The sequence below is a fragment of the Sphingorhabdus sp. Alg231-15 genome, assembly GCF_900149705.1.
Taxonomy (GTDB): domain Bacteria; phylum Pseudomonadota; class Alphaproteobacteria; order Sphingomonadales; family Sphingomonadaceae; genus Parasphingorhabdus.
In genome coordinates this window covers 230514-288184 of record NZ_LT703001.1, presented here as the reverse complement: position 1 = coordinate 288184, position 57671 = coordinate 230514, and the positions used below count along the sequence as shown (strand labels likewise).

Below are 57671 nucleotides of genomic sequence, written 5' to 3'. Positions count from 1 at the left end.
CTGCAGGACTCACATGATCGTTTCGTCCACGAAAAGACTGTGACATGTAATACGGCCGCCGCTGGCGGGGATGTTTTTCTGCTCAACGCTTGAGCGCTGTTTTTCCACATCTGGGTGCATAGAATTCAGAGCTTTACACAACCAATTATGTGTTAACCTTATTTTGATTATCGCAGCCTATTGCATCCCTATGACCACGCGTGTTCTTATCGTTGATGACCGGCCTACAAATCTCAGGATTTATGCCCAGTTCGTGACAATCATGGGGGAGAAATACTCTTCCGTGACATTTGCTGATCCTGTCGAAGCGCTAGACTGGCTACACAAAAATACGGCTGAGTTGCTGGTTGTGGACTATCGCATGCCCAAGATGAATGGTGCAGAATTCATCAAAAAAGTCCGCAAAATGTCGAGTTGCAGTGATGTACCGGCGATTGTCATTACGGCGCATCAGGACCGTGAATGTCGGCTGTCCGCACTCGATGCTGGAGCCACTGACTTTCTTCAAAGCCCGGTTTCGCATGTAGAATTTTGCAAAAGAGCGATGTCATTGCTCACCAAAAGTGAGAAAAGTGTCAATCTGCGCAAGCGCGCTTCCGAGATTGAGCGCAAACACGCGTCGGTTACTGACAATACCGAACATAGCGCTCCAACAAACAAGAGCATGTTGGAACAGATCATCGATACGATACCGATCATGATCAATGCTACAGATCGTTCGGGACGATGCCTGTTCACCAACGCTTATCAATCGGCACTGTTTGATAAAACGCCAGATGAAATGGTCGGAAGAGACTTTGGCGATTTGCTGGGCCCAGAATTAGCGCGAAATTCTGACCGTCGAAATAAGGTCGTTCTGAGATCTGAACAGCCCATTCCTCATTATGAAGAGAAGTTCACCAGTGACGGTGTGGAGCTTATTTTCCATTGCAACAAATCTCCGCTGCTCAATCACAAGGGCGAAACCATTGGCGTATTGACAACAGCGGTTGACATTACCGCCCGTAAATTTGCTGAAGAGCATCGCACCCATCTGGCCTTGCATGACATGCTAACCGGGCTTCCCAATCGCGCCTTGCTTGCAGAAAAGGTTCGCAAGGCAATCGACACCTGCCAGAAATCGGGAAAAGAGGCCGCGCTTCTTTTGCTTGATCTCGACCGGTTCAAGGTGATTAACGATACAAGAGGCCATCATAGCGGCGACACCCTTTTGCGGGAAGTTGCAGAAAGATTGTTGGATATTATCGGTCCCGATGATTTTGCAGCACGGATTGGCGGGGACGAATTTGCGATTATTCTCGGCGAGGTTGATGGTGCTGATACGATCAATTCTCGTTGCACCAAAATCCTGAAAGCGATCAACGAGCCCTATTCAATCAGCGGCATTGAACAGGTAATCGGCGCCAGCATCGGTGTCAGCTTAATCCCTTCAGACGGCAATGAATATGAAGAACTGCTAAGGCTCGCCGATCTGGCCATGTATGACGCAAAAGCCAATGGCCGCAATTGCCATCGCTTCTTCTCTGAGGGAATGAACCAGATCGCACAGGCTGACGCTGCGCTAGAGATTGAACTGCGGGATGCGTTGAGTCAAAATCAGTTCGTCCTTGAATATCAGCCGATAGTGGATGCAAAAACACTAAACTATGTCGGGTTGGAAGCCTTGATCCGCTGGGATCATCCGACCCGCGGACGTCTGCTGCCGGTTCAGTTCATCCGTGTAGCCGATGACACCGGGATTATGGACACTCTGGGCAAATGGGTTATCGCAGAGGTTTGCAGCCAGATTCGGCAATCAGCGGATGAGGGCGTCGAGCTTCCCCGCGTTGCCATAAACGTGTCTCCAAGACAGTTTCAGAACCAGAATGTCTGTGAAGACATACTCAAGAATATCGAACTGAATGATATTGATCCGTCGAAAATCGTGGTGGAGATTACCGAAGAACTCTTGCTCCATAACAATGATCACGTGAGCCAGACATTACATCGATTGCGCAAGGCCGGTGTCGGCATTTCTATTGATGATTTCGGAACCGGCTATTCCTCGCTGCAATATCTGCGTGATCTTCCGGCAAACTGCCTCAAGATTGACCGCACTTTTATATCGCGGATTGAACATTCTGCTGCTGATCGGGCCATTATTGGTACGATCTCGCATCTTGCCCACGCGTTAGATATGCGGGTGATAGCCGAGGGTGTCGAGAATGATGCTCAACTTGAGCTACTGCAGGTATCAGGATGTGACGAAATCCAGGGTTTTAAGATTGCCCGGCCACAACGTGCGGAAGACTTGCCTAAGCTGTTTCAAGCACAGCGCAAACATGTTTCTAGCTCGGCCGAAGGATAGTTTCCATGCTGTCCTTCACGTCAAGCACGCGTAAAAATAGTCACAAAAACAGTCATAAACACAAACGGTCCGGGCACCATCATAACCGGCACCATAATGATGTAATTACGCGCGGTCGGGACCGTGAGCGGGAAATGATTATCAATCGCCTCGTGCTGATTATCATCGCCCTCACCATCACGTTCTTTCTTGATGCGGCACCCCATCTTGTGTTTGGTTTCCAATTGCACCTTATGGGTAGTTTAGCGATCATGATCGCTTATCGGTTCAACCCCCAACCAAGCAATCCCAGGCGGCTCGCAGGACTTATCGTAGATTTTGGTGTTGCAACTTATTTGTTCGACATTGGCGGCGGCGCGGTAGCTGCGCTCTATCCCTTATATCTGTGGGTTATACTAGGTTACGGTTTTCGTTTTGGCGTCAAATGGCTTGGCATCGCGGCCACTCTAGGGACAATCTCCTTTGGCTGGACCGTTTACAATGATCCCTATTGGCATCAGAATATGTCGCTATCTTCAGGGCTTCTAATCGGATTAATTGTCGTGCCAGCTTATTGCTCGACGCTAATCATCAAGATTTCAAAAGCGACGAAAGAAGCTGAGGAAGCCAATAAAGCAAAGAGTCTTTTCCTCGCCAGCATTAGCCACGAACTGCGGACCCCCCTCAATGCCATCATCGGCTACGGTACGCATCTCCTTGATATGAAGTTGCCCGAGGCACAGCAGCAGATGGTGGGTACGAGCGTTTCTGCCGGTCAGCATCTGCTTCATTTGATCAACCAGCTTTTGAGTTTTGCCCAATCGGATACGCAGGAAGAGCTGCCTGAACCCAAGGAATTTAGTGTCGTGGATGTCTTGACTGACGTCAGAGACATCATGCAACTGGCCGCAACAGAGAAAGGCTTGCAAATCCACCTGCAAGCCGAAGCCATGAGCGATCAGTTGATCGCGGGTCAGTTGGACTATATTCGGAACATCCTGATCAATCTTACCAGCAATGCCGTGAAGTTCACAGAAACCGGGGCGATTGTTCTGAAATGCGGCATAGATGAGAATGAAGAAGTGCCACAATTGTGGTGTTCCGTAACCGACACGGGCCCTGGAATCGCGGCCGAAGCTCATGAAAAAATCTTTGGCGTTTTTCAACAGGCGGACGACAGTATCCTTGATACGTTCGGCGGCACCGGATTGGGACTTGCGATCTGCCAGCAGTTGGCGAGGCAGATGGGAGGCGACATTGACCTGGAAAGTGCGATTGGAGAAGGCAGTACCTTCACCTTAAACTGTCCTATTGACCTTGTTGCCAGCGTAGAAGAAGCACCTGGCGAAGATAGTTTCAAGATACTGTCATTGGGCTTTGGATTGAACGGTCCAGATATCTCCAAAAAAGAAAGCAACAATGCTCGGGTCAACCATATTCAATGTGCTAAAGATGACCGGTTGGAAACGATCCTTAAGAACCATCCCCTCTCCTCCTATGATTTGGCTCTACTTGATGAAGAAATAGCTGAACAGCATAAGGACGATGAGATATTCTGGAATCACTTCCGTGAGGCCAATCTTCCACCAGTTCTTCTGTCCAGAAATAGCAGCAAAAGTCTGGATGAAATCAAACTGCGTGCTGCCTTTGCTTCAGTCTTACCAGCGTCACCCGATTTCGACACGGTGCGCAGCGTCATTCAAATTGGTTGTTCTTTCAACCGCGTCGGTAAGAAAACTGATGTTGATCCCGACCAGATAATTCGGACATCGGTGAGCTTGAACGTCCTGGTTGCCGACGATAACCGCACTAATCAGATGGTATTGCAAACGATATTGGTCAATGCAGGTCACCAGGTGGTCGTGGTCTCCGATGGCGAACAAGCATTGGATGAGCTTGAGAAACAAGCATTTGATATCGTATTCCTCGACGTGAACATGCCCAACATGGGAGGCGTAGAGTGCTGTAAGCTATGGCGACAGATTGAAGGCCCCCGAAATCATGTTCCGGTCATTGGCTTGACGGCAGATTCGACGATTGAAACTGAGAAGAGATGTCTCGACGCCGGGATGGATCTTCGATTGACCAAACCTATTGAAGCAGGCCTTCTGTTGGACACAGTGGCTGAACAAACAGGCAATTTTTTGACTGCAGACGAAGCCCAAATCAATGGTGATGCAGATCCGTTTAACGTTGTTCGCTCGATAAACGCGAAATCTGCGGATGAGCTGGAACCACCGATTGACAACGAACAGATGGACTATCTCAGATCAATAGGCGACGAAACCTTCGTGCAGTCTATCATAGATGCCTATCTCGATGACACGTTAGAAGTGATGGCTGCATTTGAAGATTCGATAAAAAACCGTGATGTTGCTGACTTCCGCTTTCAGGCGCATGCCTTCAAGAGCGGTGCCAATAATGTCGGCGCCTGCAGACTCGCACAAATGTGCGGTAAGCTCGAAGTTGTGACGGAAGCCGATTTCAATGAGAACCGTTTGGAATATCTTGCTCAAATTGAAAAAGAATTGTCACGAATTACCGCATTTCTGAACGGTCAGAAAGAGCACACAGATAGTGAATCCAGCGAAGACGTCAGTGCAGCAGGATAACCTATATCTAAACGGTGCGAAGCGAGCGTTCTATTCTGCGTTCCTGCGCCATGGCTAGACGCTCCATTTTGCGGACGTCGGCCTCTTCCAGATGCAACGCCGTTTCTGCCCACATATCAGTAATCTCGAGCAACTCATCAATAGTCACCGGATTAGCAAGGCGCCGCGCCTTGTAGACTGCACGTTCGGCATGAAAGCGTTTACGATTCTGTTTGGTATATTCAACAATCGCGGCCTCACCCTGGCCATCTTCAGCGAGTATATCGACAACGCCCATGTCATAGAGTTCTTCAGCCGAGAACAACTTTCCTTCGAGAATAAACTGCTCTGTATCACGCCGGCTCAATCGTTGCCGGAGATAGCTATAGGCACCCATTCCCGGGAAAAGATTGAACAAAATTTCCGGCAAACCCAATCGCGCACTTTTTTCGGCAACCAAAATGTCAAAGGCCAAGGCATGCTCAAATCCGCCACCTAAAGCATCGCCCTGCACCAACGCCATAGTGATGATAGGAGCTCCAAAGCCAGTGCTATTGGCAAATTGCATGTGAACACATGTGCGTGCGTATTTTTTTAAAGCGCCTAGATCACGGCGTCTTATGCAATCCGCAAAATGCTTTAGATCACCACCCAGATTATATATTCCTGGCGTATGTGAACCGCATACAAAATATCTTAGGGGATCGACCGCGTGACTTGCGTCCATGGCGTAATTCGTGTGCACCCAATCCTGCACCAACTGGATCTCATCACCCAATTCATAAGTGTAACTAGGTCGGGATTTCTGGTTCATATAGCACCAGAAGATTTCGTCGGATTTATCGAACCGCAGGTCTATTTCGTTGAATTTTTGTGTGAGTATATCCTGACCAAAACCATGCTCCGATGTGATCAATGCATCGGTCCCATCAATGACCAGATCGGCATCAATATCATTCACGGCTTGGCTTCTTAAATCCATATATACTCTCCACATAATCGGGGTTACGTCGAAACTCTGGCGTAACAATTTCCGAAGTGCTTGGGACATATTTTTATGGCACGCCCCAAAAAGAAGCAAGTAAAAGTCAAAAAGTTAACTATTGACCTTAATCACCCTTTCAGATTCCCAATCTTTTGCGGCACTTAATGGTAAATAAGCGATTGTAAAATCTGGTAAAACTGAAAATAAATCGAACAAATAGTGCCTCTTATTTAATCCCTTTCAAATCAGGTTCTGTAGTTAGAAAAATAATTCTTATGGCTATTGGTTACCCTGCTTCTGCTTCGGATCCGGCAGATGCGCTGATCAGGCCGCGATAGGCGCGTATAGCCGTCCTGGTGCCTTTGGTTACCTCGAAAACATCCTCGGCTATGGGCATAGCGACATTGTATTTTTTAGCTAAGGCCATCACCGTTGGCGCACTCTTCACACCCTCAGCCACCATGAGCATTTCTTCTATGATTTCATCAATATTACGCCCTTTGCCCAGCTCCACACCGACATGACGGTTTCGACTTAGCGGGCTTGTGCATGTCGCAATCATGTCACCCATTCCGGTTAGGCCCGCAAAAGTTTCAGGTCGCCCACCCATTGCGACACCAAGCCGCGTGATCTCTGCAAGCCCACGCGTGATTAGAGCAGAACGGGTATTGTCTCCTGCCCCCAATCCATCGCCCATTCCAACAGCGATCGCGATAATATTTTTGAGTACTCCGCCCAGCTCACAACCCAGCAGGTCAGTATTGGTATACACGCGGAAGAGTCCCGAATGGAACAGCTGCTGAAGCTGTTTGACAATGATTTCATCTTCCATTGAAATCACACTCGCCGCCGCCTGGCCGGCCATGATTTCTCGCGCTAGATTGGGACCAGTTAGAACGCCCACCGGATGACCTGGCAGAACGTCTTCGATAACCTCGGTCATGCGCTTTCCAGTGGATAACTCAAGGCCTTTGGTGAGACTTATCACCGGTACCCAAGGCCGCAAAAATGGCTTGGCTTCCTCAAGAACCTTTCGAAAATTATTTGATGGAATGCCCATGACCAGGACATCTGCATCTGCGACCGCGTCACCAATGGCATCTGTCGCCTTTAATGCTGCTGGCAATTCTGCGTCGGGAAGATATTTGCTGTTGCGATGGTTTTGGTTGATATCCTGAACAGTTTCGGTGTCTCGAGCCCATATCTTGATGGGAGCATTGCGTGATACCAGTGAAGCCACTGTTGTCCCCCACGAACCGCCACCCAGTAGCCCAACTCGCAATTTCACAGCCTCGTCCCCCATTTTTTCTCGCGACTCCCCTGCTTGGGGAGTTCTATCTGACTAAACTGGCGGGAAAATTAGTGTTTGGCAAGAAATGCAATATGTCGAGCAGCCGTTTCTTTGGGCTTCTCGATCATAGGAACATGCCCTGTTTCTTCCAGAATGAAAGATTCACTATTCCTGATCCCTGTCTCCAGGACCGAAACACAGCTAACGTCAATCAGACGGTCATGACGTCCCCAGATGATGAGCGTTGGCGCCGCAATTTCTCCAAGACGGTCATTAAGCGGGTTATTTATGCCAGCACCGGCGATCTGCCAAAAGATCTTATCAAGCAATTCTCTATGTGCTTCTGCTTCCGCAAAGAAAATTTTCTTGAAGTTTTTGGGCATAGGCACCGGTTTGTACGATATAAATGCCATAAGCCGATCAACATCGGCTAGGTCGGTCAAGGCCAACGAATTTTCACCTTTTTCAGCTGCAATTGCCAATTCACTTTTGTCGACTCCCACCACGCCGGCATTGTTGAATAGGGTTAAGGATGAAACCTTATCCGGATATTCCATCGCAAATTGCAGCGCTATAAATCCGCCCATGCTGTTACCGCCAATATGGCATTGCGGGATATTCATGGCGTCGAGAAAAGCGCTCAATCGATGGACTTGCGACGCGATATCGTAATCACGATCAAGAGATCTGTCATTTTCACCAAAGCCAGGCAAATCCGGTGCGATTAGTCGGAGATGTTTGGTAATATGCGGTGCATAGATCGACCAGTTGTCTTTGTCGCCGCCGAAACCATGCAGCAAGACCATTGGTACGCCATCGCGGCGGCCTCCTTCCAGATAAGGCCAGACATTATCTCCAACTTTGACCGACTTTTGCCGCATCCCCCCACGAAAACGGAGCAGTGCGGTCATTAGGTCATAAAGAGCTTTCGGCAGAATGAAATATCCGGCGAGAAGCGCCAGAATAAAGGCTCCGAGAATATATAATATGATCATCATTGCGAATTTCCCCCGTTCGCAGTTTTCTGAGTTAACCCGCCAATATGGAGTCGATCCAGTTCGTCATGTCAGAAAGCACCGCATCTTTCTCAGGTTCGTTAAAAATCTCATGAAATAACTCAGGATAGATTTTCAGCATTTTTGTTTCGGAGGCGATATTCTCATGTAGGAACACCGAACCTTCCGGAGCGGTCAATCTGTCTTTTTCTCCATGTAGCAGGAGCATGGGCAATGTGATTTTCGTTGCCTGACCTTGAACTGTTTCCATATTTGCCATCATTTCAGCGGCCAACCGCGCACTGATCTTCGTGCCAGAAACCAATGGGTCGGCAAGATAGTCTGCAACAACCGCTGGATCACGGCTCACACCATTCGCATCAAGCCCCAATACTCCCATTTTCGGAGCAATACTGGACAGGAGCTTACTCAATCCCTTCATGAATGATGATGGTTCTTCGGTTGCCTTTATCGCTGGTCCAGACAAGACCGCTGCGACAAAGCGGGTCTGGTCTTTCAGTAAATATGTGGCGCTGATCAGTCCGCCCAAACTATGGCCGACCAGAACTATTGGTAGCCCCTTTTGTTCAGCTGGTAGTTCCTCAATCAGCGCATCTAAACCGTCATGATAGACCGAAAAATTGGGAACAAAGCCATTAACTCCATCCGATCTTCCGTGTCCCCAATGATCAAGGCTGTGCACCGCAAAGCCTTTCTTGGTGCAATGTTCGGCGAAATAAGCGTAGCGCCCGCTATGTTCATCATAACCGTGGACAAGGACAATAACTGCCTTCGGGGTCTGTTCGGGAGTCCAGCTTTGACAATAGAGCTTTGCCCCTGCCGCTTCAGACGGTGCGGGTAATGTTAGTGCGCCTTCCTGGTGCTTCAAGCGATTTTCCTTTTCATCGCAATCATATGATCATGCGCCAATTCGGTTTCATACTCGAACAATATGCGGTCCAGTGTTTGACTAATTTTGGTTTGCGTACGGACCATTTCAATCTTCGGCCACGTCGTGCGCTCTCCCAACTGAATGAGCTCGCCAATCTCCTCTACCGACAAATCACTGAGAATTTTCGCAGGGCTCCAGAACATGGTCGGCCTAATGATGTTAATATCACCGGTATAGTCCTGGTTGATTACTGAAAGTGTCATATTGGCCATGCTGTTCAGCCGCGGGAAATAGGACAATGGTTTCTGCATGATCTCAACATTGGCATTGAGCCAAGCCTTCATTGTTGAGGTCGTCGCATTTCTAATCGCAGAAATCGGTGTTCTTTGCTGTTTAACGTCCGTTGCAAAGGGCGTGATCAGCGGATTTGCCTGACTGACGATGTGATGATTGACCCCATATAGCCGGCCAAGTCGTTTGGCTGGCAGGTCATGGGTGACCGAACCATCCACCCATTTCCTATTGGGCAGATAAGGTTTGCGTTCACCGGTATGATCTTTGGCTGCCAGTGTTACAGGCGGATATACGCCCGGCACGGCACAGGATGCCATCACTGCTTCGCGAATATAGACATTGGGTGATGCAATCGCGTTCAAAAGACGCGATGTCTGATGCTTTTCCGCCGGTGCGATTGAAACATTAAGATGCCTGCCAGTAAGCTCATACGCCTCCTGGAAAGTCAGATCCGGAATCATTGTAGAAATCCGCTCGCGAATTTCGTCAACCTTAAGACGCCTTGTGGTTCCGAAGAGACCGATACCATTCTGCCCGGTTTCATCACTCCGGCCATCCGTGACGAGATTTTCTGGATCAAAAAAGGGAGGGATTTCATCATCCATGTGGGTACTGATCAGCGCACCAACCACGGATCCGCCACTCGACCCAGACATGATATGCGGCAACAGCCCTTCTGACCATAAGGCCTTGACCACGCCCATATGAAAATAGAGGAAGGCACCGGAGCCGCTCATTAGGAAAGCCGAACGACCATAACAATGTTGCGCCCGGCGAAAGAAATCTAGCTTCTCTTCAAAAGGAATGTCATCAACCTTATCGCTGGCCAGATATTCCAGCGAGTTAACGATGGCGTCGACATAATCCTGAATGAGCTGCTTGGTACCAAATCTTGCCTTCTGGTGCAGGCGATCATTACCCATACCATCCATGTTACCATGAATGCCCTCATTCAGTGCGTAGAGTAGACCCGCATTATCCTGGGCCTTCCAGAGCTTTGACAGGCGTTTCAGCCGTCGCCGTATGGAAACATTGTCGAAATGCTTGCTTTCGTCAGATGCCTTCCATTTATCGACACCCGTGGAACGATCATGTGCGGCAGCCGCATCAGACCAGTCGGAATAGTTTTCCGCCTGGCTCATCGCCTTTTCCATCTTCAAAGTGGTATTCAAAATCATATTTTACTCGCTTACTGTAAGACGGAATACACGCATCTTTGTAGAAAGACACCCGTTAACGGCAATATATCGGTAGTTATCCACTGCTTATTTTGCTTTGTCCGGCTGTGCCCTTCTTGGCGTCTTGGACACCCGTCGGTACATCACCGAAGCATCTTTAGGTTCTGTTGCCTTTTTGACCGATGGTGCTTTGGCCTTGGCTTTGCGTCTGCCCGTTAAGGGTTTTGCACCCTTCAATTGATCAAAAGCCGATTGAATGCATTCGCGGAAAAATTCGATATCCGGCATGATTCGCCTGTCAGTGGTAATTGCAAAGGACATGGTGCCATTATAGCTAGGCGTTGCAATAAACAGCCCCATTCCATTGCCCAGCGGCGCCATTCCATATTGGTGCGTAAGTTCTGCACCATTCATATACATGGGCATTTGCGGCCCCGGCACGTTGGAAATGAAGACATTACTCATCTTCGGTGCAAAACGCTCGCTGGTTAGGATTTTAGCCACCCCGGCCATCGTTGCACCGGGAATATGCTGGGTAAGGTCCGTCATAATCCGGGCACTAAGGCCTGACTTAGCCGCCTTTGTCTCCCGCGTCGTATTGCGAACTGCTTCCAACCGTTCCAAAGGATTGGCAATATTGGTCCAGAGCTTGACCGTCATCGCCGTAATCTTGTTACCTGGTGTATTTTCCTGACCCGTACGTTTCCGGGCATTGACAGGTGCCACAGCAACCAGTGTCTCTTTTGGTAATTCCTTGTGCTTCATAAGATATTTGCGCAACGCGCCGCTACAAATGGTCAACACCACGTCATTGATCGTCGCGCCTTCCACTTTCGTTCTCATGGTTTTCAGGTCGTTGAGGTCAAAACTAACGGCCTCAAACATTTTATGCGGCGAAACGGCGCCATTAAACCGGGTTTCCGGAACCGTGAGACTGCCGCCCTCGCCTTCTCCAGCAATATTCTTCTGAGTTGCATCCCAAAGCGTCGGTGTCAGCTTTATCATCGCATTGGCCAGCTTAACGGGAGAGGACAGATTACTCGAAATAGCCCTATTCATGACGTCCGACGATGACGGTACGTCGCCATAGTCCCAATCCGACGTTGGCACCTCTATCGCAGGCGTGCCCTTGTTATCCATGTCACTGAGCGCTGTAAAAAAATAGGCAGCAGATGCGCCGTCTATCGCAGAATGATGAACTCGCGTCAAAATAGCGTAACTGCCCTTTCCATAGCCTTCAACCCGGTCCAGCCCCTCAACCACATACATATCCCAAAGTGGTCGGTTCATATCCATTGGCTTGCTGAAATGACGAGCGACATGGATACAAAATTGACGCCAATCACCAGGTTCCGGTAATCTACCATGAGAGATATGGGCTTCGATATCAAAATGCTGATCCTCCACCCAATAAGGATGATCAATATCAAACGGCAGGCGATATAGCTTGCGCTTGAAAACCGGAGAAATGTGCAGCCGGCTCCGGACATGCTCGATAATATCCTTGAAGCGGACCTTCTTGCCAGGTGCCGTGGAGGGGTCGTAGACATATACCGCCATGACGTGAGTCAGGTTTTCTGCAGTCTGAATATAAAGGAACTGGGCGTCTTGGGCACTGAGTTGATGCAACATATGCGGTTCCTTTAAATCAGATTATCTAGTCGAATATCTTGTCAGCGAGGCTCAAAACCTCAAGGCGGGATTTTTCCATCCGCCTTGACAAGGCTCGAAATTTGCGAAGCAAAGCCTTGCGTTTGGCAGTAGTTTCTTCGGTCGTTTCGCCAGTCAAATCCTGGCTCGCCGCCATCTTAAAGCCATTTTCAAACAGAATTTTTCCGATTGAAGCCTCACTGGTAATCCGCCGCAATAAATAGGCTTGGCGCCCCTCTTTCAATGCTTCTTCGACGCATTGCTTCTTGTCGATCACCTGACCAGGCTCCAAGCGAGACAATATATCTAGCACCACCGTGTAGGATTCAACGAATGGTAGAAAAACCGCATGACCTATAAGAGGTTGGAACCGATTGGTTAGACTCTTTAGCAAGACACCACCCTGATCCAGTTTCATCTCCCAGTCAGGGCAAGCACGCGTCAATTCAGCTTTTAGGTTTTCCCGATATTCTTCTTTGGGAGGATAGAAAAATTCAAACTTGAACAAATCACGCAGTCTATCCGTTTCCGCCCAGAACACATCAGCAGCAACTTTGTCCTTATCTTCGCGGGCTTTGAGCAGTGAAAGCTCGATAATCGCCTTATCGAGAAAATGATGAATGATTGAATTACGATAGTAGCTGGCCAGCGGATGCTTCTCTGGTTGGATCGTATAAACAGTGCTCGATCCCTGATCATAGCGCACAAACAATCCACTATTGACCAGCGTATCAACAACCTTTTGGATGCCTTCCAGATTTTGTCTGGTCAAATCATCGCTAAACCTGATGTTGCGCTCTTCTGCCCATTTGACGAAAAAATTGATCACTGCGCGCAATTCTTCCGCGGTCATCGCACGCGGCGCCGTACCAAGCAAACTGAGGCACATTAGAGATGTCAGCGTTAACGGCGTCGCTCTGTTGGCTTCAACCGCGACTTCGAAGGCAATCTTCGATAGTCCTATGCGATCATCAGGTTCAGGCGCTTTTTTAACAACCACCGGTTTGCCAAAATCCACATAGACTTTGCCCATGGGCTCTCGCAGACTTCGCAAATAGCCGACAAACCAGCTCAATGACTCTGCCTTTTTGACGCGCCCAGTTTGTTCGGTCGCATATTCCTCGACATCGCGGATCAGATCGAAGCTGGTCACAACAGGAATGATATGGACATTTTCTATGTCATTCAGATTGGCACTATCCATAACATATTTCAGCAAGCCATAACGCGGCGGCATGAGTTTACCGAGCCGAGAGCGCGTGCCTTCAAAGGCCCATGTCATCGGAAAGCGCTTTTCCAACAAATAGCTGACATAATGGCGCAGCACGAGCTTGTAGACCGGATTATTTTCGAAGCTGCGGCGAATAAATATTGTCCCTGCACGGCGCAAGACAAAGCCCAAACCAAAGAAATCCAGATTAATCCCGCCGAAAACGTGCACCATAGGCAAGTCATTTTGATAGGCGAGATCAGTTGGTGTTACCCCGTCGATATAGGTCTTATGCGTAAAAAGAAGTAGAGTTGGGTGGTCGCGCATCGTCTTACGCAGCCGTGCCAGTTCATTTTTGTCGAACACCACCTCATCTTCATAACCCTGCGACAGCATGAAGCGATCCAGTCGTGCCTTCATGTCAATGAAGAAAGCGCTCGGCCTGGCAATCAGCTCTTTCATATATTTGCCAGCTTCTTCGTAAAGCGCAGCTTCTGATTTATTCAGATCGGTCGACAATTCGGTCATTGCAGTGCGGAACTTCGGGCTGGTACGCAATCCATCTGCAACAAAGCGAGGCACTTTATAGCGACGCCCACGAAGACCACGTTCTTCAATATCGAGAACAAGACTTGCTTGGCGAACCACAAATCCCGCGAATTCTTGTTTGTCATCGCCGTGCATCTCGAGAGTGTTTTGCTGCTCAAAACGCTGTTTCAGATCACCAATTGTGGCAGGCTTCCCGGTCAAGCAATGTGCCCGGCGCTTGTTGCGGAGCAAAATCATGCGCGCTCGAAAACTACCGGGTGTTCGAGGATCACCGAAAAGGGCGTGCCGCTTCTTCAGGGCCCTGCTCTTTTCAAAATTGGGGATCCGCCAAGCTATGCGCACTGGTATTACCAGCGTGTCGGGCTCAGCATCCAGTTTGCGGCTCAACTCTTTCAACCGCAAACGCGCGCGTTCATCAGATATTGGTAGACTGATCCAGTTGATTTCCCTCCCGGGACCGCCCTCAGCAAGTGAAGTGTGCAGCCAATCTAGCAGATAGCGACGTTCGACGCGGTTACGCGCATCGATGACAAATAGTTTTGGCCCCTGCGATAGCAGAGGCATCGTTTTCGCTATTGCCGTTGATTCATCCATTCTGCTTCACTATTTTTTTGACACCGCTGTTTTCTTGGACGTCGTCTTACGGACAACGGGTTTCTTTACCGGAGTTTTCTTTGCCGCCACTTTCCTCACCGCCGGGGATTTGCTCGCGGGCTTCTTGATGGCAGCCTTGGGCGACGCCGGTTTGCGGGCTGTCCTTTTTTTGGTCGGGGCTGAGCGGTTTGTCTTTGGTGCCGTTGTCGCTTTACTAGCGGAAGCTTTTTTCCGCTGCGCCGGTTTTCGGGCAGTCGCGCTGACTTTTTGGGGGCGATTCTTTGCCGCCACCCTTTTGGTTTTGGATTTGGCAGGCATCGTCTTTTTCGCTGGCGTTTGTCTAGATGGAGATGACTGCCCTTTGGCCACTTCGGCGATCTCGATCTCCTCGTCTGATTGCCCCAATGCATCCAGAAACATGTTGCGGACCTCGGCAACATGCTCATCTAAAGTTGCTCTCTTCCATTTGCTGGTATCGACCGGTGGCAGGATATCGACCTTTACGGTGGCAGACCGCATCACAAATTCATTTTTCGGAGCTACATCACCGGCATTATGGATCACAATTGGAACCATTGGCACACCGGCTTGCATAGCAAGGTGAAATGCGCCTTTCTTAAACGGCCCAATTTTCGGCGATAGAGTCCGTGTTCCTTCGGGCGCAATGCAGATTGATTTTCCATCAATCTTGATCGCATCTATAAGTGGCTCCATTGCCTTAATAGCATTTTTGCCATCAGCACGATCGACAAACACAGTTCCGGCCATCTCCATCACTTTGCCGATTATCGGGGTATCCTTCACTTCCTTCTTGGCAATTCCCCCGACATCTTTTCGCACCAGCTTAGCCATGATCATGACATCAGCTTTACTTTGATGGTTGAAAACAAAGATACAGGGCCGGTTCACCCAAAGATTCTCTTCTCCATGCACGTCCAGCTCGACGCCCGTCAGAGCGGTCGCAACATCACCGAACAGGCCGGTTGAGAAATTTGTCGCCTCACGCTGTGATCCGGTCAGCGCCCAGATAGGTAGTCCTGCGACAAATGACGTAACCAGGGAACCTGTTGCATATATAGTTCTGAGATATTCAACTGGCTTGCCCTGCCCTCGACTGTCGAACTTTTGCAACGGCCAACCGCGCTCCATGGCAACTTCCCTGAGCTTGCCATTGGGGTTCAATGGCCGAGGCTTACCAACCCGTTCAAGCAGTTCAATATCGTCATAACTGTCTGAGTAAAAGTAGCTCTTTTTAAGATCGAGCTCATATTCCTCTGCCAGTTTTTCGGCGGCTATAACCTTCCCCTCGCCAAAGCACAGCGGACGGATAATATTTCCCGTAAACTCGCCATTTTCGACTTCATATTGAGAACATAGGACATGCTCGATATTCAGGTCACGGGCTGTCGGCTCTATCTGATAGATGGTCGCGGATGACACAATCGCTACCGTGTGACCCTTTGCCATATGGGCTTCGATTAACGCCCGTGATTCCGGGTAGACCTTGCGGGCAATATGTTTTTGGTAGAGCTCTTCACCAAACTCGAAATAGCTGTCTTCAGTTACGCCTTTCATGAATTTCGAAGCCGCCATCATAAGGCCCGAAAACCCCATGCTTCCCATGCTATATTGCGCCATGACATTGGCGGTTTCGACAAGTTCCTCAGCCGTCATTTCCCGGCGTTTGATTTTTTCCCACAACATGGCCGTCGCGGAATATCCCGAAATGATTGTGCCATCGAAATCAAAAAGTGCCGCAATATGTGGCCCATTGGGTGCCTTGAGTACGTCCTGCAGATGAGAATCCTGGTCAGCCATATCGTCCCTCAAAATCATTCTGGCCCCATCGGCCGGAAGCCATCCTGCCAAAAAAATGCCGGTCTTTACAGCCTTTATTGGCATCGAGTCATATTAAGCTACTAACAAATACCACATGTCCAGCTTTGAGGCGGCCATAGCCTTTAACAAACTGTGCCCGAATCCCGGAAAATATATACAAAACTGTGCAATTTCTGGCCGTTAGACAGACAAAAATGACATCTTTATTTTTTAGACTGGTTGGAAATCTGCGACGCGCTTTGGTTACAATGTTGTTAATCCATCTTTTTTCGCGCTGGTTAACAAACGACCCCTATTTCGTTCATTATAAGTTCGTGGGTGAACGGGGACAAAATGAAACGACCATCTAATATTCGCTCTAGCAAATTGGCTATAGCAACAATCATATTCGGTACAGCAGTGCCGGCGCTTGCACAAACGACGGATTCTGTCGCCGACAGCGTCGTGGCCGATACAAACGGTGCGCAAGAGTCTGTACAGGCAAGTAAAGATGTACGCCCAATTGTCCCCATGGGTGGTAGCATTGATCCGTTCTCAGGCAGCATCGATCCGTTTTCCGGTTCGCTTGATCCGTTCAGCGGTTCGATCGATCCTTTCGCAGGCAATATCAATCCGTTTGAAGGCAATATTGATCCGTTTGCCGGCAACCTGAACCCGTTCCATGGTGAAATCCGGGCGCTTTGGGGTGCTATCGATCCCTTTGGCGGCAATCTGGATCCGTTCGCGGGTAATGTTGATCCCTTTGCCGGAAACGTAGATCCTTTCCGTGGAAATCTCGATCCATTTGCTGGCCAAACCGATCCGCTTTCAGGCGCTACATTGCCAAGTTACATGGAAATGAATGGTTTTTGGCATAGTTTCGGTGCGACCTGGAGAGAAACCAATCTGCAGCTCAATGACATTGCTGAAAATGGTAATACCGGAGTAAAAAGAGATGTGCTTGAAGCGCAGATCAACAGCCTGATCAGCCAGTCACAAAACGTTTGGGGTAACGCCATCCAAGCGCGCACAGGACAGTCTTTCGAAGCGAGTTTCCTCGATCCGCTGTTCGCAAAATTTGGCATAAGCGATAATCGGGTATGGGGCTTCCGCTCTCTCAGTCAGGCGCAGCGCGCACAACTGGTCACCGAATGGTTTGATGGCCTGATGCAATATAGCGGCAATGATCGTGTCGATCACTGGATGAGAACCATCAACTGGACGCCAGAACTGACAAAAATTCAAGGCAGCGGCGCCGATAGTGTTATCGGTATATTGGATTCATCCATCGTCAATGACCCGGATCTCGAAGGCAACGTCTTCCATTCCGGTGGCTATCAAGCGCATGTCGGCGGCCATGGTACTGGTGTCGCCAGCTTGTTAATTGCTGATCATGATGGCTTTGGCGTCATGGGCATTGCTCCCAACGCATCGGTTGCAACCTATAACCCATTTGATGATACAGGAAGCGCTTCTTGGGCCGACATCCGTGCTGGCATAGTCTCGTTGAAGAGCGCCAATGCCAGCGTCATCAACATGTCGCTTGGCGTTTCCGGTTGGACACTGCATCCTGAGTGGAATAATGTTTTCAATGATTCAAACGTCAAGTTGGTCGCGAAAGATACTGTATTCGTTATCGCAGCCGGAAACGACGGCATGACACAGACACAAAATGTTGAATTTAAACGTAATTCTGACATTGGTTTGATCGTTGTAGGTGCCGTTGATCCTTTGGGTAATATTTCAAGTTTGTCCAACAAACCTGGTTCCGTCTGTCTGACCGATCAGGGCAATTGCGTTAGTGATTATCATCTCAGAGATATCTTCATTGTTGCACCGGGCGAACTCATTCTGATGTCTGATGGCAATGGCGGTGTCACCCGTCGTTCAGGTACGTCTTTTGCCGCACCGCTGGTATCGGGTGCCATTACCCTATTGCATGATCGCTGGCCTTGGCTTGCCGAGCATCCTGAGGAAACTGTGCGCATCATTCTCGATTCCGCACAGGATTTGGGCGCACCTGGTGTTGATGATGTCTATGGAGCAGGATTGCTGGATGTTGAGGCATCCCAGTCGCCGCTCAGCTTTGATAGTCTCAGCTTTTATGAACATCGTGGGGGCAAAAAAGTTCAACGTAGGGCAGCTGATTTACAACAAACCGGCGTAGGCGCCACCTGGAACGCCGAAGGTGTTTTCCTGACAATGTTCGAGAATATTGGTAAAACTCACCGTGATTTTGTCGTTCCGTTTTCCAGCCAGCTAATTGGCCAGAAATCAAACGTCACAGGCTCAAACGAGTATTTTCAGTCGTACATCACCCAGCGTTTCGTTGATTGGAGTACCGGTTTTTCTGGTCTCAACGCAAGCGGCGGGTTTACAGATATCGCAAGCTATTCAAGCCCGAAGCGCGAAGGTTGGAACTTTGCAGTTTCGGCAGCTAATCCGACTGCTTATCTGCGCAATGGCCGTCAGGGTGAAATCCCACACAGCGCCGTAAAATTCGGTGATGCCGCTGGTAAATTCTCTTTCAATGCAGGCTATGGCCAAGGCGCGATTGCCTTGCTTGGTCAGAATTCTTTCGGGCTTACGTCCGATTATGATACGGACACTGGTGGCTTGAACCCCGTATTGGGTCTTGCCTCAGGTGGCGGCTTTGTCGACGCTGAATTTGCAGTTTCCAAGAACACCAAAATCGCATTTGGTATGACCAGCCGTCGGCTTGATCATTCTGAGAACATGGCGCTGACTGAGGCAGAACGCGGCCAATTGCGTGGTGCAAAAGACTATCAGGCCAGCGCATTCAACCTGCGTATGACCCATAAGCCGCTAAAAGCCGCGACTGTCAGTGTAAGTTTTGCGACGCTGAATGAAAAAGACGGCCTGCTAGGCGTACAATCTGCGTTGGATAACGATCTTCGTCACGGTTCGACGAGTAGAACCATGACTGTCGGTGCGAGTTTTGATTTGCCACACGGTATCAATATCGCAGCTTCGGCAACCGCCGCGCTTACCAAGTCAAATGGTGGCACCGATCAAAACCTGCGGACCAGTGGGAATGTGAGAAGCTCTGCTTATGCCTTCTCGATCGGCAAACAGGGATTGATGCGCAAAGATGACCGTTTACGCCTATCTTTCACGCAGCCTCTGCATGTCGAAAACGGTACCTTGGAATATAGTGCGGTTGAGGTAATCGATCGGTCGACCGGCGAAATCGGGAATGTGACACGTGATTTCCGTATCACCGACCAAAGCCGCCGATTCACTGGCGAATTTCTCTACGCCACTCCGATAAAAGGTGGCGGTGAACTGTCCTTCTTTGGACGTGCTCAATATGATGCAAATTCCGGGGCTGGTGTTAACCAAATAATAGCAGGTGGGCTGCTAAGTGTGCCATTCTAAAGACTTATTTGGGGGTTAAATCTGTAACCATATCTACCCCCAATAGTGTGTTTGAGTAATCGGGGTGGAACATATGCTGGGACGAAAAATAGCTGCCGCGCTTTTGTTAAGCGCCGCCTGGCATATTCCTTCAGCCAATGCCCAAGCCGAACCAGCGTCTTCCGCCTTTGAGGCGCAGATTGCTGATACAAAATCGTCTATGATGTCGGACCCGAGCCAGGCTTTGAAATCGGCTCGCAAGGCCGCACTGATCGCCGACACGATGTCTAAACCAGACACCGCGCTTGCCATCGCAACCAGCCAATGGCTGGAGGGCGAAGCGCTAACTCGTCTGAACAAGCCCAAACAGGCTAAACCGGTGATTGCGCGCGCGCTTAAAACTGTGAAGCAGGTGGCTCCAAACACCAAATTGCATGCCGATCTTCTAAAATCCAGCGCAGCTATCGCTATTCAGACTGGTGGAGTCGAGCAGGCCCTGTCGACGCTCTATTCGGCCTATCGCATATATGAAAAACTGGATCAGAAGCGCAGCCAGGCCATCATCTTGCACAATATTGGCTCAATCTACTATGAAGCCCGCGATTATCCGCGTGTTCTGGACTATTATGATCAGGCCAAGTCAGTCTATGCAGATGATCCTGCACTGAATCTTTCATCCCATAATAACCGCGGCAATGCGCTACGTGATATGGGCAAGTTTTCTGAAGCCGAGCAAGAATATGCGCAGGCGCTAACCGTTGCAAAAGAGATGGATAGCCCGCTTCTACAGACTCGAGTTTTGACCAACCTAGCCTTTGCTCAATATGCGCAAGGAGACCTAGACAAAGCCGAGAAAACTGCGGTTTCAGGCTTGCGCATCTCCCAAGCTGGGGCAACAGACTGGGAACCGTTTCTATGGGGTACCAGAGCACAAATCGCCTTGACTGAGAACAGACTACAGCAAGCTGAAAATTTCGTTCGCAAGGCATTTAAAGGTGTCGACCCGGAAAGCTCGACCATGGCCTATCGCGATTACCATGAAACTGCATATATGGTTTTCAACGCAATTGGCCGGCATAAAGAAGCGCTGCAGCACCTAGGTGCCTTTAAACGTCTGGACGATAACGGGCGCGAACTGGCGGCATCGACCAATTCTGCTTTGCTTGCGGCGCAGTTTGATGATGCCAATCGGGAACTGCAAATATCCAAACTGGAGGCGAAACAGGCACAGCGTGATCTGATGTTGGCCAAGTCACAAACCATTTTGCGCTATACCAGCTTACTGCTCGTCGTTGCCTTTGCGGTTATTGGCGCGCTCTTTTTTGCGGTCGTCTCGGTCCGGCGTAGGCGAAAAGCCGTCAGCGCTGCCAACGCGCAGCTTTCCCACGCCGCCAAGCATGATCTTTTGACCGGCCTCGCCAATCGTGGATATTTCAGAACTCTTCTGGCTGATGCATTGGTGGAAAATCAGGCTAACGGTACGCGCAGTGCAGTGATGCTAATCGATCTGGATCGCTTCAAGGCTGTAAACGATACACTCGGCCACAATATCGGTGATCAATTGCTTTGTCATGTGGCCACCCATTTAGAGGAAGCTGCAGGCAACAAAGCCAGTGCTGTCCGCTTGGGTGGTGACGAATTTGCCTTGGTTATACCAGACATTGAGAGTGATATAGAGCTCGAGAAACTTGGCGAAGAAGTGATCGGAAGACTGAGTGGGGTCCACTCGATTAACGGAACTTCCGTAAATATCGGTGCGACGATCGGCATAGCGGTTGGGCCCAGTGACAGTAACAATGTTCAGACATTGACACGCTGCGCTGATTTAGCCCTCTATCACGGCAAAGAATCAGGTCGCGGTCAGTGCGTTCGTTACAAACAGTTCATGCAAATCGAAGCGGACGAACGGCACATTCTAGAAAATGATTTGCGTGATGCACTGGAACAAGGTGACTTATCGATTGCCTATCAGTCGATTGTGGACGCAAGTAGCGAAGAAATTATTGGATATGAATCTCTGCTGCGGTGGGATCATCCAACGCGTGGACAGATATCTCCAGCCATTTTCATACCAATTGCTGAAGAAGCCCGTCTAATTGGTACTATTGGTTCATGGGTGTTACGCACCGCATGCGCACAAGCGAAGAAATGGCCGGAACACGTACGTTTATCAGTCAATGTATCGGCGTTGCAGGTCGAAGGTGGCGGTTTGGCAAATAATATTGTCGGTGCCCTTGCGGCCAGCGGCCTTAGCCCGGAAAGGCTCGAGCTGGAAGTCACAGAGAGTGTTTTCCTCGATAATCACGAGAAAACTGATGCCACGCTAGAGAGCTTGCGTTCGCTTGGAATAAATCTTGTTCTGGACGATTTTGGCACCGGGTATTCTTCACTCGGCTATCTTCGCCGCGCTAGCTTCTCGACGATCAAGATTGATCGCAGCTTTGTAAAATCCGCAACACGCGGTTCGAGCGAAAGCATGGCAATTATTCGTGCGATTGTATCCATGGCTGAAGAACTGGGCATGCAAACAACGGCAGAAGGCATTGAAACCGAAAAAGAAATGGCAGTCATGCGCGACCTTGGTTGCACGCAGTTGCAAGGCTATCTGTTTTCCAGACCGACCAAATCAATCTTGGAAAAACCTGAAACCGACACGCAAAAGCCTCAAATAGTCGAGATTTCTCCAACCGAGTTACAGCGCAAAGTAGGCTGAATTTTGCGGTAGCATGCGGTTTTGGCGGAGAGACAGGGATTCGAACCCTGGGTACGATCGCTCGCACAACGGTTTTCGAGACCGCCCCATTCGACCACTCTGGCACCTCTCCGCACATCGGCAAATTGCCTGGGAAACCATGGTCAACAGACCATAAGCGTCAAACGTGCGGCGCGCTTAGACCATGATTGTTAGTTTGCCAAGCGGGAAACAACTCTAAACCGGGTTAAACAGCGCGCGCTTGCATCTTCCGGTCAACTAACTAGATTATAGCCATGGCACAAAACAAACATCTTGCTTCTACCAACCCCCTTCCTAAGGGCACACCACCCGTCCTGAATGCCAACTTCACAATCGGTGATGTGGTGAAGCACAGGTTATTCGATTTTCGCGGGGTCATTTATGATATTGATCCGGTTTTTGCGAATAGCGAGGAATGGTACGATGCAATCCCAAAGGATCTGCAGCCGGCCAAAGACCAACCTTTCTATCATCTCCTCGCTGAAAATGCCGATAGCAGTTATGTTGCCTATGTCAGCCAGCAGAACTTGCTCGAGGATGACAGTGGTGAGCCCGTTATGCACCCGGAAGTGGGCCGGATGTTCAAGACCGTTGATGGCGGTAAGTACAAATTACACCGCATCCACCGGCACTAGACCGGTTCATCAGATTAGGACTTAACCTTCCAGCCTTTTTTGAGCAAAATATAGCAAATTGCGGTCAACGCTACATTGATACACAGTAGAATGATTGAACCCAATAAAACCGGCGAATCGGACTCTCCGAGAAATCCGTACCGAAATCCGGAAATCGCATAGAAAAACGGATTGAAATGGCTCACGGCCTGGAATGTTGGCGCCAGTCGATCGATCGAATAGAAAGTTCCTGACAATAAGGCTGCGGGCGCGACAACGAAATTCGTAACCGCTGCTGCGTGATCAAATTTCTCTGCCCAGATTGAGGTCATGACACCCAGAAGCGCCAACATCGCGGACCCCATGAACCCAAACCAGAGAACGGCCCACCAGTGCTCCACGCTCACGCTTACCCCGGGCCATAAGGCCATCGCGAGCCAGACCGCAAAACCGACCAGTGCGGCACGGGTTATCGCTGCTCCAACCAAACCGGCCAGCAACTCACCAACAGACAATGGTGGCATGAGATAATCCACGATTGTTCCCTGAATCTTACCAACCAAAAGCGAGAAACTGCTATTTGCAAACGCATTCTGGATCATACCCATGCAAATTAGCCCCGGAGCGATGAAATCAGCAAAAGGTACACCTAAAACAGTGCGGTCCCCCCTGCCCAATGCGACAGTGAAAATGATTAGGAATAACAAAGTGGTAATCGAAGGTGCCCAGACCGTTTGAAGTTGGACTTTGAAAAACCGGCGTACTTCTTTCCAATAGAGCGCCAGAAAGCCGCCCCAATTCACACCGCGGATAACCGCTACTCCTGGCTCCGCGTAGGTCTGTGCGATAAATTCAGATTGATCAGATTCGTTATTTTTGGGCTGGTCTAACATAGGCTTTTCGCCTATCGGCTCCAGACAGCAATCACAACCCCATATTATTTCGGCCTTCATTCCGTATGATTGAAAATACGGCCACACGGCTTATATTGATATGGAATTGAGAATGAACAGGATTTTGCATGGCTTGGACCGACGAACGTATCGATCATCTGAAACAGATGTGGGAAAAAGGCTTAACGGCTAGTCAAATCGCAGAAGAACTCGGCGGCGTTAGCCGAAATGCGGTTATCGGCAAGGCACATCGTCTTGGTCTAAAATCGCGTCCATCACCAGTTAAGGCAAAAGCGAAGACTGCGAAGGGCGATAAACCGGCAGCCAAGCCCAAAAAGGCAGCAGCCAAAGCCACGAAGAAGCCGAAGCAAAAGGAAGAACATGTGGCGCGCCGCGCGATGCCGCCACCAACACCAGCTGCGCGCACCCATGCTGCGCAGCAGTCAAAAATGCCCAAACCCGATGGTCCGAAAATTGTTTCCGTCGGACCAGGCGGCTTTTTGCGTCAGGGTCCCGGTGATCAACAAGCTCCAATTCCACCGGCACCGCCACGGCGGTTGGTACCTGCCAAACCCAGCGAAGAGATGGCAGACAAGACCAGCCTACTGGATTTGAACGACAAGATTTGCCGCTGGCCCATGAACCATCCCGGCGAACCCGACTTTCATTTCTGCGGCGAAGAGGTAAACCCGGGCTTTCCATACTGCGTAGAACATTGCGGCCGGGCATTTCAGGCACAATTACCGCGCGGCGCGCGGCGTGCGCCACCACCCCTGCCCTTTGGCGGCCCGAGAGTTCGCTAAATCAGGCTATAAAACATTATTTTACAGACCATTTGGCAGGAGGCCCAATAAGCCTCTTGCCAGTCAGACTTTGACGCTCTTATAGGATCATTATGTCCGATGATCTTTTTGGCGCTGAACCGCCAACCGCTTCCAAGTCTGGTGAATATGATGCCTCTGCCATTGAAGTGCTGGAGGGCCTAGAACCAGTTCGCAAACGTCCCGGCATGTATATTGGCGGCATCGATGAACGCGCGCTCCATCATCTGGCCGCAGAGGTTATCGATAACAGCATGGACGAAGCTGTTGCCGGGCATGCAAGTCGTATCGAGATCACGCTCGATAGCCAAAACCGTTTGACCGTTACCGATAACGGGCGTGGTATTCCGGTCGATCCCCATCCCAAATTCCCGGACAAATCAGCGCTCGAAGTCATTATGACCACGCTACACTCTGGCGGAAAATTTTCTGACAAAGCCTATGCAACATCAGGCGGTCTGCATGGTGTTGGTGTCTCTGTTGTCAACGCTCTTTCTTCTGACACGATCGTCGAAGTGGCGCGCAATAAAACCATATATCGACAATCCTTCTCGCAAGGTAACGCTGTTTCAAAACTGGAAGAAGTCGGCAGCACACCCAATCGGCGCGGCACCAGTATTTCCTTTATTCCGGACACCGAAATTTTTGGAGAAGGCAATAAATTCAAACCGTCGCGCTTGTTCAAAATGGCGCGATCCAAAGCCTATCTCTATGCGGGTGTCGAAATCCGCTGGAAATGCGATCCGGAACAAGCCAGCGAGGAAATTCCGGCTGAAGCGGTATTTCAATTCCCCGGTGGGCTTTCCGACCATCTACGCGAGCAGTTAAGTGGCCGGGAATGTGTCACAACAGATTTTTTTGCTGGCAATCAAGAGTTTCCAGAAAGCGCTGGCCGTGTTGAATGGGCGATCACATGGCCGATTTGGACCGACGGAAGCTATAGCTGGTATTGCAATACCATCCCGACCCCCAATGGTGGAACCCACGAAACCGGGCTGCGTAATGCATTGGTCAAAGGCATGCGTGCCTTTGGTGAACTGGTACAGATGAAGAAAGCAGCGCAGCTCACGGCTGATGATATTATCTCCGGCGGCGAGATGATGCTGTCCGTATTCATCCGTGAACCGCAATTTCAGAGTCAGACCAAAGATCGACTAACCTCGCCCGAAGCCGCGAAATATGTTGAAAATGCCGTTCGCGACCATTTCGATCATTTCCTGACGGACAATATGGATCGCGGCAAGGCCCTGCTCGGTTTCGTCATGGAGCGTATGGACGAGCGGCTGAAGCGCAAAGCCGAGCGGGAAGTGAAACGCAAGACCGCCACCAGCGGACGGAAAGTCCGTCTACCAGGCAAGCTTACAGATTGCTCCGGCAATGACCCCGCGGGCACAGAATTGTTCATTGTAGAAGGCGACAGTGCTGGAGGCTCCGCTAAGCAGGCCCGCAATCGGAAAACACAAGCCATTCTTCCGATACGCGGAAAAATACTCAATGTCGCCTCGGCCAACAGCGCCAAGATTTTTGCCAATTCGGAAATTGCTGACCTGACATTGGCCCTGGGCTGCGGCACTCGCAAAGACTGCGATCCTGACAATTTACGATATGAGCGCGTAATCATCATGACAGATGCTGATGTCGATGGCGCGCATATCGCGACACTGCTTATGACCTATTTCTTTCAGGAAATGCCTGAACTGGTCCGGCAAGGCCATCTCTTCCTTGCCCGTCCGCCGCTGTACCGGCTGACCGCTGGAGGTAAGAGCCTTTATGCACAAGATGATGGAGCGCGTGCAGAAATCGAGAACGGGCCATTCAAAGGCAAGAAAGTTGAAGTCAGCCGGTTCAAGGGTCTTGGCGAGATGAATCCGGGACAACTCAAAGAGACCACCATGGATCCCGACACCCGTTCTCTATTCCGGGTAACCTTGCCGCAAGAATATGAGAACAGGGCGGTAGTGAAGGACCTTGTTGACCGATTGATGGGGAAAAACCCGGAACACCGCTTTAACTTCATTCAACAAAATGCCGCCAGCCTTGATGAGGAAGCCATTGATGCCTGACCGGCCAGTCCGGTCATGGCTTTTCGCAGCGTTAATCGCTATGTTCGCTCTAGGGGTTCCCTCTCTGGCAAGGGCGGAACAAATGACGACTATTTCCTCTGAATATCAGGTTCGTGCGTCCGAGCTTCTCGACATTCTCAAAGGATCGCAGCAAGAGGAAAGCTTCTTCGCAAGCTCCTTTCTTGATGCAGTACCGCTGCCACAGGTCCGCGCTTTGGTCGCACAGCTTCAGACTCAATATGGCGAACCTCTCACGATCACACGCATCATCCCGGCCAGTGCAAAGGACGGCACTGTTGAAATTGCCTATGCCAAAGCCACACTGGCAATGCGCATGGTGCTGGACAATTCTGCCCCTTATCCGGTGATCGGGCTACAAGTCACCGGAGCCAATATGACCGATGACAGTATCGACAAGGTCAAACAGGAATTTGAAACGTTACCTGGTGCCGCTGGCTTCGAAATTGCCGAAATAGGAGTAGATCAAACAAGCATCATCACATCGTTGAACGCTGATCAGCAATTTGCCATCGGTTCTACATTCAAACTCTACATTCTGGCAGCGCTTTCATCCAAGATAGCCAATAGCGATCGTGATTGGGACGATGTGGTCCCTATCTATAGAAAGTCCTTGCCGTCGGGAATTTTACAGGACTGGCCAATTGGAACCCCAATGACGCTACAAGCCCTGGCTACGCTTATGGTTTCGGTGAGCGATAACACGGCGACCGATATATTAATGACCGAACTCGGAAGTAATATCCTTGACGAGATGGTCTATAAAAGCGGCCATAGCGCCCCCGACAAGATGCTTCCAATGTTAAGCACCATCGAGTTTTTTGACCTGAAGATGCCCAAAAACGCTGATGTTCGCGCGCTCTACATTGAAGCAAGTGACGATGTACAAAGGGATTTGCTGAGCAGATATAATATCGGGCTCGACGCCAAATCGATCGATATCAGTAATCTTGCCAATAAACCGCAGCATATCGAGACGGTTGAATGGTTTGCGGCACCTTCCGATCTCACCGGTCTGCTTCAGATCATTAACAATATCGAGGATCCGGTGGTAAAGAATATCCTCAAGATCAATCCTCTGATCCCGCCAGGAGATGCACTGCGCTGGAACTATATTGGTGGAAAAGGCGGATCCGAACCGGGCGTGATATCCTTTGCCTTTTTGACCAAGTCAAAATCGGGAAAGACCTATGCGGTTTCAGGAAGCTGGAACAACAGCGTAGCGCCCGTCGACAATGACAAATTCACTCTGATGATGAACCGATTGTTGAATCTGATCGCGGCTAGATAGATTGAAGACTGACGTTTTGCCAGTCATCTCGCAACAAGCCGAAAATCAAACTGTCTCGAATGCCGATATGCGTCTCCCATTCCTGTCGCAAATGCGCCTCCTGTTGAAAGCCCAGACGTTTTAACAACTTGATCGAAGCCAGATTGTCTGGATCAACATCCGCGCAGATGCGGCGGAGACCAAGTTCTTCGAAGCCATATTGGATCACCCGGATCACAGCCTCTCGCGCTATTCCCTTTCCCCAAGCCGCTCGGTTGAGGATATAACCAATCTCTCTAATATTCGGCCGGTCCTCTTCACGTATAAGGACAACCCAACCGAGAGCTGCGTCCTCACGAACTGTCGTTATAGCCCAAGTTTGCCAGCGCGTGCCTTCACAGTTTTGCGCAACGTAGTCCCGCGTTTCTGCGATAGTTTCATGCGGTCCACTAGACCACCAGCGCAACAGCTCTGCATCTGCAAAAGTGGGGTGAAGAGCATCAGCATCATCGGCTCGGAGCGGGCGCAATCGCAGCCGTTCTGTCGACAATATGGGGAAGGTCATGCTGTTAGTGCGGCGACCAGCGCCTTGACCTTTTTTTGGCGCCACTGGGGCAGCGGCGCAACCAGCCAGTAACCGCGGGAGGATTTGCTATCCTCGCCGATCACTTCAACCCGACCCGCTGCAAGATCCTGCTGAACCAACATTTTCGGTACCCAGGCATGACCAAATCCATTGGCAGCAGCTTCAATCGCCAAGCCGCCATCAGCAACCCGCATGAGCGTCTCTTCACCTTCTGATATGGGGCAGCCCGGCCAGTCAATTTTTTGACCAGCCTGTCCGCCGGGTGCCGCGACTTTGACAAACAATGTGTCGCCAATGATCAAGCCTTCATTCTCACCCGGGCCATCCGTCAGGCCAATAGCTACATCGAGATTCGCTTCAGTAAAATCCGCTCCGCCTTCCGACGCTACCAGTGCAAAACTGACATCTGGATTGTCCTGTGAAAATTTCGCCAATTGTTCGTTTAGCCATTTGGCAGTCAAATCCCGCGGCGCTGCAATCGTCAATTTATGAGATGACTGGCCGGCCTGCATGGCGCGCACCGAATCTTCAAATTCCAGAAATCCGGAGCGCAATGCATCGAGGCCAGCAGCGGCTTCATCTGTCAATTCCAACCCTTTTGGCGTGCGCCGAAACATCACCACGCCCAACATGTCTTCCAATGCCCTGATCTGTTGTCCTACCGCCGCTGGTGTCACGGCCAGTTCATCGGCTGCTCGTGTAAAGCTGAGGTGCCGTGCAGCGGCATCGAGCACACGAAGCCCGTTAAGCGGCAAATGGGTACGCTTCATTGCTCTACAGTTGGTGCAGTAAGAGGAAAATGAGGAATGCGGACTTCAAAAGCGTTCGGTTCTTCACCGACGAACATGAAATGTCCCGCCATAGCCCCGCTCGGCGTATTCAGAGGGCAGCCTGAGACATAGTCATGCGCCTTGCCCGGTTGAATGATCGGTTGCTCACCGATAACCCCGTCTCCGTCCACCTTATGTAGCCCACCACGAGCATCCGAAATCCGCCAATGTCGGGTTAGAAGTTGGACCGCACTGTCGCGTTCATTCTCAATGCGAATGTGATAAGCCCAAAACCAGCGCAAACCATCGATGTCCGATTGTTCCGGGAGAAATGTGACCGACACCCGAACGGTTACACCCTCGGTAGTTTCTGAAAATGGAAAGAACGCCTGCATCATCATATTACAATAGCGTCAAAGACCAACGGACGAAAGGGCTTGATCTAAATCTTCCATCAGATCCATTGGATCTTCCAGTCCAACATTAATCCGGAGCATGTCTTCGCTTATCCCGATTTCCAATCGTGCGTCCTCGCCCAAGCCGTGATGGGTCGTCGATGCCGGGTGACACATTAAGGAACGGCTGTCTCCGATATTGTTCGAAATATCGATTAAATTCAACGCGTTAAGAATGTTATGGGCCTGCTTGCGACCGCCCCCTACATAGAGCGAGAAAATCGGCCCGGTCGCTTCCATCTGGCTCATCGCCAGATTATGCTGCGGATGGCTTGGCAGACCGGGATGCAATATTTTCTCTACTCGCTGCTCTAAAAACTTGCCCACCTCGATGGCATTATTGCTCTGTTTGCGAATCCGCAAATCGAGCGTCTCGAGTCCTTTCAGCACAACCCAGGCATTAAAAGCACTGAGAGTGGGGCCTGTATTGCGCGTAAAGGCAAGCAAGGTTTCCTCGATAAACTCTTCGCTACCGCAGACTGCACCGGCTAACACGCGCCCCTGCCCGTCCATCATCTTGGTCGCGCTATAGGCGACAACGTCCGCACCAAATTCCATCGGCCGTTGCAACACATTGGTGGCGAAAGCATTGTCGACCACGCTGGTAATGCCTTTTGCACGCGCCAGATCACAGACTCCCCGCAGATCAATAACATCCATTGTCGGATTGGCCGGTGTCTCAAAGAAAAATACCTTAGTCTTCGATGTGATCGCCTTCTCCCAATTATCAATATCACGACCATCAATGACGGTGGTCTCGATACCAAATTTTGGCAGAAGCGTATCTGTTAACCAGCGGCAGGAACCAAAAAGCGCACGGCTGGCAACGACATGATCGCCAGCCTCTAACTGACATAGCAAAGCGGCCGTCATTGCTGCCATCCCGGAAGCAGTTGCCCGGCAGGCATCCGCACCTTCCATCAATGCAATCCGTTCTTCCAACATCTGCACCGTCGGGTTTTGCAGACGGCTATAGGTCATGCCCGATTGTTCCCCATTGAAACGCGCGGCGGCATCTTCGGCACAATCATAGGTATAACCAGAGGTGAGGAACATCGCCTCCGACGTCTCGCCAAATTCACTGCGCATGGTGCCGCTGCGGATCGCCTTTGTGGCAGGGCGCCAATTTTTCGTAATCTCTCGATTTTGGCCGGTATCTCTTTTCATATATGTTTTCCTAAGCCAAACGGCGCTTAACTGGCAAGCTGCGCAACAACCGCATCGCCAATTTCTCGTGTTGAGGCACTACCACCGAGATCGTGCCCTAAGGTGCCTTGCTGCAATACATCGGCGACGGCCTGCTCAATCCGCGCAGCTTCTTCCTCCATCGCAAAACTGTGGCGCAACATCATCGCAGCGGACAATATCATCGCAGAAGGATTGGCAATGCCCTGCCCTGCAATATCGGGGGCACTGCCGTGGATTGGTTCAAACAAGCCCTTTTTTCCGCTACCCAAGGAGGCTGACGCCAGCAAGCCGATCGAGCCCACACACATACTTGCTTGATCGGACAAGATATCACCAAATATATTGCCGGTAAGCATGACATCAAACTGGCCTGGATTGCGTACGAGCTGCATTGCTGCATTATCCACATACATATGACTAAGTTCGACATCTGGATAATCGGCGCTGACTTCGTTGACGACTTCGCGCCAGAGCACTGATGTTTGCAGAACGTTGGCTTTGTCTACAGAACATAGTTTTTTACGCCGCCCCTGAGCCGCCTTGAAAGCGACATGCGCGATACGACTGACTTCTTCCTCGTCATAGGCCATGATATCATAGCCCTCCCGCAAGCCGGTATCCGTCGTTCGCTGCCCCTTTTCACCGAAATAGATATCGCCGGTCAGTTCCCGCAGGATCAGAAGATCGATCGCACCAGCAATATCCGGTTTCAAGGCCGACAGGTTTTCAAGACCAGTAAAGGCTTTGGCTGGGCGCAGGTTTGCAAATGTTTGCATTTCCTTGCGCAATCCAAGTACGGCCTGTTCAGGGCGCAAGTGACGGTTCAGATCATCGCAATCGGGATCACCAACCGCCCCGAACAAGACAGCATCAGAAGCCATCACCAATTCGAGCGTCGCAGGCGGCAGCGGATGACCGTGGTTTTTATAGGCCACTCCGCCCACATCAGCTTGATCGAGCTTCAAATCAGGCAATCCCAGCGCTTCCAGGACGCGCAAGGCTTCTACCATGATTTCCTGACCTATGCCGTCGCCAGCGAGAACCGCAATATGCATGTTTTTTCCTCAACTCTTTGCGCGCATCCCTGCCGCGCTCGAGGAGATTAGGCAACCACCCTTTTTAGACGATCTACCAAAACCGTGCGAGACGCCATGACGTCATTGCGACGATCCTCGAAGAAATGACGCTTGAGGAAAAACCCGGTCACCTTCAAACCGTCAAAAATATCATCCCAATCGGGAATATCAGATTCCTTCAAAAAGGGCGGAAATGGTAAGAGCTTGTCCTTGTAAATCTGCCCTGCCCCCAAACTTACCGCAGTCGCGCTCTTGGGGCTGATAAACACTAGGTCATCTGCATCACCAGTCACAGCACATTTGTCGAGCGACAGCCCAAAGCCCAATTCCGACAAGAGGAGTAGTTCATAACGTACGAGCGCCACGGTCCAGCCCTTGGCAGACGGTGCTCCACATATCGCCTCAAGCAATGCGGATAGCGCACTGTGTAGTTGTGGATAGCTATGTTCTTCGGGCAGAATGGCAGCTGTTAGCGCAGTAACCCATTCGAGCGCAGCACTAGCGAGCGGTTCGCCAAGATACGGGCCACGGCTTTGTTGCAGCTCGGCAGTCATCGACGCCAATTGATCTTCGGTCCGCGCACGATAATCCGCCTGAACGATGTTGGACGGAATCAATACAGGCCGCATGGTTCGCGACCGTGCACCCCTAACATACCCGGCAATCAAGCCATTTTCTGGCGTCAAGGACCGCACGACCGCGCCATGCTCTCCGTGCTGCCGAACAGAGCAAATAATGGCCGAGGTTCGCAGGTTAGCCATGAAAATAATCATATACTTTTTGCGCTACAGTCGCGGAAACACCCGGTGCACCTTGAAGGTCTTCCAATGATGCGTTTTTGACTGCTCGAGCCGTTCCGAAATGTAGCAGCATCGCCCGCTTTCGCGCAGGTCCAATGCCAGGGACGTCATCCAGAGAACTATGACCAATAGACTTTGCGCGCTTCTGACGATGCGCCCCAATCGCATAGCGATGAGCCTCATCTCGCAAGCGCTGCAAATAGAATAATACCGGGCTGTTAATCGGCAGATTCAGCTCACGTCCATCCATGAAGTGAAACGTCTCACGCCCCGCGTTCCGATCCGGTCCCTTGGACACGCCGATCATGTTGACGTCTTCTACTCCGATTTCCGCCAGTGCGTCCTTGGCGGCGCTCATCTGCCCTTTACCTCCGTCAATCAGTACGAGATCGGGCCATTCACCCTTCTCACGATCGGGGTCTTCCTTTTGCGCGCGGGCGAAACGGCGTTCCAGCACCTCGCGCATCATCGCAAAATCGTCACCCGGTTTGGTATCAGGATTTTTGATGTTAAACTTGCGATAGGCGCTCTTCCGAAAGCCTTCCGGCCCGGCGACCACCATTCCGCCAACCATATTCGTCCCCTGTATATGGCTGTTATCGTATATTTCGATGCGATCCGGCACCGTATCAAGCTCCAACAGATCGACCATCTCGCGCATGATTTTTGCCTGAGTAGAGGATTCTGCAAGCCGCCTGTCGAGCGCCTCCTCCGCATTGCGGCTGGCCTGTTTCAGCAACTTCAGACGATCACCACGCTGAGGGCGGGATACGCTGACTTTATAATCTGCTCGCGTACCCAATGCTTCGGATAACAATTGCTCATCCGGCAGTTCACGGTCTAGCAGCACCAGTTTTGGCGGCGGCATCCGATCGTAAAATTGCATCAGGAAACTGGACAGAACCTCCTCGATCTCAACATTACTCGTATGGGCGGGGAAAAAGCTGCGATGTCCCCAGTTCTGGCCGCCTCGAATGAAAAAAGCCTGTATGCAAACAGTCGAACCTTTAGCCGCCAACGCGAATATATCGGCGTCAGGTAAGCCAGCTGCATTAACCGCCTGATTGCCTTGGATGAAAGTCAATGCTTTCAGTCTGTCCCGGTACAAAGCCGCCATTTCAAAATCGAGCGCTTCGGAGGCTTTTTCCATCTGCGCACCCAGCTTCTGTTGCACTTCGGTCGATTTGCCGGAGAGGAAGTTCCGCGAATCCTCAACAAGCTCCGCATAGTCTTCCTTGGTAATCCGATCCACACAAGGGGCAGAACAGCGTTTGATTTGATAGAGTAAGCAGGGCCGCGAGCGGTTGCTGAAAAAGCTGTCTGTACAGGATCGAAGCAGGAAAAGCTTTTGCAAGGCGTTAAGCGTTTGGTTTACCGATCCAGCGCTAGCGAAAGGACCAAAATATTTGCCTATCGTTTTTTGCGCGCCGCGATGTTTTTGAATGCGCGGAAAGTCATGATCTTCGCGCAGCAGGATGAACGGAAAGCTCTTATCGTCGCGGAGCAGTACATTATAAGCCGGACGGAACTTCTTGATCAGCTGTGCTTCCAGCAGCAACGCCTCGGCTTCACTGCCTGTCGTCACGATTGTCATGGACCGGGTTTGCGCGACCATCCGCAGCAATCGATGGGGTAGCCGGTTCATCTGAACATAGGAACCAACACGATTTTTGAGCGACCGCGCCTTGCCCACATAGAGCACATCACCGCGACTATCCTGCATCCGATAGACGCCAGGCCGCGTTGGCAGGGTTTTTAACGTTTCACGGATCGCTGCCATGCCGGTTTCGAGGTCCGGCGTCTCGTTACCGCGCACCGAATAGGTGGCTTTTTCTTCGTTAAATCGGTCGGGTGATTGCGGGCCGGACATAGAATATATCTAGGCGCAGGCGCTGATGATTACCAGCACCCAGTCGAAACCAAATTTGTCTTATATTAGTTGAGCTTCGTACCGAGATCGCTGATCGTTTTATCGATCACTGCTTTGTCAGCGGCTGCGTCATGATTGGCGGCAATCAGGTTCTGCGCGGCAATTGTTGCAGCGCCTGCAGCCTTGGCACGAACATCAGCAATAGCGGAACGTTCTGCGGCGGCAATCTTGTCTTCCGCCATCTTCTTGCGACGCGCAATCAGATCGGTGGTCGCTTTTTTCGCATCAGCAACAACCAGCTCTGCTTCTTTTTCAGCCTGTGCCAAAATTTCAGCGGCTTCGTCATCTGCAGCCCGCAGACGAGATTCATATTTTGCGCGTAACTCTTCTGATTCTTCACGCAGCTTTTTGGCTTCGTCCAATTGCTCGCGAATATCTGCAATTTTCTTGTCGAGCGACGCTCCGATGGCGGCTGGAACTTTCTTCCAGATAACCAAGCCCACAACGACCAGCATCGACAGCGAAACAAAAACTGTCGCATTGAAGATACCGAATACCGACGGCGTCACATGCTCTTCGCCAGCACCAGATGCCAGCATGGCGATGTCAGTCGCGGCGGTAGCGAGAATAGTGAAATCAACCATGTTTCAAAGCTGCCTTTGTTTCCTTGAGAGCTGCCGCTTTGGTCACTTTCGCGCCAGAGATCTTGGCAACCATATCTTGTGCGACTTCTGCGGAAACGCCTTCAATCTCTTTCAGAGCTTCAGCGGATCGTGCTTTAATATCCGCCTCCGCAGCTGCGAGTTTTGTGGCAATATCGGTACTGGCCTTAGTCTTTCGCTTCTCAGCAGCCTCGCTGGCTTTGGCCTTGCTGGCTTCAACCACAGCCTGAGCCTCACCTCGGTCTTTTTCCATTTTGACGCGATAGCTCTCTTCTAGCTCATCCGCTTTGGTATTAGCCGACCGAGCCGCCTCTAGATCGTCCGCAATCCGCTTATCCCGCGCATCAACCGTTCCCTGGATTTTCGGAAACATGCCCAAACCAATGACAATGAATGTGAACCCGAAAGTCAACAAAAGCCAGAAAATCTGGGATCCATAAGTTAGGGCAATTTGATCAATTTGTGGCATCGAACCAGAGGCTCCAATAGTTTGAAACTGCGGAGTAGCGCTAGGGCTACCCCGCCAGTTTCATATCATATATTAGGCAACGAAAATCAGGATCATTGCGACAACAAATGCCAGCAGACCCAAAAGCTCGGCAGCAGCAAAGCCGATGAACAAACGGCCCTGTTGGCCGTCAGCGGCGGATGGATTGCGCAGAGCGCTTTCCAGGAAGCTTCCGAATACGTTACCCACACCTACGGCGGCTACACCGGCACCAATTGCTGCCAGACCTGCGCCCAATAATTTTGCTGCTTCTGCGTCCATGATAATAACTCCTGTTCAAAAATATCGTTTGGAAAAATAGTCTTGTTTCAAATCAATGCAGGTTTTCTGCATCGTTTATGTAAAGCGATGTCAGCAATGCAAAGACATAGGCTTGCACCACCGCCACCAGCAATTCGAGAGCGCTGATACCAATCATCAACGCAAAACTTGGAATACCAACCAGCACGCCGTAACCGGCACCAGCGTTGGTGCTGTTGATCACGAAACCGGCCAGAACTTTCAGCAAAATATGACCAGCGGTCATCGCGACAAAAAGCCGAAGCGCCAGGCTGAAAGGACGTACCAGAAAGGACAACAACTCAACAATGAAGATGAAGGGAACCATTGGAAGCGGCGTTCCGTCCGGAATGAACAGCGAGAAGAAATGAAGCTTATGCTTCGCGAAGCCCACGATCAACACAATCGAGAAACTCATAATCGCCAATACGCCGGTAACAGTTAGATGGCTCGTTACCGTAAAAGGATGCAATCCCAAGACGCCAACTGGTAGCAAGCCGAAAACGTTCGAGAAGAGGATGAACATGAACAAAGAGAAGACGTAGGGCGCATATTTGCGGCCAGCCGGGCCGATATTGGCCTCCATCATGTTGTCGATAAAGCCGGTAAAGCCCTCAACCATCATCTGCCAGCGACCGGGAACCAGTTCGCGCTTCATGCCGCCAAGCATAAACACCCACAGTCCGGCCACTGCAACCAGCATCCAGACCGCGCTATTGGTGAACGCAATCTGCTGTCCGCCTAGTGAAAAGCCTTCCAAAATCGTCTGTACCTCAAACTGGTACATTGGATCGATTTTACCTTCTTCAGTCGCCACGCAAGGGACCCCTGTTTTCTGAACGGTGCGCAAAAATCATTTGTGTTTTTCTGCGCTCTCGTTCGAGAGTTTAATAATATTTCTGAATGCCACGATGATCCCCAGAAACAGGAAAACCAAAAGAAGCCAAGGCGAAGTCCCGATAAAATGATCAAGCACCCAGCCGACCAAAGCACCACCACCAATGCCTGCAATCAAATCCGCCAAAACCCGATTTCCGAGCCGATAATTATCATCGACCCCTTTTTGGGTTTTGCCTGATCTGACCGCCTCTTCTGATGTTGCCTGATCGATCCGCTTTTTCAGCGCCTCTATCTTCGCATCATCGTCCATCAGATTTACCAGGTCCATTCTCTGCCGTGATTCTTTGCAAAACTATTGAAAATCAGCGGAAAAGCCGATTAATCTGGTTCTACTCACGACAGCGAGCAGCCCCGCTAACCGCGCCCGTTTAGAAAAGCGGGTGCGCCAAGTCAACAGCGATGCTGCACTGCAGAAAATTCGACAAAAAATCAGTGATTTGAAACGAAAAAGGGCGCGCCGATTTTGGCGGCGCGCCCAATGTCATAATAATATCCTCAATCCACCTTATGGGCAGCGCGAGTCACGCGTTGGCGCGGCTGACGTTCTGGTCTGCCAGCTGCCATCAGGAGCCTGATATTTCTCGCCCGACACCGTGCGCATGATTAGGTTGCAGCCCGACGTAAAAGCGAACTGCTCCACAGTCGAGTTTGTTTCCTGCGCCTTGCGGGTATAGGCCGCTTTACGCTTGATATTCAAATCTTCCACCATGGCTTTCACAGATGCCGATGGCGATGTGGCATAACCAAGATAACCGTCGGGCTTTTCACCAATCGCACCAGAAGCTCGTGCCGCAGCATAAGCAGGGTCACGTTGCGCCATGACCGGGGTTGCTACAATTGCGGTCAAAGCCAAGCCGCCAACTACGGCAGCCGCCTTATTTTTCCGTATAAACTCAAACATCAGAAAATCTCCGCTTCACTGTTAATCAAATCCTTCGCATCGCCATCCAGACGATACACGACCTCCTGCTTGATATTGATATTCAAGTTGATCACGATGGGTTTATCCGGCGCAGAAACCTGCACACATCCTGCCAGAACGGCACTCAGCCCCAAGGCGACACCCGATATCAGGCCGGTTGTCTTCCTACTCTTCATAATTGATCGAATCGCATTTCCAGACCGATCCGTCAATTGGCATATCTTATGGCTCATTATCGCTTTCCCGTGGCTGAACAGTTGATTCAGGATTGTCTTCTAGTGCTTTTGCGGCCTCTGAAGCCCGCTCTTCCTGGGCTCTTAACAGGGCCGGTAAATTCTGGCCGACCAATATTTCCGGCTCGTAAAAGGCTTTCGCACTACTCATAAGCTGCATGAACGGTGCCTGGATGCGAACGTTGAATTCGAGCGGAACCTTGGCGATCTGCTTTGTGATGAAATTTTTGCTCGCACTATCACCTTGTTGCAACCCTGCAAATTTCACTTCGGTGATGATTTCGCCGTCAATGGCACCATCCATACCTATAGTAAGCTGTTCATATTTTAGTGATTTCAGCGCATTAAAGGCGAAATTGGCGAAGGTTCCCATATCTTCATAGGTCAATTCGCCAATGTAAGAGAGCGAGCCACCACCTTTGCGTGCCGTCAGATAACCGCCAGCAATACGTCCACCATCCTGATCAAAGACCATTGGCAATCTGCCGTCAAAAACGCCGGAAGCCGTTATATTCTCAAAATCAAACTGCGTCAGAAACTGAGCAGCATCGACGCCGACCACAGTAAACTCCAGCCGCCGCTCCGCTTCCTCACCCAGATCGAATGTGGTTGGCTCCAGATAGAGCATTCCTCCTGCGAAAGGCCACTGGCCTCCCTCAATCTGCATTTTATAGTCGGGCAACAAGCGATAGAAAAGCTGTCCGTTAAACGCAGCCACACCCGGATTAACCTCCGCCATGCGAAGCAATTGCCCTTCTTCGGTTTCAAGCCCCAACAAATCCGAGAAACTGATTTCGCCTGAAAGCCCTGTCACAGGGCCAAAAGCTGCAGCCAGATTGACGGAATCAGTCCGGAACGATCCAGTACTGCGAATACCGTCGCTCTTATTGTCCCAATTGATCTGGCCAGAGCCAGTAATCGTGCCCGCGACATTGGCGATAATGCCAAGTGTCAGCGGAGTCAGTAATTCTGGCTGTAATGTGTCATCAAATGTCAGTGATTCAATATTCAAAAGCGCGTGACCGGTGCTATTGTTGAGCGTGTGCAGCAGGTTCACCATCGCGACCTGCCGCTGCGTTTTGGGCTCGCGCAGCATACCATCCGCGACAATTTTGCCCTCCACGAATTTCAGTTTGACGTCATCGCTGATCAGAGGGCGGAACCGCTCGACTTGCTGTTCGTCCCGGACACTCAGCTTGGCATCGGCCAACAATTCACCGTCAGCAAAGCTCCAGTCGCCTTCAATATTCTCTAGTAACAGAGGGACGCTTGCAATCTGTCCGTTAGCGCCCGAAACCTTGCCCGTTATGTCACGACCAAAGGCGGCACTCAGCAATGCCATATCAAATCTGGTCATGCTGTCCGCAGTCCCCATGCGAAACGAAATATCTTCTGCCGTCATGCCTTTCGCCAACGACAAACCAACTACTCCGCTGGTCAGCGACAAAGGTGTTCCGTCAACCGTTCCTGTTAAATTGAATGACGGTGCTTGAGCTGCAATGTTCAAGCCGCGACCACTGTTCGATACAATTCCACCACGTGTAACAGGACATATTCGTGTCTGCGTCGGACCAGCGATAAAGGAGGCCATCCGGAGGCTCGCAAACTGCAGATCCACACATTTGCGAAACAAGGTGAGGCTGCCAGCGGAGTTAAAGCTTCCGTCAATAGGCACTTGCAGCCCCGTGACCTGCCCATCGGGCAACGGCCCGGATAATATCAAGCGTCCGTCGATACTGGTACCACCTCCGGAAGAAGGTGAGAAATTCAGCTTGGGAATATTGAGCTTCGAAGTTCCTGCCTGATAAGCAGCCATCTCAACACTACCAGAAAAACCGCGTGCGAGACTGCCATCATTCAAATCAATTCTTAGGTTCGGAAAATCGCCGCCGTTCAACAGAAGATCACCTTCTGCAAGCATTTTCACATCGTCACCTGCGAATGTCAGCAAGATGGGGGCATCCAGAGCCATCCCTCCTCCGGACTGGGATCGGGCACTGAAGTCATTAACCGTCAACTTGGTCCCAGATGCTCCCATATCGAAGCGGATGTCACTTAACAGATTAAGGGCGCCGCCCGCCTTGCGAACGGCTGCAGCAAACTTGTCGGCTATCGGCCCGACCGGGGTTCCATCGGTTGAGTCCGCCAACGAAACGACTGGACTCAATGCCACCTTTGAAATTTGCACAGACCGGATCTCCGGCTGGCCTTCAAATCGCGCGGTGATCGGATCATCTCCATATCCAAACTGAAACGGTCCGCTAATCCGCCCGGATTTGGCATTGCCATAGGGAGACAGTAGACCACTGGAGGTAAGATCAATGTTACCGCTGCTGCGTTTCAGGTCACCATTAAAGGCGATGGTAGACTTGACCTCCTCCGCGCCATAGCTCGCATATCGGAGCGGTCCACCACTTATTCCGGCGTCGCCGGACCAGCTATTAAAGTGCTGCCCCAGCTCGGTTGAAAGCTGCACTCCAATATCCTGAAAAGACATGGCAAGATCTGGGCATTTCACCATTGGCAAACGCAGCGGTCCATTCAAGCGGGTTTTGCGATCACTAATAGCAATCTCACCGAAATAACTGGGATCGGAAATCAAACAGCCTCCCAGATCCAGATTTCTGCTCAAAGCCGCAAGTTCGCCTTGAAAGCCGTTATGCAGATTGCCCGCCCCGTTTAACGCCAATCCAATGGCGCCAAAGTCGCTATCGATCCGTAATTGTGCCTTTTCTACGGTTAGCGCAATATCGGGCAACGCTAAGGGGCTGTCATCTTCTGGATCCGAAAACTTGTCGAGTGCGCCGAAAGAAAGCTTGCCGCCATTCAAACGACCAAAGGCCTTAACGCCCGTTGCTCTGACCCAATTTATCCCGGCACCGCCCGTACCGAGACTATTTCCAATTTCCACCAGATCAGCTGTCAGGTCCGGTTTCCTAGGATCACCGATCACGAGATTGCGAATAATCTGCTTTCGCAAACCTATATCTTCAATCTCGTAGCTGGCCTCTATTCCCAAGGCATCGAGCTGCGAGCGCACAAAATTATCGGCAATGGAGATTCGGCTGAACCACAGCACGATAAAACCAATCAACAACAGGAAGAGGATCAGATAGACAAATAGTCGTCGCCCAAATCGGCGTCCTATTGGGCCTTGGTCTAGTTCTTCCTCCATGGTCGTTGAGATGCAGAAGTCTAGCTTAAGTTGCAATGTACAAGTGCACGGGGCGAATAGTTTTTACGCCATTTCATTCGAATTGGACACATTCGGCCAATTCTTTGTGTTTACCCGCTTTCCCATCCCATTCCAAAGCAAAGGGACTATGGTTCAATCATGCCGGCTCGGAACAATGCGAAAAAATACAAACATCAGACGAAGGACCAGGATGAACGAGGCCACACTGCAAGGCTACGAGACCGCCTGCTAAACAGTGGCAGCGACACCCTCTTGGATCATGAGCTTGTCGAGTATCTACTTGCTCTCACCATCCGCCGACGGGATACGAAACCGTTGGCAAAAGACCTTATCGAAACCTTTGGCAGCCTGTCGGCAGTACTGACAGCTGATGGGGAGTCGATCAATAAAGTACCAGGAACGGACGAGAACAGTGTCGCCGCTTTAAAGGTCGTCCAAGCGGCTGCGCTCCGCATGATCTCCCAGCCAATGCGCGAACAGCCAGTCTTGTCGAGTTGGCAAGCGCTTCTCGACTATCTCCGGGCGGATATGGCGCATCTTGTCCACGAAAGGGTTCGGATTTTGTATCTCAACAGCAAAAACCGACTAATTCGGGATGAACTGATGAGCGAAGGCACTGTTGATCAGGCGGCAATCTACACCCGTGAAGTAATCAAACGCGCTCTGGAGCTCGGATCAACAGCAATTATCCTGGTCCACAATCATGCTAGCGGGGATAGCACCCCCAGCCGTCAAGATATCACCACCACCAAGGATATCCGTGAAGCTGGTGAAAAGCTTGGCATTGCTGTGCACGACCATATCATCATCGGCAAAGACGGACACACGTCCTTCCGCTCGAAAGGACTGATCTAGATCATGACCTACGCACCACTATCCTTGCCGGTGATCAAACGGATACCCAATTGCAGCGTGAAATAGGACCATATCCAATTGACCAGCACCGCTATCCGGTTCCGCATGCCAGAGAGGAAGCCGACATGCACTGCCCCCCATAACCACCAGGCCAAAGCGCCGTGTAATTTCATAAAGCCGAAATCGGCGACTGCACTCTTCCGACCGATAGTGGCAAGGCTGCCTTGATGCTTATATTGGAAGGGCCCGATCTGTTTGTCGTCCAGAAGTTGTTGCTGGATATAGTTGGCGACATAGACACCGGCTTGCTTGGCAGCGGGAGCCAGTCCGGGAACCGGATTACCGTCCCAAGCATTGCTGCCTGCGGTATCGCCAATGGCAAAGACATTCTCATGACCCGTGACCCTTAGATGGTCATCGACAGCAACCCGTCCGGCCCGATCGGTATCGGCATCCAGCCATTTACCGGCGGGAGACGCAATAACTCCGGCGGCCCAAAGCACCGTCTCGGTAGCGATTTCCATATCGTCGCCAATTTTCACGCGCTCGGCCGCAATATCAGTAACACGCGACTTGAGCCTGATATCCACACCTAGATTCTTGAGCGAGGCCGCCGCATGTACAGACAGGTCTTCGGGAAAAGCGGGCAATATTCGTTCCCCGGATTGCACCAGAATGATTTGTGCCTGTGTGGGATCAATCCGACTGAACTCATCCTTCAACCCCTGGTGCGCTAACTCGGCAATCGCACCCGCCAGTTCAACACCGGTTGGCCCTGCCCCGACAATAACAAATGTCAGAAGTCGTTTCACACGCTCTGGATCATTAGAAGATTCTGCTCGTTCGAAAGCGCGCAGCACATGTGCACGAACCGACACACCATCCTCGATGGTCTTCAGACCAGGCGCAAAAGGTGCCCATTCATCCTTGCCGAAATAGCTATGCGAGGCGCCCGTTGCGAGGACCAGATGGTCATAGTCCAGACTGTTTTGTCCGTAGGTCAATGACTTTGCTTTGCTATCGACGCTACTGACCTCACCCAGAAGTACGCGCACGTTGCCATCATTCCGGAACAATCCCCGGATCGGTGTCGCCACATCAGCTGGTGACAGCGCCGCCGTTGCGATTTGATAGAGCAACGGCTGGAACAGATGATAATTATGTCGATCAATAAGCGTGATGCGGACTGGCAGGTTCTTCAATTTGGCCACGCAAGCCAATCCGCCGAATCCAGCCCCCACGACAACAATGTGAGGCCAATGTTCTGGAACATCCTCATATTTGCGATCGAACAAGATATTATATTCCAGCCAGTTGGAGATCATCCGGTCGACAGAAAGATAACCGGCACCAAAAATGATCATCAATCCAAAGAGCAGCATAGGATAAAGTGTCAAATCAGGATGCAGTCCCATAACCGCCAATGTACTGAGGACGACAATCAGCGCCAGGCCGGTTATCGGAACAACCATGCCGAAGACCAGCAAAACTGCCAAACCAATGGCTATTATCGGATCAACACCGGCGAAACTTTTCACAGGCAGGAGTAGCTCTGCATCCACCACGTTTGTCATGCCAGCCACTACGACTAAGGTCACCGCCAGCCAAAGGCGAATGATTAAAAGCCAGACCAGTGCGGCTTTATCGGTCAAATATTCGAAAAAGCGCATGATAGGGTCAGCAAATGGCAGAGCGCTGCCGCTCAAGCCACCGGCCACAGCCCTATCGAAAGAAAAACCTTTAGCCCCGCGCAGAACAAACCAGCCCAATATTGCGATCAACCAGAGATTGAGGTCGGTTGGAATATATTCAACTTGGCTCACCACCAGCAGCATCAATATTGCCAGGGCTGCCTCTCGGGTTAACAGCCCCACCAGCAGCAATATCGGCGCGACAATTTCTATTGTCACACCAACTACAGCAGCAGTTTCGGGCGCCATCCAGGAAACCGGATATTCAAACCGCGCGAGGCTAAGGGCAGTATCCCAATCAGAAAGCTTTACAATGCCCGAACGAAATATCGCCTGCGCGACGAACAGCCGGACTAGCAGATCAAAAACCGGGCTGACCAAGCCGATGATGGAGCGATACGTCTTCACCCATATTCTGAGCGTAACCCGCAAAAAAGGCGACAGGCGTTCTTCTTGCAACACGGCTTGATCGATGGTCATTTCTTGATCCCCTCATCACCCTATTCGCCGAAACCGCTCATTAGTTACAGCCATCCTAACATACTCAAATTTCGGCTCAATATAGAAACATCGGCATGCCTTCTATTTGCACCAGATTAGCTCGATATTCGCGTGCGTCGTACAAACCGGATACGTTAACACCCTTGGTTCCACCGAGCAGTGTTCCGATGGGCACAACACCGTAGTTGCCATCTGTCAGACAAACCATGTTCGACGTGCGGCCTTCCTCGATCAGTTGCACAGCCAGTGCGCCAAAAGCGAAACCCACCATCCGATCCATAGCATCCGGTTCACCCGCGCGCATCAGATAGGCGAGTTCCTGCACAATGGTGCGCTCCGGAGATCGCGTTTCGATTTCTCTCGCCAGTTGCGTGCCAATATTGACGCCAACGCGATTTGTGTTGGACTTGCTCATCTCGCCATCATCCGTATCGCTACCAGCCAGTTTGGCACCTTCCGACACCAGGCAGATGGCGTAACTTTCAGGATTGCTGGCTTTGTCTTTCAACAATAGCGGCAACAGCACATCAATATCCGCCGGCACTTCGGCAATCACCGTCCGATCGGCTTGGGATAAAAAACCAGATAGCAAGGCGGTTTCACCGGAGCGACGCCCGAAAAGCTCAATAACAGCGATACGTTCGTGACTCGCAACTGTTGTCCTGAGCGCGTTTATCGCAGCCACTGACCGGGTAACGGCGGTTGAAAAGCCAATACAATAGTCGGTGCCGAATACGTCGTTATCCATTGTCTTGGGTATAGAAATAACATTGCGGCCAAGACTCGCGAGATGAGCTGAAAAACGCAAAGTGCCGTCGCCCCCCATCGTAATCAGAGCGTCGACCTTCAGCGCATCCAATATATCTAGGACCTTTTGGGTTTGGTCGCCTTCGCTCGTGGTTCGGGGGTCACAGCGAGAGCTGTGCAATATCGTTCCACCCTGCCGGTCAATGCCGCGGACCGCGTCTTTATCCAGCACCATTGCAGAATTTTCCAGCGACCAGGGATCGGTCGGATCGGTTTCGAGCACTCCTTCCCAACCGCGGCGCAGTCCAATGACATCCCAACCGCGCTGCCAGGCGGCCATCGCAATCGAACGGATACATGGGTTAAGGCCAGGAACATCGCCGCCGCCGGTTAATACTGCCAGACGCATATTATTCTCTCCAATGATCCACGTTGCCGACTCAGAATGTAGCTGCTAGCGGGTCGGCAAATCTCTGATCATGCTATGACCGGATTAAACCAGCTTTTTCAGTTTCAAGGAAAGAAAAAATGATCCCGCGCTATTCCCGCCCCGAAATGGTTGCCATTTGGGAACCCGAATCCAAGTTCCAGATCTGGTTCGAAATAGAGGCGCATGCGACCGATGCGCTTGCTGAACTTGGCGTTGTGCCCAAGGATGCCGCCGAAGCCATTTGGGCAAAAGGTAAATTTGACGTCGCACGGATTGATGAAATTGAGCGAGAAGTAAAACATGATGTCATCGCCTTTCTGACAAATGTTGCGGAAAATGTTGGTGAAGAAGCACGCTTCATGCATCAGGGCATGACGTCCAGCGATGTGCTTGATACCTGTGTTGCGGTTCAGTTGACCCGGGCAACCGACATATTGCTCGACGACATGGACAAGCTGCTCGCAGCGATCAAGTCACGCGCTTACGAACATAAACTGACTCCCACTATTGGCCGTAGTCACGGCATTCATGGTGAACCGGTTACCTTCGGGATGAAATTGGCGCAGGCCTATGCCGAGTTTGAACGCAATCGCGAGCGGTTGGTTCTGGCCCGTAAAGAAATCGCGACCTGCGCGATATCCGGGGCTGTCGGTACTTTCGCTAATATCGACCCGAAAGTCGAAGCACATGTTGCCGAAAAAATGGGACTCGAGATCGAACCGGTTTCGACGCAGGTCATTCCGCGTGATCGTCATGCCCAATATTTTGCGACATTGGCGGTCATCGCGTCGTCGGTGGAGCGGCTGGCGGTTGAAATTCGCCATTTGCAGCGTACCGAAGTGCTTGAGGCCGAAGAGTATTTTTCTCCCGGCCAAAAAGGTTCAAGTGCAATGCCGCACAAACGCAATCCGATCCTGACCGAAAACCTGACGGGCCTTGCTCGTATGGTCCGTAGCTATGCCTTGCCCGCGATGGAGAATGTCGCTTTATGGCACGAGCGCGATATCTCGCACAGTTCAGTGGAACGGATGATTGGTCCGGACGCCACGATCACTCTCGATTTTGCCTTGGCTCGACTGACCGGCGTAGTTGAAAAGCTTCTGATTTATCCGGAACGCATGCAAAAAAATCTCGACCGCATGGGAGGTCTGGTCCACTCGCAACGGGTTCTGCTCGCGCTAACGCAATCTGGTATCAGCAGAGAGGACAGCTACCGCATCGTCCAGCGCAATGCGATGAAGGTTTGGGAATCCGATGGTGAAATCGCATTGCTCGACCTGCTCAAGGCCGACTCTGATGTTACCGCAAAGCTGTCACATGAGGAGTTAGAAGAGAGTTTTAACCTCGACTATCATTTCAAGCATATCGACACGATTTTTACCCGCGTATTCGGCGAATAATCTTCTGGCCTAGCTCTAAATAGCAAGAGCTCTGGTCACTGGTCGCATTTACGCGTAATATGGAAAAAAATCACAAATAAGGGAATTGCATGCAGTTCATAAAAACGCTTTTCTGGGTGATATTGGCGGTCATATTGGTGGTTTTTGCCGTTAATAACTGGTCTCCTACGTCTGTACTGATCTGGGAAGATATCAGGATCGACACGAAGTTACCGGTTCTGGTGATCGGTGCATTTCTGTTGGGCTTCGTTCCTCTATGGTTGATTCACCGCGCATCCAGATGGCGTCTCAACCGTCGGATCAAGACGCTGGAGGCGGCTGCTCGCCCAGCACCGGCACCAACGGCGACGGTGACGACAAGCACTGCTCCCAAACCCTCATCGGCTCCAACACCGCAGACGAAACCAGCCGCGGCACCGTTGGACTTGGGCAAGGAGCAAATCTCCGAGCCTGCACCTGCAGTTTCACCGATCACCGGCGATGACAAGGCTGCGAGCACATGAGCAATCCCATATTTGTTGCACTGGACACACCGATATTGGACAATGCGGTTGCGCTTGCGAAATCGATCAACGGCCATGTCGGCGGATTGAAACTCGGCCTCGAATTTTTCTGCGCCAATGGCCATCACGGAGTTCACGAAATACAGAAAATCGGCCTGCCCATTTTCCTCGACTTAAAGCTCCATGATATCCCGAACACGGTCGCAAAAGCGATGCAGGCGATCAATGTCCTCGAGCCGGCGATAGTTACGGTTCACGCGTCGGGCGGGAGAGCCATGATGGAAGATGCCAAAGCAGCGGCGGGCATCAATACCAAGGTTGTCGGCGTGACGTTGCTAACCTCTCTGGATCAGAACGACATGGGGAAAATTGGCTATAGCGGCAGTCCTCATGATCAGGTCGAGCGCTTGGCAGATCTCTCCGCCGAAGCTGGTCTTGATGGTATTGTCTGTTCCGGCAATGAAGTGGGCGCGGCCCATAAAATCTGGAAAGAGGGCTATTTCGTTGTCCCTGGCCTGCGTCCCGCCAATGGCAAAGCCGGCGATCAGAAACGCACAGTAACGCCGCGCGCCGCTCGCGATAATGGTGCTAGCGTTCTGGTTATTGGACGCCCGATAACGGCTGCGGAAAACCCCAATGCAGCTGCGCGGTCGATAGAAGCGACACTTTAAACCGTCCGATGAAAACCCAAATCAAAATATGCGGCTTGTCCGATATCGCGACTATCAACGCCGCCGCGGATGCTGGTGCCGATTATTTCGGCCTTGTGCATTTCGAAAAAAGCCCGCGACATGTTTCGCTTGAACGCGCAGCAGAGCTTCGCAAAGCCGCTCCAGATTCACTGAAAACAGTATTGTTGCTGGTCAACGCGGATCCCAAACTGACGGGTCATGCAATCAATATGATCCGCCCCGACGTGATTCAGTTCCATGGCAGTGAAACCGCAGAATGGATCAAGTTGGTGGGTGATCAGAGCAATGTCGAGGTCTGGAAAGCATTGGGCCTGCGCGACAAGGCAACCTTAGCCAAAAGCGCCCGGTTCGAAGACGCCGCTGATCGGCTGTTATTTGATGCCCCGGCCAAAGCCCTGCCCGGCGGGACGGGGACGAGTTTTGATTGGTCTGTCCTGAAGGGCCATGATCATAAGGTTCCTTGGGGTCTCGCCGGCGGTTTGGATCCAGAAAATGTCGTTCGCGCGATGGAGGCCACTAACCCGCCGCTCGTTGATGTTTCCTCGGGTGTAGAATCCGCACTAGGCGTCAAAGATGTGGACAGAATCGCTGCCTTTTGCCAAGCGGTTCGCACATATGACGAAACACGATAAACTCTCGAACAGCTTCCGCAATCAACCCGATGAACGGGGCCATTTTGGCCAGTTTGGCGGGCGTTATGTAGCCGAAACTTTGATGCCACTGATCCTCGATCTGGAGAAGCATTATCGCGCGGCGCAAGCCGACCCGGCATTTGCCGAAGAATTTGATGATCTTTTGGAACATTATGTCGGCCGTCCCAGCCCGCTCTATTTTGCGGAACGCCTGACTGATCACATCCGAAAAGAAGCTCCAGAAGGGAAAGGCGCGCAAATTTGGTTCAAGCGCGACGAACTCAATCATACCGGCGCGCACAAGATCAACAATTGCATCGGCCAGATCCTGCTCGCCAAGCGGATGGGTAAGACCCGAATTATTGCTGAAACCGGTGCAGGCCAACATGGCGTGGCAACCGCAACCGTATGCGCTCGCTTTGGCCTGCCCTGTGTAATCTACATGGGCGCGACCGATGTCGAGCGGCAGAAACCAAACCTGTTCCGGATGAAATTGCTCGGCGCGGAAGTTGTGCCAGTGGAAAGCGGTTCTGCGACACTGAAAGACGCAATGAACGACGCGCTGCGGGACTGGGTCGCAAATGTTGAAGACACATTCTACATCATCGGAACGGCCGCTGGTCCCCATCCCTATCCGGAGCTAGTCCGCGATTTTCAAAGCGTAATCGGCCGCGAAGCACGCGAACAGCTGCTCGAGCGCACCGGTCGCCTGCCCGATCTTTTGGTGGCAGCTATTGGTGGCGGTTCCAACGCCATTGGTCTGTTTCACCCGTTTCTCGATGATCCCGACGTCGCCATGCTTGGCATTGAAGCGGCTGGCCATGGACTGGAAAAAGAACATGCCGCATCGCTCGCCGGCGGCAAGCCGGGTATATTGCATGGCAATAAAACCTACTTGTTGCAGGACGAAGATGGCCAGATTGATGAAGCTCATTCGATCAGCGCTGGTCTCGACTATCCCGGCATTGGACCGGAGCATAGCTGGCTAAAAGAATCAGGCCGCGTGCGCTATGACAGCGTAACCGACAAAGAAGCGCTGGAGGCGTTCCAACTGCTGTGCGGCACCGAAGGGATTATCCCGGCGCTGGAGCCGAGCCATGCGATTGCGGCCGTGGCGCGTGAAGCGGTGAAGATGGACAAGGACCAAATCATTCTCGCCAACCTGTGCGGTCGTGGCGACAAGGATATTTTCACCGTGGCCGAGGCGTTGGGTACTGAGATATGAAAATAGATTGGCGGGCGCTGCTCGCAATGCCTCTGTTGATCGCGGGAATCATAGCTCGGGAAATGTACCACAACAGTTTGAATTGGTGGAAAGCAACTGAGGAATTGGCAAGCGCGACAGAAAAACCTGGAGCACCAATTTATTGTTTTGGCGATTGTGGACCGATACCACAGGAAATAACAATTTGGGGACATGCAAGCATCGTGCTTTTCATCCTCGGCTTTTCGTTACTTGTGTGGATAACCTTGAAAGTTGTTAGATGACCCGCCTTTCCTCATCCTTCCCCAACGACCGAGCAGCCCTAGTCACCTTCGTTACCGGTGGCGACCCAAGCGCTGCCGACACCGGCGCGATACTCGATGCCCTCGTTGAAGGCGGCGCAGATATCATCGAACTCGGCATGCCGTTCACCGATCCGATGGCCGACGGGCCTGCCATTCAAGCCGCGAACATCCGAAGCCTCAGCGCGGGTACAAAGACAGCAGATATATTGAACATCGCGACAGCCTTTCGTGAACGCCATCCATCTGTGCCGCTCGTCCTTATGGGCTATGCCAATCCGATGACCATTCGCGGCGCTGAATGGTTTGCTGATGCTTGCGTGCAAGCCGGTGTCGATGGTGTGATCTGTGTCGATATTCCAGTGGAGGAAGATGATAGCTTGGGCGATGCCTTGCGCTCCAAAGATGTCGCCGTTATCCGACTTGCCACACCAACGACCGATGCCGAACGTTTGCCAGAGATTTTGAACAATGCTTCTGGTTTCCTCTATTATGTCTCCGTCGCAGGTATCACAGGCCTGCAACAGGCGGCACAAGCCAGCATCGAAGAAGCGGTGTCGCGCCTGAAGGCCGGAACCGACCTTCCTGTCGCCGTCGGCTTCGGTGTTCGCACACCGGTACAGGCCGCGGATATTGCCCGCGTCGCTGATGGCGTTGTCGTCGGCTCGGCAATTGTCGAGATTATCGCCGAACATGGTTCCAGCGCTGCGCCGCATGTCAAAGACTATGTAAAATCACTTTCTGATGCTATCAGAAGCGCACGCTAAAAAATCTGGGGAATTGACGCATGTCTTGGCTTAGCAATGTCCGTAACAAGATCGCCTCGATCACCAAAAAGGAAACGCCGGATAACCTTTGGCACAAATGCAAGAAATGCGAAGCGATGGTGTTCCTCAAGGAATATGAGGATAACATGCATATCTGTCCGAAATGCGATCACCATGGCCGGATCGGCCCGGTCACTCGCTTTACTCAGATCATGGACGAGAATAGCTGGAAAATTATCCCGTTTACGGCCGTCCCGGAAGATCCGCTGAAATTTAAGGATCAAAAGAAATATACCGACCGGCTGAAGGCCGCACGAACCAAGACTGAAGAACAGGATGCCTTGATCACGGTCACTGGAACCATCGAAAATGTTCCCTGCGTGGTCGGTGTTCAGGATTTTGCCTTCATGGGCGGCTCCATGGGTCTGGCAGTGGGGCAAGCCTTTGTTGATGGCGCCAACCGGGCCCTCGAAGATCAATGTCCCTATATCATCTTTACTGCCGCTGGCGGTGCACGGATGCAAGAAGGCATTTTGTCCTTGATGCAAATGCCCAAAACCACCGTAGCCATATCTATGCTCCGGGAGGCGGGGCTCCCTTTCATCGTCGTGCTGACCGATCCGACAACCGGCGGTGTAACTGCCAGCTATGCCATGCTGGGCGATGTCCAGATATCAGAACCTGGTGCGTTGATTGGTTTTGCCGGACAGCGGGTGATTGAGAACACCATCCGCGAAAAACTGCCTGAAGGTTTTCAGACTGCAGAATATTTGCTGGAGCATGGCATGGTCGACATGGTTGTGCACCGCAAGGAACTGCGCAGCCAGCTGGCCCAGATCATGGGTTATCTCATGGCCTGGAAAACAGCGGCTTAACTCAGCCGCATCGTTCATGGCAGACGGCGCACGATCCGACCATCCGGCGGTTCAGAAACAACTCGACCGGCTCTCGCTGCTTTCTCCCGGACGCGATGTCCTGGGGCTGGAGCGGATCAGCGCCGTCATGGAGCGGATTGGCAATCCGCATCTCAAACTGCCGCCCGTTTTTCATGTCGCCGGGACGAATGGCAAAGGCTCGACCTGCGCCTTTTTGCGAGCGGCGATAGAGGCCGAAGGCCTGAAAGCACATGTCTATTCCAGTCCCCATCTGGTGCGGTTCAATGAACGGATCAGGCTAGCGGGAACACTGATTGAAGATGGCTATCTCGCAGCATTGCTGGCACGCGTCCTCGACGCCAGCGAAGACATTAATCCAAGCTTTTTTGAAGCGACCACCGCAGCGGCGTTGCTCGCTTTTGCCGAAACGCCAGCCGATGCATGCATATTGGAAGTTGGTTTAGGCGGCAGGCTAGACGCGACAAATATCGTGCCCAAGCCAGCCGCAACCGGCATGGCTGCTCTCGGCATAGACCATGAAGCATTTTTACTGTCGCCAGAAGACGGTGCACCAAAGGATCCAATGGTGCGCATTGCCTGGGAGAAAGCGGGCATCGCCAAAACCGGTGTGCCTCTGATTACCCAGCAATATGATCAAGCGATTATGGATGTCATAAATGAACATGCACGGGCTCAAGGCGCACAATGGATCGCGCGCGGCGATACCTGGAATTCCGCCGTCTACAAGAAACAGCTCCACTACCGTGATGAAACGGGCCAGCTGAGCTTTCCCCTGCCTGCCCTGCGCGGAGGTTTTCAAGCCGACAATGCAGCACTGGCCATTGCAATGCTGCGTCATCAAAATGCCATTTCAGTTTCGGAAGAGGCCTTGAAAGCAGCCATGAGGTGGGCCCAATGGCCCGCACGTCTTCAAAAGTTGGATCCCGGTCCACTGACACAGCTTTTGCCCAATGCAGAAATCTGGCTTGACGGTGGCCACAATTCCAATGCTGGCGAGGCGCTTGCGGACTATTTCCAAAGCTCAGGGCGCGGTGAAATTCATCTGGTCATCGGTATGCTCGCTAACAAAGATCCTGAATCGCTGCTCCACTGGCTGGATGGCGATCTTGCCAGCATAACAGTCGTTCCAGTGGAAGGACATGAGCATCATGATGTTGATGCTTTTGCGCGGCCCGGATTGGACGTTCGAAAAGCGAATAATGTTGAGGCAGCGCTTCGACAGATCGATCCGGATCAACCGGAAACCGTATTAATCGCCGGATCGCTCTATCTTGCGGGAGACGTGTTGCACGTTAATCGGCAGCTGCCCGACTAGGTCACGCTCTTTGCATCATCATCAACCGCATGTTCGGTGCCCGCAGTGCCCAAGGACCGGTCTACCAATCCCGATCTGATCATCAGCCAGAACATGATAACCCCGGGGAACGCGGCTATTGTGGTCAACAGATAGAAATTCACGTAGCCCATCCATTCAATCAGTGACCCTGCTGTCGTTCCCGTGAGGAAACGTCCCAAGATACTGGCAGCGGCCGAAAGCAAGGCGAATTGGGTAGCTGTGAAGCTCAGATTGCAAAGTGCGGACAGATAAGCGACGACGGCGACACCGCCGATGCCGCTGGCGAAATTCTCAAAACCAATGGCTGCGGCCATGGCCCAATTATTATGCCCGCTCGCCGCCAGCCCTGCGAAAGAGAGATTGCTGACCGCCATGAGCACAAGGCTAAGCATAACAGCTTTCTTCATACCCAATCGGGAATAGACGATACCGCCTACAAATATTCCGATCAAAAAGGCAATAAAGCCAAGACTGACATCATAAAAAGCGATTTCGTCATTGGAGAAACCGAGGTCTTCGAACAACAGGCGGAATGTCAAATTGGCCAGCGTATCGCCAATTTTGTGGACCAATACGAACAACAAAACCACTGGCGCACCAGAGCGTTTGAAAAACTCAACCAGTGGACTGACATAAGCAATCGCGGCCTGGATCGGTCCTTTGAGTGGCTGTGGTTCTTGGCGCCGAGCTGGCTCACGCATGATCAGCCCGACAAATACGGCGAACAGCGCGAACAGCGAACAGACATAATAAGCGATCGACCAATTGCTGCGCGCCGCAATCACCAGTGCTACGGCGCCCGCTGAAGCCGCGCCAATGCGCCAACCATATTGAGACATGCCAGACCCGACGCCCAATTGTTCGGGCTCGAGCAATTCGATGCGATAAGCGTCGATCACAACGTCAAAGGTTGCCCCCGCAACACCCACCATGGTCGCGGCCACTGCGACCGCGATGATATCTGCCGTGGGATCCAGAGATCCCAGATAGATAATCGCTGCCATTGCCATAGCTGCTGTAACGATAAGCCAAGATAGACGCTGCCCCATTCGCCCGATAATCGGAAGTTTCACAACGTCGATAATCGGAGCCCAGAGCCATTTGAAATTATAGGCAAGAAACGTAAGCGCAAAGGCCGTCACCGTGGATTTCTCGATCCCTGCCTGAGCCAATCGCGTTGTCAGGGTTGCGGCGATCATTGTCAGAGGTAGCGCTGACGAAATGCCCAAAAAGAAAGCCGATAAAGGCGCTGCTTCACTATAGGGCCGGACGCCGTCAGGTAAAACCTTGCGCCATCCGATGTCTGCTAACTGTTCACTCACGCCATACTCTCCCTCGAACTGAGGGAAACACTAACGGCAAATGTTTCGAATACCAGTCAGATTTTTGCAGATAGCCTAAATATCGAGCAGCTTGGCGCCAACTATTGTACCTGCGCCGGGACGTTGGACGATTATCGCATATTTATCGGCACCAGGGACATCCAGGTCCTCATCCGAAAGTTTGACGCGCATCGAGCTACCGTCCCAGCTGCCGAGATTGCGTTCGTTTTTCACGACATTGGTGTAATGCAGCTTCCGTCCGCCATTTTCGCCGCGACCGATCTGCACGGTTTCCGATGAACTCAAGGCCAATAGCGAAACACCTGCCATATAGCGTGACTGACCCTTGATCGTCACTGTCACGTCACCGCTTTCATCGCGATTGGCTTCAATGATAGGGCCGGCATCGTTTTTGGCCAACCGGACCAGAGATCGGATATCACCCTCGCGCGAGCCCACTGCTCCTCCGCCACCATTGATGATAACCTGCGGTGTATACACACCCGATCCGGTCTTGCCGTTGCTCGCATAAGAGCGTTGCAGTCGGGTATTGCCTTCCCGCGCCAGCGTATCTTTCCAACCGAGGCGGTCCCAATAGGTAACAGGCCGCGAAATCACCAGCAGGGAGTCATCTTTCGCTAGTCGGGAAGCTAGCATATCTGCAGGAGGGCAGGATGAACATCCCTGGCTGGTGAACAATTCAACGACGACCGGATTGGGGGAAACCGTCTCGTCGCCAAAGGCTTTCGCGCCATCAGGCGTTGCGGGTGTCGTTGCTTGTGCGGAGGCCTCACTCGATGACTGGGCGATTTGGGCACCCATAAAGCCTGCAAATGCAGTAGCTGCGATCATTGCCGGCAATATTAATTTACGCATCGAAAAACCTTCCTAACAAGTAACTATTCTGTCATTCGCTGGTACCACACCGCAGGTTACAGATTGCGACAAAGTTTTTTTTCCGCCATGCGCAAAATCATGACCGATAAAGAATCAGGCAAAATTTATAAGGCCAAACCAACGCGCGGTGCAAAGCAGCAACCGGCCAAGGCCAAGCCGCCCGAAGCACAAGTGCGCGAAGGACAGCGCATCGCCAAATTGCTGGCTCGCGCCGGCGTCGCGTCTCGCCGTGAAATCGAACGCATGATTGGCGAGGAACGGATCGCCCTTAACGGCGTGACCGTCGAACACCCTTCCTTACTGCTCAAGAACCTCACCGGAATCACCGTCGACGGCAAACCAGTTGCTGAACCCGCGCCCGCCAAGCTGTTTCGTTTTCACAAGCCCAATGGATATATCACCGCCGAACGTGATGCTTCGGGCAAGAAAACCATCTATGATGTTCTGCCTCAGGATATGGAACGGATCATGCCAATCGGTCGGCTCGATCTCAACACTGAAGGCTTGCTGTTGATGACTACGGATGGCGAGTTTAAGCGCGAGATGGAACTGCCCAAAACCGGGGTTGAGCGTACCTATCGCGCACGAACTTTTGGGGACATCACGCAAAACCAGCTCGAAGATCTGTATCGCGGCATTACAATCGAGGGCATGCGCTATGGTCCGATTGAAGCCAATCTGGAGCGCCGCACCGGGCGCAACCAATGGATTGAAATGACCCTTACCGAAGGCAAAAATCGTGAAGTTCGCCGTGTTCTCGAACATCTCGGCCTCAAAGTGTCACGTCTCATCCGTACCCGTTATGGCCCATTTGTGCTGGGCGATCTGGCCAAGGGCGAAATTGAAGCGGTGCGTCGCCATGATCTGGTTATATTTCGGAAGACTTTGAAATGAGGCTTGGGAAATGAGGTTTGGGAAATAATGCGGATAATCGCAGGCGAATGGCGTGGACGAAAATTGGTTGCCCCCAAGGGTGAAACTACCCGCCCCACCGCCGACCGCACACGGGAACGGTTATTTTCCATGCTCACAAGCCGGTTGGGCGATTTTGCCGATTTGCAGGTGCTGGATCTGTTCTCCGGTTCCGGTGCGTTAGGATTGGAAGCGTTATCGCGCGGCGCTGCGCATTGTACTTTTGTTGAGCAAGACCGTGAAGCGCTTAAGGCTTTAGAAAAAAATATTGATACGCTCGGTGCAAAGGCGGATGTTCGGATCGGTTCGGTCCTGGCACTCGGGCCAGCGCGCAAATCCTATGACCTGATCCTGATGGATCCGCCTTATGATACCGGTGCAGGAGCGGTCGCCCTGGATAAGCTTGGTCGCCAAAGCTGGTTCGCGCCATCAAGCTGGATTGCGATAGAAACCTCTCGCAAGGAAGAGATTAGTGTAAAAGGCTTTACGTTGGAAAGCCAACGCGAAAGCGGTAAGGCAAGGCTCCATATTATGCGACCCGCCTGATTGCCCTACCACTTCCTAACTTCAGCTAAAGGCCGCCTCATAGGCGGATGCTGTTTCATTCTGTTCATTTTGCGTCTGCGCATAAAAAGTCGTGGTCGCCATCAAGGCTGTTGCAACTATTGCGCTAAACATCAGTCTTTTACTCATTTCGGTTCCATTCCGGGGAGGATTATCAATATGTTCGGTATATGCTGCGACGCAGCACGATAAACAACCTGACCTTTGGGTCATGTCTAAAGTGATATTGGCCTTGCCGCCGCCAACGATGTTCCCTAACTGTTCACCTGTGACCAATGCTGTAAACATGCCCGCCGAAAGCGATCCACCCTATGTGCGGGGATTAAATGCACCGCAGCGTGACGCTGTGCTGACTACTGAGGGACCTGTGCTGGTGCTGGCCGGTGCTGGTACCGGCAAAACCGCTGCTCT

At 51.4% G+C, this 57671-nt stretch carries 51 protein-coding genes and 1 tRNA gene (2 of these 52 cut by a window edge); 22 read left to right on the top strand and 30 right to left on the bottom strand.

Annotated features, from left to right (window positions below):
* From putA to DG177_RS01335, 3 genes are all read left to right on the top strand, one after another.
* Positions 1–93 carry the 3' portion of a bifunctional proline dehydrogenase/L-glutamate gamma-semialdehyde dehydrogenase PutA gene (putA, locus tag DG177_RS01345; protein ID WP_108809841.1) on the top strand. 3645 nt of this gene lie to the left of the window's left edge, so the window shows 93 of its 3738 coding nt (coding positions 3646–3738); the start codon falls outside the window, past its left edge; the stop codon is at positions 91–93.
* Positions 94–190: 97 nt separating this feature from the next.
* The gene (locus DG177_RS01340) at positions 191–2347 is read left to right on the top strand and encodes a GGDEF/EAL domain-containing response regulator (RefSeq protein ID WP_337658418.1); all 2157 of its coding nucleotides are present in this window, start codon (positions 191–193) and stop codon (positions 2345–2347) included.
* Between the two features lie 134 nt (positions 2348–2481).
* Positions 2482–4938 carry a response regulator gene (locus DG177_RS01335; protein WP_337658417.1) on the top strand — a complete coding sequence of 819 codons (2457 nt, stop codon included), beginning with the start codon at positions 2482–2484 and terminating at the stop codon, positions 4936–4938.
* Positions 4939–4945: 7 nt separating this feature from the next.
* Here DG177_RS01335 and DG177_RS01330 read toward each other — a convergent pair whose 3' ends face one another.
* The 8 genes from DG177_RS01330 to DG177_RS01295 all read right to left on the bottom strand — a co-directional run bounded on the left by DG177_RS01330 (position 4946) and on the right by DG177_RS01295 (position 16373).
* Positions 4946–5899 carry a crotonase/enoyl-CoA hydratase family protein gene (locus DG177_RS01330; RefSeq protein ID WP_337658416.1) on the bottom strand — a complete coding sequence of 318 codons (954 nt, stop codon included), beginning with the start codon at positions 5897–5899 and terminating at the stop codon, positions 4946–4948.
* A gap of 289 nt (positions 5900–6188) precedes the next feature.
* On the bottom strand, positions 6189–7190 hold the full coding sequence (locus DG177_RS01325) for an NAD(P)H-dependent glycerol-3-phosphate dehydrogenase (protein ID WP_108812712.1): 1002 nt from the start codon (positions 7188–7190) through the stop codon (positions 6189–6191).
* 71 nt (positions 7191–7261) lie between these two features.
* Positions 7262–8191, bottom strand: a complete 930-nt coding sequence (locus tag DG177_RS01320; protein WP_108809837.1) for an alpha/beta fold hydrolase — start codon at positions 8189–8191, stop codon at positions 7262–7264.
* Positions 8192–8222: 31 nt separating this feature from the next.
* The gene (locus tag DG177_RS01315; RefSeq protein WP_108809836.1) at positions 8223–9077 is read right to left on the bottom strand and encodes an alpha/beta fold hydrolase; all 855 of its coding nucleotides are present in this window, start codon (positions 9075–9077) and stop codon (positions 8223–8225) included.
* Positions 9074–10552 carry a DUF3336 domain-containing protein gene (locus DG177_RS01310; protein WP_108809835.1) on the bottom strand — a complete coding sequence of 493 codons (1479 nt, stop codon included), beginning with the start codon at positions 10550–10552 and terminating at the stop codon, positions 9074–9076. Before DG177_RS01310 ends, DG177_RS01315 begins: the two co-directional genes overlap by 4 nt.
* A gap of 87 nt (positions 10553–10639) precedes the next feature.
* A complete protein-coding gene (locus DG177_RS01305; RefSeq protein ID WP_108809834.1) occupies positions 10640–12184 on the bottom strand; it encodes a wax ester/triacylglycerol synthase family O-acyltransferase in 1545 nt (514 codons plus the stop codon).
* A gap of 25 nt (positions 12185–12209) precedes the next feature.
* A complete protein-coding gene (locus DG177_RS01300; RefSeq protein WP_337658415.1) occupies positions 12210–14555 on the bottom strand; it encodes a glycerol-3-phosphate 1-O-acyltransferase in 2346 nt (781 codons plus the stop codon).
* A 9-nt stretch (positions 14556–14564) separates the two neighbouring features.
* Positions 14565–16373, bottom strand: a complete 1809-nt coding sequence (locus tag DG177_RS01295) for an HAD-IB family hydrolase (protein ID WP_108812710.1) — start codon at positions 16371–16373, stop codon at positions 14565–14567.
* Positions 16374–16727: 354 nt separating this feature from the next.
* On the opposite strand from DG177_RS01295, the gene DG177_RS01290 reads away from it, so the two are divergent.
* Together DG177_RS01290 and DG177_RS01285 are read left to right on the top strand one after the other, a co-directional pair.
* Positions 16728–19772, top strand: a complete 3045-nt coding sequence (locus DG177_RS01290) for a S8 family serine peptidase (protein ID WP_108809833.1) — start codon at positions 16728–16730, stop codon at positions 19770–19772.
* Between the two features lie 73 nt (positions 19773–19845).
* A complete protein-coding gene (locus tag DG177_RS01285) occupies positions 19846–22464 on the top strand; it encodes an EAL domain-containing protein (RefSeq protein WP_108809832.1) in 2619 nt (872 codons plus the stop codon).
* Positions 22465–22486: 22 nt separating this feature from the next.
* Here the strand turns inward: DG177_RS01285 and DG177_RS01280 are convergent.
* Positions 22487–22576 (bottom strand) — tRNA-Ser (locus DG177_RS01280).
* A 163-nt stretch (positions 22577–22739) separates the two neighbouring features.
* On the opposite strand from DG177_RS01280, the gene hspQ reads away from it, so the two are divergent.
* Positions 22740–23120, top strand: coding sequence for a heat shock protein HspQ (gene hspQ, locus DG177_RS01275; RefSeq protein ID WP_108809831.1), 381 nt, complete (start codon positions 22740–22742; stop codon positions 23118–23120).
* A gap of 14 nt (positions 23121–23134) precedes the next feature.
* Here hspQ and DG177_RS01270 read toward each other — a convergent pair whose 3' ends face one another.
* Positions 23135–23992 carry an ABC transporter permease gene (locus DG177_RS01270; protein ID WP_108809830.1) on the bottom strand — a complete coding sequence of 286 codons (858 nt, stop codon included), beginning with the start codon at positions 23990–23992 and terminating at the stop codon, positions 23135–23137.
* 128 nt (positions 23993–24120) lie between these two features.
* Here DG177_RS01270 and DG177_RS01265 point away from each other — a divergent pair, with 128 nt between their 5' ends.
* The 3 genes from DG177_RS01265 (at position 24121) to DG177_RS01255 (ending at position 28185) form a co-directional block, all read left to right on the top strand.
* Positions 24121–24795: a GcrA family cell cycle regulator gene (locus DG177_RS01265; RefSeq protein WP_108809829.1), complete on the top strand. Its 675-nt coding sequence runs from the start codon at positions 24121–24123 to the stop codon at positions 24793–24795.
* A gap of 92 nt (positions 24796–24887) precedes the next feature.
* Positions 24888–26876 (top strand): DNA topoisomerase IV subunit B, encoded by a 1989-nt coding sequence (parE, locus tag DG177_RS01260; protein ID WP_108809828.1) that lies wholly within the window; start codon positions 24888–24890, stop codon positions 26874–26876.
* Positions 26869–28185, top strand: coding sequence for a serine hydrolase (locus DG177_RS01255; protein WP_337658414.1), 1317 nt, complete (start codon positions 26869–26871; stop codon positions 28183–28185). The genes parE and DG177_RS01255 overlap by 8 nt, the downstream gene beginning before the upstream one ends.
* Here DG177_RS01255 and DG177_RS01250 read toward each other — a convergent pair.
* The 15 genes from DG177_RS01250 to DG177_RS01180 form a co-directional block, all read right to left on the bottom strand.
* Positions 28178–28729 carry a GNAT family N-acetyltransferase gene (locus DG177_RS01250; RefSeq protein ID WP_108809826.1) on the bottom strand — a complete coding sequence of 184 codons (552 nt, stop codon included), beginning with the start codon at positions 28727–28729 and terminating at the stop codon, positions 28178–28180. The two genes, DG177_RS01255 and DG177_RS01250, sit on opposite strands and share 8 nt — an antisense overlap.
* A complete protein-coding gene (locus tag DG177_RS01245) occupies positions 28726–29520 on the bottom strand; it encodes a LysR family transcriptional regulator (protein ID WP_108809825.1) in 795 nt (264 codons plus the stop codon). The genes DG177_RS01250 and DG177_RS01245 overlap by 4 nt, the downstream gene beginning before the upstream one ends.
* A complete protein-coding gene (apaG, locus tag DG177_RS01240) occupies positions 29517–29915 on the bottom strand; it encodes a Co2+/Mg2+ efflux protein ApaG (protein ID WP_108812709.1) in 399 nt (132 codons plus the stop codon). The genes DG177_RS01245 and apaG overlap by 4 nt, the downstream gene beginning before the upstream one ends.
* 18 nt (positions 29916–29933) lie before the next feature.
* Positions 29934–31142, bottom strand: coding sequence for an aminotransferase class I/II-fold pyridoxal phosphate-dependent enzyme (locus tag DG177_RS01235; RefSeq protein ID WP_108809824.1), 1209 nt, complete (start codon positions 31140–31142; stop codon positions 29934–29936).
* A gap of 26 nt (positions 31143–31168) precedes the next feature.
* Positions 31169–32218: a 3-isopropylmalate dehydrogenase gene (gene leuB, locus DG177_RS01230; RefSeq protein WP_108809823.1), complete on the bottom strand. Its 1050-nt coding sequence runs from the start codon at positions 32216–32218 to the stop codon at positions 31169–31171.
* A 47-nt stretch (positions 32219–32265) separates the two neighbouring features.
* A complete protein-coding gene (gene recO / locus DG177_RS01225; RefSeq protein ID WP_108812708.1) occupies positions 32266–33000 on the bottom strand; it encodes a DNA repair protein RecO in 735 nt (244 codons plus the stop codon).
* Positions 32993–34909 carry an excinuclease ABC subunit UvrC gene (gene uvrC, locus DG177_RS01220; protein ID WP_108809822.1) on the bottom strand — a complete coding sequence of 639 codons (1917 nt, stop codon included), beginning with the start codon at positions 34907–34909 and terminating at the stop codon, positions 32993–32995. Before uvrC ends, recO begins: the two co-directional genes overlap by 8 nt.
* 65 nt (positions 34910–34974) lie before the next feature.
* Positions 34975–35553 (bottom strand): F0F1 ATP synthase subunit B family protein, encoded by a 579-nt coding sequence (locus DG177_RS01215; RefSeq protein WP_108809821.1) that lies wholly within the window; start codon positions 35551–35553, stop codon positions 34975–34977.
* On the bottom strand, positions 35546–36040 hold the full coding sequence (locus tag DG177_RS01210) for a F0F1 ATP synthase subunit B family protein (protein WP_108809820.1): 495 nt from the start codon (positions 36038–36040) through the stop codon (positions 35546–35548). The genes DG177_RS01215 and DG177_RS01210 overlap by 8 nt, the downstream gene beginning before the upstream one ends.
* A gap of 72 nt (positions 36041–36112) precedes the next feature.
* Positions 36113–36340 carry a F0F1 ATP synthase subunit C gene (locus tag DG177_RS01205; RefSeq protein ID WP_108809819.1) on the bottom strand — a complete coding sequence of 76 codons (228 nt, stop codon included), beginning with the start codon at positions 36338–36340 and terminating at the stop codon, positions 36113–36115.
* A gap of 52 nt (positions 36341–36392) precedes the next feature.
* Positions 36393–37175 (bottom strand): F0F1 ATP synthase subunit A, encoded by a 783-nt coding sequence (locus DG177_RS01200; RefSeq protein ID WP_337658413.1) that lies wholly within the window; start codon positions 37173–37175, stop codon positions 36393–36395.
* A 36-nt stretch (positions 37176–37211) separates the two neighbouring features.
* The gene (locus tag DG177_RS01195) at positions 37212–37526 is read right to left on the bottom strand and encodes an AtpZ/AtpI family protein (RefSeq protein WP_337658412.1); all 315 of its coding nucleotides are present in this window, start codon (positions 37524–37526) and stop codon (positions 37212–37214) included.
* 237 nt (positions 37527–37763) lie between these two features.
* Positions 37764–38159 (bottom strand): YdbL family protein, encoded by a 396-nt coding sequence (locus tag DG177_RS01190; protein WP_108809818.1) that lies wholly within the window; start codon positions 38157–38159, stop codon positions 37764–37766.
* Positions 38159–38356 carry a YnbE family lipoprotein gene (locus DG177_RS01185; protein ID WP_108812705.1) on the bottom strand — a complete coding sequence of 66 codons (198 nt, stop codon included), beginning with the start codon at positions 38354–38356 and terminating at the stop codon, positions 38159–38161. Before DG177_RS01185 ends, DG177_RS01190 begins: the two co-directional genes overlap by 1 nt.
* 46 nt (positions 38357–38402) lie before the next feature.
* Positions 38403–41588, bottom strand: coding sequence for an intermembrane phospholipid transport protein YdbH family protein (locus DG177_RS01180; protein ID WP_108809817.1), 3186 nt, complete (start codon positions 41586–41588; stop codon positions 38403–38405).
* A gap of 159 nt (positions 41589–41747) precedes the next feature.
* Between DG177_RS01180 and radC the strand changes: the two genes are divergently transcribed.
* On the top strand, positions 41748–42464 hold the full coding sequence (gene radC, locus DG177_RS01175; RefSeq protein WP_108809816.1) for a RadC family protein: 717 nt from the start codon (positions 41748–41750) through the stop codon (positions 42462–42464).
* Positions 42465–42472: 8 nt separating this feature from the next.
* Here radC and DG177_RS01170 read toward each other — a convergent pair whose 3' ends face one another.
* Together DG177_RS01170 and DG177_RS01165 are read right to left on the bottom strand one after the other, a co-directional pair.
* On the bottom strand, positions 42473–44635 hold the full coding sequence (locus tag DG177_RS01170; protein WP_108809815.1) for an FAD-dependent oxidoreductase: 2163 nt from the start codon (positions 44633–44635) through the stop codon (positions 42473–42475).
* Positions 44636–44711: 76 nt separating this feature from the next.
* Positions 44712–45812, bottom strand: a complete 1101-nt coding sequence (locus DG177_RS01165; protein ID WP_108809814.1) for an ATP-dependent 6-phosphofructokinase — start codon at positions 45810–45812, stop codon at positions 44712–44714.
* 119 nt (positions 45813–45931) lie between these two features.
* Here DG177_RS01165 and purB point away from each other — a divergent pair, with 119 nt between their 5' ends.
* From purB to DG177_RS01120, 9 genes are all read left to right on the top strand, one after another.
* Entirely contained in the window at positions 45932–47233 is a 1302-nt protein-coding gene (gene purB, locus DG177_RS01160; RefSeq protein ID WP_108809813.1) for an adenylosuccinate lyase, read from the top strand.
* Between the two features lie 89 nt (positions 47234–47322).
* A complete protein-coding gene (locus DG177_RS01155) occupies positions 47323–47736 on the top strand; it encodes a hypothetical protein (RefSeq protein WP_337658411.1) in 414 nt (137 codons plus the stop codon).
* Positions 47733–48407 carry an orotidine-5'-phosphate decarboxylase gene (pyrF, locus tag DG177_RS01150; protein WP_108809812.1) on the top strand — a complete coding sequence of 225 codons (675 nt, stop codon included), beginning with the start codon at positions 47733–47735 and terminating at the stop codon, positions 48405–48407. The genes DG177_RS01155 and pyrF overlap by 4 nt, the downstream gene beginning before the upstream one ends.
* Before the next feature lie 8 nt (positions 48408–48415).
* Positions 48416–49060 (top strand): phosphoribosylanthranilate isomerase, encoded by a 645-nt coding sequence (locus tag DG177_RS01145; protein WP_108809811.1) that lies wholly within the window; start codon positions 48416–48418, stop codon positions 49058–49060.
* Entirely contained in the window at positions 49044–50285 is a 1242-nt protein-coding gene (gene trpB, locus DG177_RS01140; RefSeq protein ID WP_108809810.1) for a tryptophan synthase subunit beta, read from the top strand. The genes DG177_RS01145 and trpB overlap by 17 nt, the downstream gene beginning before the upstream one ends.
* Entirely contained in the window at positions 50282–50548 is a 267-nt protein-coding gene (locus DG177_RS01135) for a hypothetical protein (RefSeq protein ID WP_108809809.1), read from the top strand. Before trpB ends, DG177_RS01135 begins: the two co-directional genes overlap by 4 nt.
* Positions 50545–51333 carry a tryptophan synthase subunit alpha gene (gene trpA, locus DG177_RS01130; RefSeq protein WP_108809808.1) on the top strand — a complete coding sequence of 263 codons (789 nt, stop codon included), beginning with the start codon at positions 50545–50547 and terminating at the stop codon, positions 51331–51333. Before DG177_RS01135 ends, trpA begins: the two co-directional genes overlap by 4 nt.
* A 20-nt stretch (positions 51334–51353) precedes the next feature.
* Positions 51354–52208, top strand: coding sequence for an acetyl-CoA carboxylase, carboxyltransferase subunit beta (gene accD / locus DG177_RS01125; RefSeq protein WP_108809807.1), 855 nt, complete (start codon positions 51354–51356; stop codon positions 52206–52208).
* Positions 52209–52224: 16 nt separating this feature from the next.
* On the top strand, positions 52225–53544 hold the full coding sequence (locus tag DG177_RS01120; RefSeq protein WP_108809806.1) for a bifunctional folylpolyglutamate synthase/dihydrofolate synthase: 1320 nt from the start codon (positions 52225–52227) through the stop codon (positions 53542–53544).
* Here DG177_RS01120 and DG177_RS01115 read toward each other — a convergent pair.
* Together DG177_RS01115 and DG177_RS01110 are read right to left on the bottom strand one after the other, a co-directional pair.
* Positions 53541–54887, bottom strand: a complete 1347-nt coding sequence (locus tag DG177_RS01115) for an AmpG family muropeptide MFS transporter (protein WP_108809805.1) — start codon at positions 54885–54887, stop codon at positions 53541–53543. The two genes, DG177_RS01120 and DG177_RS01115, sit on opposite strands and share 4 nt — an antisense overlap.
* 75 nt (positions 54888–54962) lie before the next feature.
* The gene (locus tag DG177_RS01110; protein ID WP_108809804.1) at positions 54963–55763 is read right to left on the bottom strand and encodes a DUF1223 domain-containing protein; all 801 of its coding nucleotides are present in this window, start codon (positions 55761–55763) and stop codon (positions 54963–54965) included.
* 99 nt (positions 55764–55862) lie between these two features.
* Here DG177_RS01110 and DG177_RS01105 point away from each other — a divergent pair, with 99 nt between their 5' ends.
* Positions 55863–56678: a pseudouridine synthase gene (locus tag DG177_RS01105; RefSeq protein ID WP_337658410.1), complete on the top strand. Its 816-nt coding sequence runs from the start codon at positions 55863–55865 to the stop codon at positions 56676–56678.
* A gap of 27 nt (positions 56679–56705) precedes the next feature.
* Positions 56706–57242, top strand: coding sequence for a 16S rRNA (guanine(966)-N(2))-methyltransferase RsmD (gene rsmD / locus DG177_RS01100; RefSeq protein ID WP_108809802.1), 537 nt, complete (start codon positions 56706–56708; stop codon positions 57240–57242).
* A gap of 21 nt (positions 57243–57263) precedes the next feature.
* On the opposite strand, the gene DG177_RS17625 is transcribed toward rsmD, so the two are convergent.
* Entirely contained in the window at positions 57264–57389 is a 126-nt protein-coding gene (locus tag DG177_RS17625) for a hypothetical protein (protein WP_337658409.1), read from the bottom strand.
* A gap of 157 nt (positions 57390–57546) precedes the next feature.
* Between DG177_RS17625 and DG177_RS01095 the strand changes: the two genes are divergently transcribed.
* Positions 57547–57671: the 5' portion of an ATP-dependent helicase gene (locus tag DG177_RS01095; RefSeq protein ID WP_443216428.1), read on the top strand. The gene runs 2140 nt beyond the window's last position; 125 of the gene's 2265 nt are visible here — the first part of the coding sequence; the start codon lies at positions 57547–57549; its stop codon lies beyond the right edge, outside the window.

Bases quoted from the DNA above. Each gene is read 5' to 3' on its own strand.
- DG177_RS01340 (WP_337658418.1), top strand. From the start codon at position 191: ATGACCACGCGTGTTCTTATCGTTGATGACCGGCCTACAAATCTCAGG.
- DG177_RS01335 (WP_337658417.1), top strand. From the start codon at position 2,482: ATGATTATCAATCGCCTCGTGCTGATTATCATCGCCCTCACCATCACG.
- DG177_RS01330 (WP_337658416.1), bottom strand. From the start codon at position 5,899: ATGGATTTAAGAAGCCAAGCCGTGAATGATATTGATGCCGATCTGGTC.
- DG177_RS01320 (WP_108809837.1), bottom strand. From the start codon at position 8,191: ATGATGATCATATTATATATTCTCGGAGCCTTTATTCTGGCGCTTCTC.
- DG177_RS01310 (WP_108809835.1), bottom strand. From the start codon at position 10,552: ATGATTTTGAATACCACTTTGAAGATGGAAAAGGCGATGAGCCAGGCG.
- DG177_RS01305 (WP_108809834.1), bottom strand. From the start codon at position 12,184: ATGTTGCATCAACTCAGTGCCCAAGACGCCCAGTTCCTTTATATTCAG.
- DG177_RS01300 (WP_337658415.1), bottom strand. From the start codon at position 14,555: ATGGATGAATCAACGGCAATAGCGAAAACGATGCCTCTGCTATCGCAG.
- DG177_RS01295 (WP_108812710.1), bottom strand. From the start codon at position 16,373: ATGGCTGACCAGGATTCTCATCTGCAGGACGTACTCAAGGCACCCAAT.
- DG177_RS01290 (WP_108809833.1), top strand. From the start codon at position 16,728: ATGAAACGACCATCTAATATTCGCTCTAGCAAATTGGCTATAGCAACA.
- DG177_RS01285 (WP_108809832.1), top strand. From the start codon at position 19,846: ATGCTGGGACGAAAAATAGCTGCCGCGCTTTTGTTAAGCGCCGCCTGG.
- hspQ (WP_108809831.1), top strand. From the start codon at position 22,740: ATGGCACAAAACAAACATCTTGCTTCTACCAACCCCCTTCCTAAGGGC.
- DG177_RS01270 (WP_108809830.1), bottom strand. From the start codon at position 23,992: ATGTTAGACCAGCCCAAAAATAACGAATCTGATCAATCTGAATTTATC.
- DG177_RS01265 (WP_108809829.1), top strand. From the start codon at position 24,121: ATGGCTTGGACCGACGAACGTATCGATCATCTGAAACAGATGTGGGAA.
- parE (WP_108809828.1), top strand. From the start codon at position 24,888: ATGTCCGATGATCTTTTTGGCGCTGAACCGCCAACCGCTTCCAAGTCT.
- DG177_RS01255 (WP_337658414.1), top strand. From the start codon at position 26,869: ATGCCTGACCGGCCAGTCCGGTCATGGCTTTTCGCAGCGTTAATCGCT.
- DG177_RS01250 (WP_108809826.1), bottom strand. From the start codon at position 28,729: ATGACCTTCCCCATATTGTCGACAGAACGGCTGCGATTGCGCCCGCTC.
- DG177_RS01245 (WP_108809825.1), bottom strand. From the start codon at position 29,520: ATGAAGCGTACCCATTTGCCGCTTAACGGGCTTCGTGTGCTCGATGCC.
- apaG (WP_108812709.1), bottom strand. From the start codon at position 29,915: ATGCAGGCGTTCTTTCCATTTTCAGAAACTACCGAGGGTGTAACCGTT.
- DG177_RS01235 (WP_108809824.1), bottom strand. From the start codon at position 31,142: ATGAAAAGAGATACCGGCCAAAATCGAGAGATTACGAAAAATTGGCGC.
- leuB (WP_108809823.1), bottom strand. From the start codon at position 32,218: ATGCATATTGCGGTTCTCGCTGGCGACGGCATAGGTCAGGAAATCATG.
- recO (WP_108812708.1), bottom strand. From the start codon at position 33,000: ATGGCTAACCTGCGAACCTCGGCCATTATTTGCTCTGTTCGGCAGCAC.
- uvrC (WP_108809822.1), bottom strand. From the start codon at position 34,909: ATGTCCGGCCCGCAATCACCCGACCGATTTAACGAAGAAAAAGCCACC.
- DG177_RS01215 (WP_108809821.1), bottom strand. From the start codon at position 35,553: ATGGTTGATTTCACTATTCTCGCTACCGCCGCGACTGACATCGCCATG.
- DG177_RS01210 (WP_108809820.1), bottom strand. From the start codon at position 36,040: ATGCCACAAATTGATCAAATTGCCCTAACTTATGGATCCCAGATTTTC.
- DG177_RS01205 (WP_108809819.1), bottom strand. From the start codon at position 36,340: ATGGACGCAGAAGCAGCAAAATTATTGGGCGCAGGTCTGGCAGCAATT.
- DG177_RS01195 (WP_337658412.1), bottom strand. From the start codon at position 37,526: ATGGACCTGGTAAATCTGATGGACGATGATGCGAAGATAGAGGCGCTG.
- DG177_RS01190 (WP_108809818.1), bottom strand. From the start codon at position 38,159: ATGTTTGAGTTTATACGGAAAAATAAGGCGGCTGCCGTAGTTGGCGGC.
- DG177_RS01185 (WP_108812705.1), bottom strand. From the start codon at position 38,356: ATGAAGAGTAGGAAGACAACCGGCCTGATATCGGGTGTCGCCTTGGGG.
- DG177_RS01180 (WP_108809817.1), bottom strand. From the start codon at position 41,588: ATGGAGGAAGAACTAGACCAAGGCCCAATAGGACGCCGATTTGGGCGA.
- radC (WP_108809816.1), top strand. From the start codon at position 41,748: ATGCCGGCTCGGAACAATGCGAAAAAATACAAACATCAGACGAAGGAC.
- DG177_RS01170 (WP_108809815.1), bottom strand. From the start codon at position 44,635: ATGACCATCGATCAAGCCGTGTTGCAAGAAGAACGCCTGTCGCCTTTT.
- DG177_RS01165 (WP_108809814.1), bottom strand. From the start codon at position 45,812: ATGCGTCTGGCAGTATTAACCGGCGGCGGCGATGTTCCTGGCCTTAAC.
- purB (WP_108809813.1), top strand. From the start codon at position 45,932: ATGATCCCGCGCTATTCCCGCCCCGAAATGGTTGCCATTTGGGAACCC.
- DG177_RS01155 (WP_337658411.1), top strand. From the start codon at position 47,323: ATGCAGTTCATAAAAACGCTTTTCTGGGTGATATTGGCGGTCATATTG.
- pyrF (WP_108809812.1), top strand. From the start codon at position 47,733: ATGAGCAATCCCATATTTGTTGCACTGGACACACCGATATTGGACAAT.
- DG177_RS01145 (WP_108809811.1), top strand. From the start codon at position 48,416: ATGAAAACCCAAATCAAAATATGCGGCTTGTCCGATATCGCGACTATC.
- trpB (WP_108809810.1), top strand. From the start codon at position 49,044: ATGACGAAACACGATAAACTCTCGAACAGCTTCCGCAATCAACCCGAT.
- DG177_RS01135 (WP_108809809.1), top strand. From the start codon at position 50,282: ATGAAAATAGATTGGCGGGCGCTGCTCGCAATGCCTCTGTTGATCGCG.
- trpA (WP_108809808.1), top strand. From the start codon at position 50,545: ATGACCCGCCTTTCCTCATCCTTCCCCAACGACCGAGCAGCCCTAGTC.
- accD (WP_108809807.1), top strand. From the start codon at position 51,354: ATGTCTTGGCTTAGCAATGTCCGTAACAAGATCGCCTCGATCACCAAA.
- DG177_RS01120 (WP_108809806.1), top strand. From the start codon at position 52,225: ATGGCAGACGGCGCACGATCCGACCATCCGGCGGTTCAGAAACAACTC.
- DG177_RS01110 (WP_108809804.1), bottom strand. From the start codon at position 55,763: ATGCGTAAATTAATATTGCCGGCAATGATCGCAGCTACTGCATTTGCA.
- DG177_RS01105 (WP_337658410.1), top strand. From the start codon at position 55,863: ATGACCGATAAAGAATCAGGCAAAATTTATAAGGCCAAACCAACGCGC.
- rsmD (WP_108809802.1), top strand. From the start codon at position 56,706: ATGCGGATAATCGCAGGCGAATGGCGTGGACGAAAATTGGTTGCCCCC.
- DG177_RS17625 (WP_337658409.1), bottom strand. From the start codon at position 57,389: ATGAGTAAAAGACTGATGTTTAGCGCAATAGTTGCAACAGCCTTGATG.